The sequence below is a fragment of the Burkholderia arboris genome (genome assembly GCF_902499125.1).
Lineage (GTDB): Bacteria > Pseudomonadota > Gammaproteobacteria > Burkholderiales > Burkholderiaceae > Burkholderia > Burkholderia arboris.
On record NZ_CABVPX010000032.1, the window covers coordinates 1 to 56,237 of the forward strand.

General features: G+C 67.3%; 51 protein-coding genes (1 of these 51 running past the window's edge). 34 read left to right on the plus strand and 17 right to left on the minus strand.

From position 1 onward, the window contains the following. Window positions 1-46 precede the first annotated feature (46 nt). Window positions 47-793 (minus strand): 2,3-diphosphoglycerate-dependent phosphoglycerate mutase, encoded by a 747-nt coding sequence (gene gpmA / locus BLA15945_RS29680; RefSeq protein ID WP_021164239.1) that lies wholly within the window; start codon window positions 791-793, stop codon window positions 47-49. 136 nt (window positions 794-929) lie between these two features. Between gpmA and BLA15945_RS29685 the strand changes: the two genes are divergently transcribed. From BLA15945_RS29685 to BLA15945_RS29705, 5 genes are all read left to right on the plus strand, one after another. Continuing rightward, on the plus strand, window positions 930-1,352 hold the full coding sequence (locus tag BLA15945_RS29685) for a rhodanese-like domain-containing protein (protein WP_059233118.1): 423 nt from the start codon (window positions 930-932) through the stop codon (window positions 1,350-1,352). Further along, window positions 1,349-1,609, plus strand: a complete 261-nt coding sequence (grxC, locus tag BLA15945_RS29690; protein ID WP_059233119.1) for a glutaredoxin 3 — start codon at window positions 1,349-1,351, stop codon at window positions 1,607-1,609. Before BLA15945_RS29685 ends, grxC begins: the two co-directional genes overlap by 4 nt. A 107-nt stretch (window positions 1,610-1,716) precedes the next feature. Further along, window positions 1,717-2,199 carry a protein-export chaperone SecB gene (gene secB, locus BLA15945_RS29695; protein ID WP_011353285.1) on the plus strand — a complete coding sequence of 161 codons (483 nt, stop codon included), beginning with the start codon at window positions 1,717-1,719 and terminating at the stop codon, window positions 2,197-2,199. 23 nt (window positions 2,200-2,222) lie between these two features. Further along, complete coding sequence (locus BLA15945_RS29700) at window positions 2,223-3,221, plus strand: NAD(P)H-dependent glycerol-3-phosphate dehydrogenase (RefSeq protein ID WP_059233120.1); 999 nt, start codon at window positions 2,223-2,225, stop codon at window positions 3,219-3,221. Window positions 3,222-3,311: 90 nt separating this feature from the next. Continuing rightward, entirely contained in the window at window positions 3,312-3,836 is a 525-nt protein-coding gene (locus BLA15945_RS29705) for an O-acetyl-ADP-ribose deacetylase (RefSeq protein WP_059233121.1), read from the plus strand. Window positions 3,837-3,872: 36 nt separating this feature from the next. Here BLA15945_RS29705 and trmL read toward each other — a convergent pair whose 3' ends face one another. Further along, window positions 3,873-4,343, minus strand: coding sequence for a tRNA (uridine(34)/cytosine(34)/5-carboxymethylaminomethyluridine(34)-2'-O)-methyltransferase TrmL (gene trmL / locus BLA15945_RS29710; protein ID WP_174994085.1), 471 nt, complete (start codon window positions 4,341-4,343; stop codon window positions 3,873-3,875). Between the two features lie 105 nt (window positions 4,344-4,448). Continuing rightward, window positions 4,449-5,246, minus strand: coding sequence for a ComF family protein (locus BLA15945_RS29715; protein ID WP_059233123.1), 798 nt, complete (start codon window positions 5,244-5,246; stop codon window positions 4,449-4,451). A gap of 81 nt (window positions 5,247-5,327) precedes the next feature. Here BLA15945_RS29715 and BLA15945_RS29720 point away from each other — a divergent pair, with 81 nt between their 5' ends. The 8 genes from BLA15945_RS29720 to BLA15945_RS29755 all read left to right on the plus strand — a co-directional run bounded on the left by BLA15945_RS29720 (window position 5,328) and on the right by BLA15945_RS29755 (window position 12,393). Then, a complete protein-coding gene (locus BLA15945_RS29720; protein WP_174994086.1) occupies window positions 5,328-6,293 on the plus strand; it encodes a methyltransferase domain-containing protein in 966 nt (321 codons plus the stop codon). A 195-nt stretch (window positions 6,294-6,488) separates the two neighbouring features. Beyond that, window positions 6,489-7,013, plus strand: a complete 525-nt coding sequence (locus BLA15945_RS29725; RefSeq protein WP_059233125.1) for a DUF2244 domain-containing protein — start codon at window positions 6,489-6,491, stop codon at window positions 7,011-7,013. A gap of 57 nt (window positions 7,014-7,070) precedes the next feature. Next, on the plus strand, window positions 7,071-8,663 hold the full coding sequence (coxB, locus tag BLA15945_RS29730; protein WP_174994087.1) for a cytochrome c oxidase subunit II: 1,593 nt from the start codon (window positions 7,071-7,073) through the stop codon (window positions 8,661-8,663). A 43-nt stretch (window positions 8,664-8,706) separates the two neighbouring features. Continuing rightward, entirely contained in the window at window positions 8,707-10,314 is a 1,608-nt protein-coding gene (gene ctaD, locus BLA15945_RS29735; RefSeq protein ID WP_021163746.1) for a cytochrome c oxidase subunit I, read from the plus strand. Window positions 10,315-10,395: 81 nt separating this feature from the next. Then, window positions 10,396-10,536, plus strand: coding sequence for a cytochrome oxidase small assembly protein (locus BLA15945_RS29740; protein ID WP_006760728.1), 141 nt, complete (start codon window positions 10,396-10,398; stop codon window positions 10,534-10,536). Window positions 10,537-10,571: 35 nt separating this feature from the next. Then, window positions 10,572-11,180 carry a cytochrome c oxidase assembly protein gene (locus tag BLA15945_RS29745; protein ID WP_059233127.1) on the plus strand — a complete coding sequence of 203 codons (609 nt, stop codon included), beginning with the start codon at window positions 10,572-10,574 and terminating at the stop codon, window positions 11,178-11,180. 16 nt (window positions 11,181-11,196) lie between these two features. Next, a complete protein-coding gene (locus BLA15945_RS29750; protein ID WP_021163748.1) occupies window positions 11,197-11,397 on the plus strand; it encodes a DUF2970 domain-containing protein in 201 nt (66 codons plus the stop codon). A gap of 138 nt (window positions 11,398-11,535) precedes the next feature. Beyond that, window positions 11,536-12,393, plus strand: a complete 858-nt coding sequence (locus BLA15945_RS29755; protein WP_059233128.1) for a cytochrome c oxidase subunit 3 — start codon at window positions 11,536-11,538, stop codon at window positions 12,391-12,393. A 168-nt stretch (window positions 12,394-12,561) separates the two neighbouring features. Here BLA15945_RS29755 and BLA15945_RS29760 read toward each other — a convergent pair whose 3' ends face one another. Further along, window positions 12,562-12,771, minus strand: a complete 210-nt coding sequence (locus BLA15945_RS29760) for a twin transmembrane helix small protein (protein WP_011353273.1) — start codon at window positions 12,769-12,771, stop codon at window positions 12,562-12,564. Between the two features lie 84 nt (window positions 12,772-12,855). Between BLA15945_RS29760 and BLA15945_RS29765 the strand changes: the two genes are divergently transcribed. From BLA15945_RS29765 to BLA15945_RS29785, 5 genes are read left to right on the plus strand one after another with little or no spacing between them, the layout of a single operon-like run. Next, window positions 12,856-13,566: an SURF1 family protein gene (locus BLA15945_RS29765; RefSeq protein ID WP_059236599.1), complete on the plus strand. Its 711-nt coding sequence runs from the start codon at window positions 12,856-12,858 to the stop codon at window positions 13,564-13,566. 60 nt (window positions 13,567-13,626) lie between these two features. Next, window positions 13,627-14,253 (plus strand): SCO family protein, encoded by a 627-nt coding sequence (locus tag BLA15945_RS29770; protein WP_059233129.1) that lies wholly within the window; start codon window positions 13,627-13,629, stop codon window positions 14,251-14,253. 25 nt (window positions 14,254-14,278) lie between these two features. Continuing rightward, window positions 14,279-15,391, plus strand: coding sequence for a COX15/CtaA family protein (locus tag BLA15945_RS29775; RefSeq protein WP_174994088.1), 1,113 nt, complete (start codon window positions 14,279-14,281; stop codon window positions 15,389-15,391). An 8-nt stretch (window positions 15,392-15,399) separates the two neighbouring features. Beyond that, window positions 15,400-16,302, plus strand: coding sequence for a heme o synthase (gene cyoE / locus BLA15945_RS29780; RefSeq protein WP_059233131.1), 903 nt, complete (start codon window positions 15,400-15,402; stop codon window positions 16,300-16,302). A gap of 18 nt (window positions 16,303-16,320) precedes the next feature. Continuing rightward, a complete protein-coding gene (locus BLA15945_RS29785) occupies window positions 16,321-16,938 on the plus strand; it encodes an SCO family protein (protein WP_059233132.1) in 618 nt (205 codons plus the stop codon). Between the two features lie 137 nt (window positions 16,939-17,075). Here BLA15945_RS29785 and BLA15945_RS29790 read toward each other — a convergent pair whose 3' ends face one another. Then, entirely contained in the window at window positions 17,076-17,366 is a 291-nt protein-coding gene (locus BLA15945_RS29790; RefSeq protein ID WP_012329263.1) for a YciI family protein, read from the minus strand. Window positions 17,367-17,588: 222 nt separating this feature from the next. Here BLA15945_RS29790 and BLA15945_RS29795 point away from each other — a divergent pair, with 222 nt between their 5' ends. Together BLA15945_RS29795 and BLA15945_RS29800 are read left to right on the plus strand one after the other, a co-directional pair. After that, a complete protein-coding gene (locus tag BLA15945_RS29795; protein WP_059233133.1) occupies window positions 17,589-19,226 on the plus strand; it encodes a methyl-accepting chemotaxis protein in 1,638 nt (545 codons plus the stop codon). Between the two features lie 205 nt (window positions 19,227-19,431). Continuing rightward, on the plus strand, window positions 19,432-20,247 hold the full coding sequence (locus tag BLA15945_RS29800) for a MetQ/NlpA family ABC transporter substrate-binding protein (protein ID WP_059233134.1): 816 nt from the start codon (window positions 19,432-19,434) through the stop codon (window positions 20,245-20,247). Window positions 20,248-20,336: 89 nt separating this feature from the next. Here the strand turns inward: BLA15945_RS29800 and BLA15945_RS29805 are convergent, their stop codons facing one another. Further along, window positions 20,337-20,645 (minus strand): VF_A0006 family four-cysteine protein, encoded by a 309-nt coding sequence (locus tag BLA15945_RS29805; protein ID WP_059233135.1) that lies wholly within the window; start codon window positions 20,643-20,645, stop codon window positions 20,337-20,339. A gap of 334 nt (window positions 20,646-20,979) precedes the next feature. Between BLA15945_RS29805 and BLA15945_RS29810 the strand changes: the two genes are divergently transcribed. The 6 genes from BLA15945_RS29810 (at window position 20,980) to BLA15945_RS29835 (ending at window position 29,351) form a co-directional block, all read left to right on the plus strand. Continuing rightward, window positions 20,980-21,945, plus strand: a complete 966-nt coding sequence (locus BLA15945_RS29810) for an ABC transporter substrate-binding protein (protein ID WP_059233136.1) — start codon at window positions 20,980-20,982, stop codon at window positions 21,943-21,945. A gap of 136 nt (window positions 21,946-22,081) precedes the next feature. Continuing rightward, entirely contained in the window at window positions 22,082-22,978 is an 897-nt protein-coding gene (locus tag BLA15945_RS29815) for an ABC transporter permease (RefSeq protein ID WP_059233137.1), read from the plus strand. Window position 22,979: 1 nt separating this feature from the next. Then, complete coding sequence (locus BLA15945_RS29820) at window positions 22,980-23,774, plus strand: ABC transporter ATP-binding protein (protein ID WP_059233138.1); 795 nt, start codon at window positions 22,980-22,982, stop codon at window positions 23,772-23,774. Window positions 23,775-24,013: 239 nt separating this feature from the next. Continuing rightward, the gene (gene imuA, locus BLA15945_RS29825; RefSeq protein WP_059233139.1) at window positions 24,014-24,721 is read left to right on the plus strand and encodes a translesion DNA synthesis-associated protein ImuA; all 708 of its coding nucleotides are present in this window, start codon (window positions 24,014-24,016) and stop codon (window positions 24,719-24,721) included. Beyond that, a complete protein-coding gene (locus BLA15945_RS29830; protein WP_174994089.1) occupies window positions 24,654-26,141 on the plus strand; it encodes a Y-family DNA polymerase in 1,488 nt (495 codons plus the stop codon). The genes imuA and BLA15945_RS29830 overlap by 68 nt, the downstream gene beginning before the upstream one ends. Before the next feature lie 6 nt (window positions 26,142-26,147). Beyond that, window positions 26,148-29,351 (plus strand): error-prone DNA polymerase, encoded by a 3,204-nt coding sequence (locus tag BLA15945_RS29835; RefSeq protein ID WP_174994090.1) that lies wholly within the window; start codon window positions 26,148-26,150, stop codon window positions 29,349-29,351. Window positions 29,352-29,437: 86 nt separating this feature from the next. Here BLA15945_RS29835 and BLA15945_RS29840 read toward each other — a convergent pair whose 3' ends face one another. From BLA15945_RS29840 to BLA15945_RS29850, 3 genes are read right to left on the minus strand one after another with little or no spacing between them, the layout of a single operon-like run. Continuing rightward, the gene (locus BLA15945_RS29840) at window positions 29,438-30,889 is read right to left on the minus strand and encodes a short-chain fatty acid transporter (RefSeq protein ID WP_174994091.1); all 1,452 of its coding nucleotides are present in this window, start codon (window positions 30,887-30,889) and stop codon (window positions 29,438-29,440) included. Window positions 30,890-30,914: 25 nt separating this feature from the next. Then, window positions 30,915-31,850 carry a bifunctional Delta(1)-pyrroline-2-carboxylate/Delta(1)-piperideine-2-carboxylate reductase gene (gene lhpI, locus BLA15945_RS29845; RefSeq protein WP_174994092.1) on the minus strand — a complete coding sequence of 312 codons (936 nt, stop codon included), beginning with the start codon at window positions 31,848-31,850 and terminating at the stop codon, window positions 30,915-30,917. 24 nt (window positions 31,851-31,874) lie between these two features. Beyond that, entirely contained in the window at window positions 31,875-35,321 is a 3,447-nt protein-coding gene (locus BLA15945_RS29850) for a molybdopterin-dependent oxidoreductase (protein ID WP_174994093.1), read from the minus strand. Between the two features lie 183 nt (window positions 35,322-35,504). Between BLA15945_RS29850 and BLA15945_RS29855 the strand changes: the two genes are divergently transcribed. The 6 genes from BLA15945_RS29855 to nagE all read left to right on the plus strand — a co-directional run bounded on the left by BLA15945_RS29855 (window position 35,505) and on the right by nagE (window position 44,268). Further along, a complete protein-coding gene (locus tag BLA15945_RS29855; RefSeq protein WP_059233144.1) occupies window positions 35,505-36,416 on the plus strand; it encodes a LysR family transcriptional regulator in 912 nt (303 codons plus the stop codon). 460 nt (window positions 36,417-36,876) lie between these two features. Further along, a complete protein-coding gene (locus tag BLA15945_RS29860) occupies window positions 36,877-37,611 on the plus strand; it encodes a GntR family transcriptional regulator (protein ID WP_174994094.1) in 735 nt (244 codons plus the stop codon). 98 nt (window positions 37,612-37,709) lie between these two features. Then, complete coding sequence (nagA, locus tag BLA15945_RS29865) at window positions 37,710-38,813, plus strand: N-acetylglucosamine-6-phosphate deacetylase (protein ID WP_059233146.1); 1,104 nt, start codon at window positions 37,710-37,712, stop codon at window positions 38,811-38,813. Further along, window positions 38,806-39,813, plus strand: coding sequence for an SIS domain-containing protein (locus tag BLA15945_RS29870; RefSeq protein WP_059233147.1), 1,008 nt, complete (start codon window positions 38,806-38,808; stop codon window positions 39,811-39,813). Before nagA ends, BLA15945_RS29870 begins: the two co-directional genes overlap by 8 nt. Window positions 39,814-39,828: 15 nt before the next feature. Continuing rightward, window positions 39,829-42,411 (plus strand): phosphoenolpyruvate--protein phosphotransferase, encoded by a 2,583-nt coding sequence (gene ptsP, locus BLA15945_RS29875; RefSeq protein ID WP_059233148.1) that lies wholly within the window; start codon window positions 39,829-39,831, stop codon window positions 42,409-42,411. An 87-nt stretch (window positions 42,412-42,498) separates the two neighbouring features. Further along, window positions 42,499-44,268, plus strand: a complete 1,770-nt coding sequence (nagE, locus tag BLA15945_RS29880; RefSeq protein WP_174994095.1) for an N-acetylglucosamine-specific PTS transporter subunit IIBC — start codon at window positions 42,499-42,501, stop codon at window positions 44,266-44,268. Between the two features lie 149 nt (window positions 44,269-44,417). Here nagE and BLA15945_RS29885 read toward each other — a convergent pair whose 3' ends face one another. The 6 genes from BLA15945_RS29885 to rpoH all read right to left on the minus strand — a co-directional run bounded on the left by BLA15945_RS29885 (window position 44,418) and on the right by rpoH (window position 52,007). Further along, window positions 44,418-46,901: a family 20 glycosylhydrolase gene (locus tag BLA15945_RS29885; RefSeq protein WP_174994096.1), complete on the minus strand. Its 2,484-nt coding sequence runs from the start codon at window positions 46,899-46,901 to the stop codon at window positions 44,418-44,420. A gap of 562 nt (window positions 46,902-47,463) precedes the next feature. After that, window positions 47,464-47,586: a cytochrome bd-I oxidase subunit CydX gene (cydX, locus tag BLA15945_RS29890; protein WP_059233151.1), complete on the minus strand. Its 123-nt coding sequence runs from the start codon at window positions 47,584-47,586 to the stop codon at window positions 47,464-47,466. Window positions 47,587-47,646: 60 nt separating this feature from the next. After that, entirely contained in the window at window positions 47,647-48,783 is a 1,137-nt protein-coding gene (gene cydB / locus BLA15945_RS29895; RefSeq protein WP_059233152.1) for a cytochrome d ubiquinol oxidase subunit II, read from the minus strand. Between the two features lie 31 nt (window positions 48,784-48,814). Further along, window positions 48,815-50,395 carry a cytochrome ubiquinol oxidase subunit I gene (locus tag BLA15945_RS29900; RefSeq protein ID WP_174994097.1) on the minus strand — a complete coding sequence of 527 codons (1,581 nt, stop codon included), beginning with the start codon at window positions 50,393-50,395 and terminating at the stop codon, window positions 48,815-48,817. Continuing rightward, window positions 50,385-50,666, minus strand: a complete 282-nt coding sequence (cydP, locus tag BLA15945_RS29905) for a cytochrome oxidase putative small subunit CydP (protein WP_059233154.1) — start codon at window positions 50,664-50,666, stop codon at window positions 50,385-50,387. Before cydP ends, BLA15945_RS29900 begins: the two co-directional genes overlap by 11 nt. Before the next feature lie 405 nt (window positions 50,667-51,071). Continuing rightward, window positions 51,072-52,007: an RNA polymerase sigma factor RpoH gene (rpoH, locus tag BLA15945_RS29910; RefSeq protein WP_174994098.1), complete on the minus strand. Its 936-nt coding sequence runs from the start codon at window positions 52,005-52,007 to the stop codon at window positions 51,072-51,074. 362 nt (window positions 52,008-52,369) lie between these two features. Here rpoH and BLA15945_RS29915 point away from each other — a divergent pair, with 362 nt between their 5' ends. Together BLA15945_RS29915 and BLA15945_RS29920 are read left to right on the plus strand one after the other, a co-directional pair. Continuing rightward, on the plus strand, window positions 52,370-52,939 hold the full coding sequence (locus BLA15945_RS29915) for an acyloxyacyl hydrolase (RefSeq protein ID WP_059233156.1): 570 nt from the start codon (window positions 52,370-52,372) through the stop codon (window positions 52,937-52,939). 45 nt (window positions 52,940-52,984) lie between these two features. After that, window positions 52,985-53,368, plus strand: a complete 384-nt coding sequence (locus BLA15945_RS29920) for a nuclear transport factor 2 family protein (protein ID WP_059233157.1) — start codon at window positions 52,985-52,987, stop codon at window positions 53,366-53,368. A 143-nt stretch (window positions 53,369-53,511) separates the two neighbouring features. Here BLA15945_RS29920 and leuA read toward each other — a convergent pair whose 3' ends face one another. Next, a complete protein-coding gene (gene leuA / locus BLA15945_RS29925; protein ID WP_174994099.1) occupies window positions 53,512-55,161 on the minus strand; it encodes a 2-isopropylmalate synthase in 1,650 nt (549 codons plus the stop codon). Window positions 55,162-55,541: 380 nt separating this feature from the next. Then, a protein-coding gene (gene ybiB / locus BLA15945_RS29930; protein ID WP_059233159.1) for a DNA-binding protein YbiB crosses the window boundary here: on the minus strand, window positions 55,542-56,237 show its 3' portion. 279 nt of this gene lie beyond the right edge of the window; 696 of the gene's 975 nt are visible here — the last part of the coding sequence; its start codon lies beyond the right edge, outside the window — the gene reads right to left on this strand; its stop codon occupies window positions 55,542-55,544.

Sequence of the window (56,237 nt, forward strand, 5' to 3'; positions counted from 1 at the left end):
GGCCGGGCACGCCGCGCCGGACGCGGCGCGCCCGGCGCGGCGGGCGTCAGCCTGCCTTGCCCTGCTTCGCGACGGCGGCCTGCGCCTGCGCGATCGCGTCCTGGTCGCCGAGGTAATAGTGCTTGATCGGCTTCAGGTTTTCGTCGAGTTCATACACGAGCGGCACGCCGTTCGGGATGTTCAGGCCGACGATGTCGCTGTCCGAGATGCCGTCGAGGTACTTGATCAGCGCGCGCAGCGAGTTGCCGTGCGCGGCGATCAGCACCTGCTTGCCGGCGCGCACGGCTGGCGCGATCGACTCGTTCCACAGCGGCAGCACACGCGCGACCGTGTCCTTCAGGCACTCGGTGAGCGGCAGCTGCTCGCGCGGCACCTTCGCATAGCGCGGGTCGTTGAACGGCGCGCGCTCGTCGGTCGGCTCCAGTGCGGGCGGCGGCGTGTCGTAGCTGCGGCGCCACACGAGCACCTGGTCGTCGCCGAACTTCGCGGCCGTTTCCGCCTTGTTCAGGCCCGACAGCGCGCCGTAGTGGCGCTCGTTCAGGCGCCACGAATGGACGACCGGCAGGTACATCAGGTCCATCCGGTCCTGCACGTGCCACAGCGTGCGGATCGCGCGCTTGAGCACCGACGTGTACGCGATGTCGAACGTGTAGCCGGCCTCCTTGAGCAATTCGCCGGCCTGATAGGCCTCGTTGCGACCCTGTTCGGTCAGGTCGACGTCGACCCAGCCGGTGAAGCGGTTTTCCTTGTTCCACGTCGATTCGCCGTGGCGGATGAGAACGAGTTTGTACATGGATCTTGCGGTCGGTAGTGATAGGGAAGCGGGGCGCGTCGCACGGGACCCGACCGGGGCCCGCCATCGCGCAAGACGGTTATTTTATAATGGCGGGATTGTCCTCATCCGATTTCTCTTTTTCCGGCGGAATTCCGTGACGTTCTTTACCGATTACACGAACCTGGCCCTCATCGCGATCCTGGTGGTTTCTGGCGGTCTGCTGGCCTGGCCCGCACTGCGCCGCGGCCGTGGCGGCCTGTCGGCCGCAGAGGCGACGCAACTCATCAACCGCCGCAACGCGATCGTGATCGACGTGCGCGCCGCATCCGATTTCGCTGCCGGCCACCTGCCGTCGGCACGTCAGGTCGCGGCGGGCGAGATCGGCGCGAAAATTGCGCAGGTCGCGAAGAACAAGAGCACGCCGGTGTTGCTCGTCTGCCAGAACGGCCAGCAGTCGCAGAAGGCGGCGCGCGAGGTCGAGGCGGCGGGTTACGCCGAGGTGCACGTGCTCGAAGGCGGCGTGGCCGCCTGGCAGCAGGCCGGGATGCCGGTCGTCAAACAAGGAGTGGCGAAGTGAACAAGGTTTTGATGTACAGCACGCAGGTGTGTCCGTATTGCATGCAGGCCGAGCGCCTGCTGAAGCTGCGCGGTGTCGAGCAGATCGAAAAGGTGCTGATCGATCGCGATCCGGCCCGCCGCGAGGAAATGATGACGCGCACGGGGCGCCGCACGGTGCCGCAGATCTATATCGGCGACACGCACGTCGGCGGTTACGACGATCTGTCGAAGCTCGACCGTGAAGGCGGGCTCGTTACGCTTCTGCAAGCGGCCTGATTAGGGCAGAATGGCCGCCGGCCGCGCCGCGGCTTGGGCGCGCAGGAATCATCCGTGGCGGCCGGCGAGAAGCCGGGCCGCTCCGTCACCACTTTTAGGGAAACACCATGTCCGACGTCGAAAACCAACCGTTCTTCAACATCCAGCGCGTCTACCTGAAGGATATGTCGCTCGAGCAGCCGAATTCGCCGGCGATCTTCCTCGAGCAGGACATGCCGTCGGTTGAAGTCGAAGTCGACGTCAAGGCCGACCGCCTTGCGGAAAGCGTGTTCGAAGTGGTCGTGTCGGGTACCGTCACCGCGAAGGTGAAGGACAAGGTCGCGTTCCTGATCGAAGCGAAGCAGGCCGGCATTTTCGACATCCGCAACATTCCGGACGAACAGCTCGACCCGCTCGTCGGCATCGCTTGCCCGACGATCCTGTTCCCGTACCTGCGTTCGAACATCGCCGACGCGATCACGCGCGCAGGCTTCCCGCCGATCCACCTGGCGGAAATCAACTTCCAGGCGCTGTACGAGCAGCGTCTCGCGCAGCTTCAGCAGCAGGCCGGCGCCGCAGCAGGCGCGCCGAACGGCACGACGCTGAACTGACGTTTCTCGGACCGGTGCTGGGTATGAAAGTAGCCGTTCTCGGCGCCGGTGCCTGGGGCACCGCGCTCGCGGGCCATCTGGCCGCGCGGCACGATACGCTTCTGTGGGCGCGCGACGCCGCGCTCATCGCCGGGCTGCAGGCCCGGCACGAAAATTCCCGCTATCTGGACGGCATCGCGCTGCCTGACGCATTGCGCTACGACGCCGATCTCGGCGCCGCGCTCGCGCATGGCGCCGCGGACGATGCGCTGTGCGTGATCGCCGCGCCGGTGGCCGGGCTGCGCACGCTGTGTCGCGCGATGCGCGACGCAGGCTGCGTGCCCGCGCATGTCGTCTGGGTCTGCAAGGGCTTCGAAGCCGACACGCATCTGCTGCCGCACCAGGTGATCGCGGCCGAGCTGCCCGAACAGCAGAGCAACGGCGTGCTGTCGGGCCCGAGCTTCGCGCGCGAGGTCGGGCAGTCGCTGCCCGTCGCGCTGACGGTGGCGAGCCCGTCCGCCGCCTGCCGCGAGCGCACGCTCGCCGCGTTCCATCACGGCGCAATGCGCATCTATACGGGCGACGACGTGGTCGGCGTCGAGGTCGGCGGCGCGGTGAAGAACGTGCTGGCGATCGCGACCGGCATTGCCGACGGCCTCGGCCTCGGGCTGAACGCGCGCGCCGCGCTGATCACGCGCGGCCTCGCCGAAATGTCGCGGCTCGGCGTCGCGCTCGGCGGCCGCGCGGAAACCTTCACGGGCCTCACGGGCCTTGGCGACCTGATCCTCACCGCGACGGGCGACCTGTCGCGCAACCGCACGGTCGGCCTGCAACTGGCGGCCGGCCGCACGCTGAACGACATCCTCGGCGCGCTCGGCCACGTGGCCGAAGGCGTGCGCTGCGCGCAGGCCGTGCTGGCGCTCGCACGCGCGCAGTCGATCGAAATGCCGATCACCGAAGCCGTGTGCGGCGTGCTGTTCGACGGCATCGCACCGCGCGACGCGGTCAGCGGCCTGCTGCGGCGCGACGCGCGCGCCGAGTAGCGCGAACCGGCGCTCCCGTGCGGTTGCGCCGGGCGCGCGGCCCCAAAGCGGACTACGCTTGAACAGTCTCCGGCGTTCCGGGAGGGTGTCATGCTGCAGATCGGTTCCACCACGCTCGACGCGCAGGTCGTCGACATCACGACGCTCGATGTCGACGCGATCGTCAATGCCGCGAACGGCTCGCTGCTCGGCGGGGGCGGTGTCGACGGCGCAATCCATCGCGCGGCCGGCCCCGGCCTGCTCGCCGAGTGCCGCACGCTCGGCGGCTGCGACACGGGCGACGCGAAGCTCACGCGCGGCCACGGGCTGCCGGCGCGCTACGTGATTCATGCGGTCGGCCCCGTGTGGTACGGCGGCGGGCGCGGCGAGGCCGACCTGCTCGCGTCGTGCTACCGGCGGGCGATCGAGCTGGCCGAGGAGGTCGCCGCGACGTCGATCGCGTTCCCGGCAATCAGCTGCGGAATCTACCGTTATCCCGTTGAAGAGGCCGTCGGCATCGCGGTCGGCACCGTCGCCGAAATGCTGCCGCAGGCGCCGAACCTCGCACGCGTGGTGTTCGCGTGCTTTTCCCCCGACATCTACGACCTGTATCGCGCGCGGCTCACGCGAACCTGACGCATCGCGCGTTGGGGATGGCGCGCGCGGTGCGCGTCACGCGCCGCCTTCGAAGCCGGCCTGGCGCCACGCCTCGAATACGACCACGGCGACCGTGTTCGACAGGTTCAGGCTGCGGTTGTCCGGCCGCATCGGCAGGCGCACGCGCTGTTCGTTCGGAAAGCGTTCGAGCAGCTCGGCGGGCAGGCCGCGCGTCTCCGAGCCGAACACGAACCAGTCGCCGGGCAGGAACGCGTGATCGTGGAAGCGGCCCGAGCCGCGTGTCGTGAACGCGAACATCCGCGCGGGATCGGGCGATTCGGACGTGACGAACGCATCCCAGTCGCGGTGCACGCGCATCTGCGCGTACTCGTGATAGTCGAGGCCGGCGCGGCGCATCCGCGCGTCGTCGAGCGGGAAGCCGAGCGGTTCGATCAGGTGCAGGTGCGCGCCCGTGTTGGCGCACAGGCGGATCACGTTGCCGGTGTTCGGCGGAATTTCGGGGGCGACGAGGACGACGTTGAACATGTTTCGGTTTGGCTGGGCCGGCCGGGGCGGCGCAACGTGCGCGTTCCCGGCCGGCCGGTTCGTGACGGCCAAGGCCGCGTTGGCGCGGCCGGCCTCTGTATCTAATTAATCCCTGGCGGTGCGCAGCGCAACCAGATTCGTCACGCGCGCGGCGCCCGCCGCCTTCAGCGCGTGCGCAGCGGCCGCGAGCGTCGCGCCGGACGTCATCACGTCGTCGACGAGCGCGACGTGGCGGCCGGCGACGTCACCGGCAACCGCGAACGCCGCCATCACGTTGTCGCGCCGGGCCTGCCGGTCGAGCCGCGACTGCGGCGCGGTGTGGGCGACGCGCGCGAGCAGGGCCGCGTCCGCGCGCACGTCGAGCCGGCGCGCGAGCGGACGTGCAATCGCCCACGCCTGGTTGTAGCCGCGCGCCACGAGCCGCCGGTGCGACAGCGGCACCGGCGCGACCAGGTCGAAACGGCCCGCGCCGCGCGTATCGTCGACCCGCCGCGCGAGCCGGGCGGCGAATTCGGCGCCGAGCGCGAGCCGCGCATGAAACTTCAGGCCGCGTGCCAGCCCGTCGAGCGGCGCGCGGTAATCCGCGAGCGCGAGCGTCGCATCGAATGGCGGCGGGGCGGTGCGGCACGCGTCGCACCGGTACGCGGCCGCTTGGCGGGCGCCGGTCCGGCCGCCACCGCGCGAACGTGCCTGCCCGATGCCCAGCGGCAGCGCGCAGACATCGCAGCGCAATCGCGCTTCATTCCAGTACGCGGCGTCGCAAGCATCGCACATCACGGCGTGTGACAAATTGCCGCACAGTGCGCAGCGATTCGGCAGCGCGACCGCGGCGACCTTCGCCGCGAGCAGGCGAACCTGCGACAAAACGACGCGCATCGTGCGCTCGGCGGAACTGCGGATCATCGCAACACTCCTGCCACCCCGCCTCAATGAAGCTTCCGGGGCGAGCGAGTATACTTCGGGCTCTTCGCCAGTGTGCCCGACATGTCCCCAGCTTCGACTTCCACCGGCCGTCCGGCCAATGACGCCAGGCGCCTGCGGCGGATCTTCGACCGCCGTGCCGCCACGTTCGACGCGGTCGCGTTCCTGCCGCGCGAGATCGCGCAGCGGATGAACGAGCGTCTCGAATACATCAAGGTGAGCCCCACGGCCGTGCTCGACGCGGGCTGCGGCCCGGGCGACGACCTGCCGGCGCTGCGTGCGCGCTTTCCGGAAGCCCCCGTGTTCGGCGTCGACCTGTCCGGCGCGATGCTCGCGCGGGCCGGTCAGCGCGAGGTCGAGCAGACCAACTGGCGCCGCTGGCTGCCGGCGTCGCTCGGTCGCGCGCTGGGCCAGCGCGGCCCGCGCGTCGCGCAGGCCGACTTCGCCGCGCTGCCGTTCCCGGGCAGCGCGTTCGACCTGATCTGGTCGAATCTCGCCCTCCACTGGCATTCGCGCCCCGACGCGGTGCTGCCCGAATGGCAGCGCGTGCTGCGCGTGAACGGCCTGCTGATGTTCAGCACGCTCGGCCCCGACACGCTGCGCGAGCTGCGCGCGGCCTGCGCGGACGCCGAAGCGGCGCTGGGCATGGCATCGCCGGCCGCGCGCGTGATCGATTTCGTCGACATGCACGACCTCGGCGACATGCTCGTCGAGAGCGGCTTCGAGATTCCCGTGATGGATCAGGAAGTGCTGACCGTCACCTACAAATCCCCCGATTCCCTGCTGGCCGACGTGCGCCGCTGGGGCGCCTATCCGTTCGAGCGCACGGCGCCGCAGCACGCGACGCGGCGCTTTCGCACGGCGCTCGGCGACGCGCTGGAGGCGCGCCGGCACGCGGACGGCACGATTCCGCTGACATTCGAGGTGATCTACGGCCACGCATGGAAGGCCGTACCGCGCACGACGGCCGAAGGGCACGGGATCGTGCGCATCGAGGATATCGGCAAGGGGCGTCCGAAGAATCGGTAAGGCGGTAAAGAGGGGTTTTGTTATGTCTGAAATTAGCGGCGCAAAGCGGGGTCGAATTGGCGCCTGAAATGGCCGGAAAGCTTGTCGCGCTTGGCTTGCGGGGCGATAGGCGCTTGCTTGTGGATGCCATTGAACCCGCCTATAATGCGTCAGCTTGTCGTCCCGGGGTCCCCGCAATACGGGGCGACGAGTCCGATGCAGGCATGCATCGCATGCCATTCGCGTGAGGCGGCGATGGAAGCAGCGAGGGTTTTGGCGGAGACGACGAACGGCGAGCCGGTCCTCGAAGACTGGCTGATGAAACGCAACTGTTCGGTGTCGCCACGCCAGTTCGTGCTGTTTTACGCGTCGCTCGCGGGCTTCTCGCTGGTGATCGCGACGTTGCTGATGTGGAGAGGGGCCTGGCTCGTCATGCCCTTTACCGGAATCGAGTTGCTGGCGGTGGGTGTCGCATTTGCGGTCTATGCTCGCCATGCGGTCGATTACGAGCGCATCAGGCTGTTTCCGCATCGGCTCGTGATCGAGCGAATGGATGCGGAGCGGCTCACGCAGATCGAATTCAACCCGCGCTGGGTGCGGGTCGAGCCGGGTGCGACGCCACGCGATCCGATTCGACTGGTATCGCGCGGGCAGACCGTCGTAATCGGGCAGCATCTCGCGCAGTACAAGCGTGCGCAGTTCGCCGACGAACTGCGCGTGTCGCTCAGGCGCTGCGGCTGACGAGGCGCGGGCACCGGCCGGAAACAGGCCGGCGACTTGCGACGGGGGAGGGTTTGAATGGAAATTTTGGGTAAGGATGCTATGAAAACAATCAAGCGAGCCCTCGCGGGCGTGCTGGCATGCAGCGGATTGCTCTTTGCCGGCGCGGCCCTGGCGGTCGGTGATAGCCCGGGCGGCCCCCGTGTCAACGAGATCAACTTTCAGCCGCCTGTCACGAAGATCGCCGAGGAGCTCTACGATCTCCACACGATGATGCTGATCCTGTGTACGGTGATCTTCGTCGGCGTGTTCGGCGTGATGTTCTATTCGATCTTCGCGCACCGCAAATCCAAAGGCCACAAGGCCGCCAATTTCCATGAAAGCACGACCGTCGAGATCATCTGGACGATCGTGCCGTTCGTCATCGTCGTGCTGATGGCGCTGCCGGCGACGAAGGCCGTCGTCGCGATGAAGGACACGACGAACGCCGATCTCACGATCAAGGTCACCGGCTACCAGTGGAAGTGGGGCTACGACTACGTGAAGGGCCCGGGCGAGGGCATCGGTTTCCTGTCGACGCTGACCACGCCGCGTGACGAAGTGATGGGCAAGAAGCCGATCACCGACACCTATCTGCAGGAAGTCGACAACCCGCTCGTCGTGCCGGTCAACAAGAAGATCCGCATCATCACGACCGCGAACGACGTCGTCCACTCGTGGTACGTGCCCGCGTTCGGCGTGAAGCAGGATGCGATCCCCGGCTTCGTGCGCGACACGTGGTTCAAGGCCGACAAGGTCGGCACGTTCCGCGGTTTCTGTACCGAGCTGTGCGGCAAGGAACACGCGTACATGCCGGTCGTCGTCGAAGTGCTGTCGGAAGACGACTACGCGAAGTGGGTCACGGCGCAGAAGGCCAAGCTGGCCAGCGCGGCGGTCGATCCGAACAAGGTCTACACGATGGCTGAACTCGTCGCGCACGGCGAGGAAGTCTACAAGGCGAACTGCGCGGCCTGCCACCAGGTGAGCGGCAAGGGCCTCGGCGCATTCCCGGCCATGGACGGCAGCCCGATCGTGAACGGCCCGATCGCCGGCCACGTCGAGCGCGTGCTGCATGGCAAGGGCGCGATGCCGTCGTGGGCGTCGCTGTCGGACCTCGACATCGCTTCGGTCATCACGTACGAACGCAACTCGTGGGGCAACCACAAGAACGACCTGCTGCAGCCGAAGCAAGTGGCTGACGCACGCAACGGCAAGATGCCGGAAGACACGGCAGGCGCGGCAGCGGCACCGGCGGAAGCGGCTTCGGCACCGGCGCAAGCCGCGTCGGGCGCCGCCGAGCAGCCGGCAGCCGCAGCGGCCGCGCTGTCGACGATCTACTTCGAAACGGGCAAGAGCGTGCTGCCGGCCGACGCGAAAGCGGCGATCGCCGCCGCGGCCGACTATGCGAAGGCACATCCGGACGCGAAGCTCGCGCTGTCGGGCTTCACCGACAAGACGGGCTCGGCCGACGCAAACGCCGAACTGGCGAAGCATCGTGCACAGGCCGTGCGCGATGCGCTGAAGGCAGCAGGCGTGGCGGAAGACCACATCATCATGAAAAAGCCGGAAACGATCACGGGCGGGGCTGACGCTAAGGAAGCCCGGCGTGTCGAGATCGGTCCGGCGGCTTGACGTGTCGCTGAGTTAGTCGACGTATTCGCATTAGGAGATTCTCATGTCTAGCATCGGGCACGACGTAGCCGCGGACCACGCGCACGACGACCACGCGCACGAAATGCCGCACGGCTGGCGTCGCTGGCTGTTCGCCACCAACCACAAGGACATCGGTACGCTGTACCTGTTGTTCTCGTTCATCATGTTCCTGTCGGGCGGCGTGATGGCGCTCGGCATCCGTGCCGAGCTGTTCGAGCCGGGCCTGCAGATCATGCGTCCGGAGTTCTTCAACGAACTCACGACGATGCACGGTCTGATCATGGTGTTCGGCGCGATCATGCCGGCGTTCGTCGGCTTCGCGAACTGGATGATTCCGCTGCAGATCGGCGCATCCGACATGGCGTTCGCGCGGATGAACAACTTCAGCTTCTGGCTGCTGCCGGTCGCGGCCGTGCTGCTGGTCGGCTCGTTCTTCGCGCCGGGCGGCGCGACGGCTGCCGGCTGGACGCTGTACGCACCGCTGTCGACGCAGATGGGCCCGGGCATGGACTTCGCGATCTTCGCGGTCCACATCATGGGTGCCTCGTCGATCATGGGCGGGATCAACATCGTCGTGACGATCCTGAACATGCGCGCACCGGGCATGACGCTGATGAAGATGCCGATGTTCGCATGGACGTGGCTGATCACGGCGTACCTGCTGATCGCGGTGATGCCGGTTCTGGCAGGCGCGATCACGATGGTGCTGTTCGACCGCCACTTCGGCACGTCGTTCTTCAACGCGGCAGGCGGCGGCGACCCGGTGATGTACCAGCACATCTTCTGGTTCTTCGGCCACCCCGAGGTGTACATCATGATTCTGCCGGCGTTCGGGATCGTGTCGCAGGTGATCCCGGCGTTCGCACGCAAGACGCTGTTCGGCTATAGCTCGATGGTGTACGCAACGGCATCGATCGCGATCCTGTCGTTCATGGTCTGGGCGCACCACATGTTCGCAACGGGCATGCCGGTCACCGGCCAGCTGTTCTTCATGTACGCGACGATGCTGATCGCGGTGCCGACGGGCGTGAAGGTGTTCAACTGGCTCGCGACGATGTGGCGCGGCTCGATGACGTTCGAAACCCCGATGCTGTTCGCGATCGGCTTCCTGTTCGTGTTCACGTTCGGCGGCCTGACGGGCCTGATGCTCGCGATGGCACCGCTCGACATCCAGTATCACGGTACCTACTTCGTGGTGGCGCACTTCCACTACGTGCTGGTGGCCGGGTCATTGTTTGCGCTGTTCTCGGGCTGGTACTACTGGGCGCCGAAATGGACGGGCTGGATGTACAACGAGACGCGCGGCAAGATCCACTTCTGGGCGTCGATGATCTTCTTCAACCTGACGTTCTTCCCGATGCACTTCGTCGGTCTCGCGGGCATGCCGCGCCGCTATGCGGACTACCCGGCGCAGTTCACGGACTTCAACCAGGTCGCGACGATCGGTGCATTCGGCTTCGGCCTCGCACAGGTGTACTTCCTGTTCGCAGTTGCGCTGCCGGCCTACCGTGGCGGCGGCGAGCTGGAAAAGGCGTCGGACAAGCCGTGGGATGGCGCGACGGGTCTCGAGTGGACGGTGCCGAGCCCGGCTCCCTTCCACACGTTCGAGCAACCGCCGCACGTCGAGTAAGTTTCACCCAGCGTTCCGCCGCTGCCTGCCGTGCAGGCAGGCAGCGGCGGGCGCGGAATCGAGATTTCAGCGAAGTTTCAGATGAACCGGAATCCACAAGAAAGACGAACGCCCGAGCAGATTCGCGCGGGCAACAAGCGGCTCGGCCTCATCCTGCTCGTCATCGCCGCCGTTTTCTTTGTGGGTGTCGTGATCAAGCAGTGGTGGCTGTCCACTCACTGATGCAGTAACTGACGCAGTAGCGAGGAAGTTGTCGTATGTCGAAGCCGGAAGAGGGCGCGGTCGATCGCGCGTTCAATCGTTCGATGCTGGTGAAGCTCTTCGTCGTGGCCGGGCTGATGTTCGGTTTCGGCTTCGCGCTGATCCCGATGTATCGGGCGATCTGCCAGATCACCGGCATCAACAACCTGGTGCAGCGCGACGTCAGCGAGCGCGAGGTGAAGAACTCGCAGGTCGACACCAGCCGTACGGTGTCGGTCGAGTTCGATGCGAACGCGCGCGGGCCGCTCGGCTTCAAGCCGGAGCACAACAGCCTCGACGTGCATCCGGGCGAACTGACGACGATCGTGTACGACGTGACGAACGGGCAGGGCCGGCCGGTCGTGGCGCAGGCGATTCCGAGCTACGCGCCGAAGCAGGCGACGGAGTTTTTCAAGAAGATCGAGTGTTTTTGCTTCACGCAGCAGACGCTGGCCGCGAACGAGTCGCGCAAGATGCCGGTGGTGTTCGTGATCGATCCGAAACTGCCGAAGGATGTGAAGACGATCACGCTGTCGTACACGTTCTTCGAGCTGAATACGCCGGCCACGCCGGCGCCGGCGCAGCGGAGTACCGCGGCGCAGGGCGCGGCGAAGCCGGACGCATGACGACGGAGGCGGGGCGATGACGGAGGTCAAGCGGGGCGGATCGTTCGGCCAGGCGCTGAAAGCCGTGCTGTGGTCGTTCTTCGGGGTGCGCAAGCGGCGCGACCTGGAGGCCGACGCGACGCAGCTGAATCCGCTGCACGTGCTGATCGTCGCGTTGCTCGCGGCCGGCGTGTTCATCGGCGTGCTGATCCTGATCGTGCGTGCCGTCGTGGGTTAAGGCCCGCGGCCACGAAAGAATGCAGTGCGCAGCGCCACGGCGCTGCGTGCAGGAAAGAGCGGGTGCAGTCGTGCCGCGCAAGAAATAAAGCCGGAGCGGTTTCCGGTACACAAATTGGACAGAAGTGGAGAATCAAGCATGAGCGGTCAAAACCAGACCCCGTACTATTTCGTGCCGCATCCGTCGCACCATCCGATCAGTGCAGCCATCGGCCTGCTGGTCATGCTCGGATCGGCGGCGCTGTGGATCAACGGTCACGACTGGGCGCCGTTTACGGCGCTGCTCGGCCTGCTGTGGTTGCTCTTCACGCTGTATCACTGGTTCGGCGACGCGATCGCCGAATCGGAAGGCGGTCATTACGGCAAGAACGTCGACAAGTCGTACCGCTGGAGCATGAGCTGGTTCATCTTCTCGGAAGTGATGTTCTTCGGCGCGTTCTTCGGCGCGCTGTTCTATGCGCGTGAAATCGCGCTGCACCAGCTCGGCAGCCTCGACTACAAGCTGATCTGGCCGGACTTCTCCGCCGTGTGGCCGAACGAAGGTCCCGCTGCGCTCGCCGGTCACTTCAAGACGATGGGTCCGTGGCCGATCCCGACGCTGAACACCGCGTTCCTGCTGTCGTCGGGCGTGACGCTGACGATCTCGCACCATGCGCTGCGCGACGATCATCGCAAGAAGGCGATCGCCTGGCTGGCCGCGACGCTCGCGTTCGGTATCTGCTTCCTGTTCCTGCAGGGCTTCGAGTACTACCACGCGTACAACGAACTGAACCTGACGCTGAACTCGGGCGTGTACGGTTCGACGTTCTTCCTGCTGACGGGCTTCCACGGTTTCCACGTGTTCCTCGGCGGCACGATGCTCGCGGTGGTGCTGGTGCGGATGATCCGCGGCCACTTCAAGCCCGATCATCACTTCGCATTCGAAGGCGCCGCGTGGTACTGGCACTTCGTCGACGTCGTCTGGCTCGGCCTGTACGTCGTCGTCTACTGGCTGTAAATGGAAAAACGGCCCGCGCAGCAATGCGCGGGCCGTTTTCATTGGTGTCGCGACCGTGAGGCTGCGGGCGATACCACCCTGGCGCCGCCGCGACTCAGTCAGGCGGCGCTTTTGCTTGGTGGCGCGGCCGTGCGGCGAAATGTCACAGCGGCGGATGCGGGAGAGGCATCAACGCCCGATCGGCAGGCCGGTCGAATGGATCCAGCCCATCCAGTTCGCGATCAGGATGAGCAGGAACAGCGACACCGACAGCCCGACGCGGGTGGCGAGCGACCAGACCATGCGCTTCGTGTGGCCGCGGTCGTGCATCATGAAGTAGAGCGCCGAGCCCATGCTGGCAATGATGAGGACGAAGGCGATGGGAACGAGTATGTGCATGACACGAACCGGACGACGGCAATTCGGAAGGAAGAGGATAATTATCGCACTTCGCTTTCGCGCATGTGCCGGGCGGGCCGCATGATGAAGATCCGCTGGCTGCCCGCGCTCCTGATCCTCGTCGTCGTCGCCGTCACGATCAGGCTCGGGTTCTGGCAGCGCGACCGCGCGCACCAGAAGGAAGCGCTGCAGGCGAGCATCGCGCGCTACGAGCAGGCGGTGCCTGTCGACGTCGGCGCGCAGCCGATGCCGCTCGCGTCGATCGAGTTTCATCGCGTGCGGGCCAAGGGCCGATTCCTGCCCGAGCAGGCGGTGTTCCTCGACAATCGGCCGTATAACGACCAGCCGGGTTTTTACGTCGTGATGCCGTTTAAACTCACGGGCGGCGGTGTCGTGCTCGTGAATCGAGGCTGGCTGCCGCGCAATATTTCCGATCGCACGGCGATCGAGCCGTTCGCGACGCCGGCGGGTGACGTCGAGATCGTCGGCATCGCGCGCGCCGATGCATCGCGTGCGTTCGAGCTGGGCGAGGGCGGGTCGGCCGCGCATCAGAAGATCCGGCAGAACCTGGACGTCGCCGAGTATGCGAAGGAAACGGGGCTGCCGCTGCAGCCGTTCGTGATCCAGCAGACCAGCGACGACGGCGACAAGCTCGTGCGCGACTGGCCGGCGGCAACGACCGGCGTCGAGCGCAATTACGGTTACATGTTTCAGTGGTGGGCGATGGCCGCGGCCGCGCTCGGCTTCGGCCTGTACGCCGCGCGGCGTGCGGCGAAGAAGTCGGCCGGCGCGTGAGTGCCATGCCAGGACGCGGCGCCGGCGCCGCGGGTTCGTTTCGAGAGGTCTGATTTGTCCATGCAATCTTCCCGTCAGGGTCCGGCCGCTGCGCCGATCTCGCCGGCGGCCCGCAAGCGCGGCCGCTGGATGCTCGTGCTGCTGGGTCTCGTGTGCGCCGCGCCGATGATCGCGTCGTACTTCACCTATTACGTGATCAAGCCGAAGGGCGGGTCGACCAACTACGGCACGCTGATCGAGCCGCAGCGCCCGATCCCGGCCGGTCTGCAGGTGACCGACGAGACCGGCAAGACCGTGCCGCTGTCGTCGCTGCGCGGCGTATGGCTGTTCGTGATGACCGATCGCAGTGCGTGCGACGACGCATGCGCGCAGAAGCTCTATTTCATGCGCCAGATCCGCGTCACGCAGGCCGGCGAGCGGCACCGGATCACGATGGTGTGGCTGCGCAGCGATGCGGGCGCGACGCCTCAGAAGGTGCTCGACGCGTATCCGGACACGCGTCGGCTCGTCGCCGATCCGGCCGCCGTGGCCGCATGGCTGCCGGCCGACGCCGGCACGAAGGACAGCGACCACATCTACATGGTCGACCCGAACGGCAACCTGATGATGCGTTTTCCGAAAGACCCGAATCCCAGCAAGATCAAGTCGGACGTGACGAAGCTGCTGAAGTGGTCGAGCATCGGTTAAGGCGAGAGAGCGAGGCACCATTCCGATGTCGTATCTACTGCAACTCGGCCTGATCGGCTTCTGCATCGCGCTGCTGCCGCTGTCGTACGTGTGGGTGAAGGCCGACGACGACAAGTTCCGCAAGCTCGTGTGGATCACCACGTTCCTGACGCTCGACCTCGTGATGTTCGGCGGTTTCACGCGGCTGACCGATTCGGGGCTCGGCTGCCCGGACTGGCCCGGCTGCTACGGCACGTCGTCGCCGTTCATCGCGCATGCCGCGATCTCGGCCGCGCACCAGGCGATGCCGACAGGGCCCGTCAGCATGACGAAGGCGTGGATCGAAATGATCCACCGCTATTTCGCGATGGCGATCGGCGTGCTGATCATCGCGCAGGTCGTGATCGCATGGGCCGCGCGGCTGCGCCGCCGCCCGCTGCACGTGTCGCCGTGGTGGCCGACGAGTTTGCTGCTGCTGATCCTCGTGCAGGGCGCATTCGGCGCATGGACGGTCACGATGAAGCTGCAGCCGGTGATCGTCACGATCCACCTGCTGCTCGGCCTCACGCTGCTCGGTACGCTCGGCTGGCTCGCGGCGCGGCAGACGCCGCTGCCGTCGTATGACCCGGAGGCGGGGCGCTTCCGGGCGGCCGCGCTCGCGGCGCTCGTGCTGCTGGTCGTGCAGATCGCGCTCGGCGGCTGGGTGAGCACCAACTACGCAGTGCTCGCGTGTACCGACTTCCCGACCTGCAACGGCCAGTGGATCCCGCCGATGGACTTCCAGCACGGCTTCCATCTGTGGCGCGCGCTCGGGATGACGAAGGACGGCGACGCGATCACGCAGGATGCGCTGGTCGCGATCCACTGGACGCACCGCACGTTCGCGTTCGTCGTGGTCGCGTACCTGGTCGCGTTCGCGCTGAAGATGCGCCGCTTCGAGTCGCTGCGGCGGCCCGCGAACGGCGTGCTGCTGGTCGTGCTGCTGCAGTTCGTGACGGGCCTGACCAACATCGTGCTGCAGTGGCCGCTGCCGGTCGCCGTCGCGCACAACGGCGGGGCCGCGATCCTGCTGCTGCTCGTCGTCATGTTAAACTTTCGCATCCTTTCAAGCCGCCCCGGCCGTGTCGCGCAGCCTGCGCGCGACGCCGCCCCGGCGTGACCGTCCCCATGCAAAGCACCCTCTCCCAATCGCCCGGTAGCCGCTTCTCCCAGTACATGGCGCTGACGAAGCCGCGTGTCACGCAGCTCGCAGTGTTCTGCGCGGTGATCGGCATGTTCCTCGCGACGCCGGGCATGGTGCCGTGGCATGTGCTGATCGGCGGCACGGTCGGCATCTGGCTGCTGGCCGGCGCCGCGTTCGCGATCAACTGCCTCGTCGAACAGAAGATCGACGCGATGATGCGCCGCACCGCGTGGCGCCCGTCCGCGCGCGGCGAGATCACGACGCCGCAGATCCTGCTGTTCTCGGCCGTGCTCGGCAGTGTCGGCGCATGGACGCTCTATACGTTCACGAACCCGCTGACGATGTGGCTGACGATCGCGACGTTCGTCGGCTACGCGGTGATCTATACGCTGCTGCTCAAGCCGATGACGCCGCAGAACATCGTGATCGGCGGCGCGTCGGGCGCGATGCCGCCGGCGCTCGGCTGGGCCGCGGTCACCGGCGCGGTGCCGGGCGATGCGTGGATCCTCGTGCTGATCATCTTCGTGTGGACGCCGCCGCATTTCTGGGTGCTCGCGCTGTATCGCCGCAAGGATTACGAGAACGCGGGGCTGCCGATGCTGCCCGTCACGCACGGCGAGAAATTCACGCGGCTGCACATCCTGCTGTATACGGTGATCCTGTTCGCGGTCACGATGATGCCGTTCATCTCCGGGATGAGCGGGGCCGTCTACCTGACGAGCGCGGTGCTGCTCGGCGCGGTGTTCTTCGCGTATGCGTGGAAGATCTACCGCGACTATTCGGATGAACTCGCCCGCAAGGCCTTCCGCTACTCGATCGTCTACCTGTCGCTGCTGTTCGCCGCGCTGCTCGTCGATCACTATGCACGCCCGCTGCTCGGCGTATAACCGCACGGTTTGAACGCAATGCTCCAATCAAGGTTCGGGCGCCGCGCGCGCCAAGGCTGGATGCTCGCGTGCGCATTCACGGCAGCGCTGCTGCTCGCCGGATGCGACAACGCGCCGAAATTCCAGAATCTCGACATCACCGGCAACACGCAGTTCGGCAGCGACTTCTCGCTGCCCGACACGACCGGCAAGGTCCGCACGCTCGGCGATTTCAAGGGCAAGGCCGTCGTGATGTTCTTCGGCTATACGCACTGCCCGGACGTGTGCCCGACCACGATGGCCGAGCTGTCCGAAGCGCTGAAGCAGCTTGGGCCCGACGCGGCGAAGCGCGTGCAGGTGCTGTTCGTCACCGTCGATCCGGAGCGTGACACGCCGGCGCTGCTCGGCCAGTACGTGCCCGCGTTCGACCCGTCGTTCATCGGCCTGCGGCCGGCCGACGAAGCGGCGCTGAAGAAGGTCACGAAGGATTTCCGCGTGTACTACGCGAAGGTGCCCGGCAAGACGCCCGGCAGCTACACGATGGATCACACGGCCGCGAGCTACGTGTTCGACCGCGACGGCAAGCTGCGCCTGTTCGTGCGCGACGGCCAGGGCCCCGCCCCGTGGGTCCACGACCTGAAGCTGCTGGTCGACTGACCGGCCGCCGCCGGGCGCCCGGCCCGGCGTTTCACGTGACGGCCAATCTGCGCCGTCACGCTTCCCCCTTACCGTTGTCTGCATGCGCGGCCCGCCGGCGGCGCGTCTGCCTGCGCGCGTGATGCGCAGCTGTCGCGTTACGGCAGCGCCGGCACGTTGAAGCCGGACGCGGCGCGCGTGATCCGGAATTCGGTCACGCGGTACGTGGCGAGCCCTTCGGTGACGAACGGGTCGGTCTCGAGGATCGCGTCGAGTGCGTCGCGATCGATGCGGGCCGCGAGGATCACGCCGCCTTCGCGCGGCACTTTCGGCCCCGCGGCGATGAAGATGCCCTTGTCGAACTGCGGCTGCAGATACGCGCGGTGGCGTTCGAGCGCGTCGTCGATGCGCTCGAGCGACGCGGTGTAGTGGATGTCGATGACGTACATGGATGGCCCTGGAATGACGCCGGCGCGTGGCGCGCCGGTCAGCCGGTCTTTGTAGCACAGCGGATCGGGGCTGTCGCGCCGGCGCGGCCCGCCGGCCGCCCGTTCGTCGCACCGTCGCGTATTCAAGTTGTAAGCCTCGATGCCGTAAATAAAAGGGCAACCGTTTGCGCGGGACAGGCCGTTCGCGCGCATCGGCGCAACGACATCGACAGAGGCACGCAGATGAGCAGAATGAGTTTGAACCGCAAGCTGTGGCTCGCGCTTGCGCTGGTATGGATCGGTCTCCTGGGCGTCGGCGCATGGAGCGCGTACGAGACGCGCGCGACGATGCTGGACGAGCGCAAGGCCGGCATCGCCAATCTCGTCGACTCGGCGGCCGGCATCGTGAAGGCGTATCACGCGCTCGCGCAGAGCGGCACGTTGCCCGAGGCCGACGCGAAGCGCGACGCGCTCGCGAGTCTCGCCGCGATGCGCTACGGCGATTCGGGCTACGTGTTCGTGATGGACTCGAAGCCGGTCGTGCTGATGCACCCGACGCTGCCGAAGCTCGTCAACACGCAGGTCGGCGACTATCTCGATCCGGACGGCAAGCCGCTGTTCGTGACGATCCTGAACGCGGCGAAGGCGACCGGCAGCGGCTTCGCCGAATATCGCGGGCGGCTGCCGCACAGCGAGACGGCCGTGCCGAAGATCGGCTACGTCACGCGGTTCGCGCCGTGGGACTGGAACATCTCGAGCGGCGTGTTCCTGAAGGACATCGACACCATCTACTACCGGACGCTGCTCGGCCACCTCGCGGTGGTGTTCGTGATCGGCTTCGTGATTAGCGCGGCGATGCTGGTGATCATCCGCAACGTGCGCGGCAGCCTCGGCGGCGAGCCCGACGAAGCGGCCGCGCTCGCGGCGCGCATCGCGCAGGGTGACCTGACGCAGCCGGTGCCGGTGCGCGCGGGCGATCGCACGAGCATGATGGCCGCGATGCACGACATGCAGGCGCGGTTGCAGGCGACGATCGGCGGGATCCGCCAGTCGGCCGAATCGATCGCGTCGGCGAGCCGCCAGATCTCGGCCGGCAACGACGACCTGTCGCAGCGCACCGAGGAGCAGGCCGCGTCGCTCGAGGAAACGGCCGCGAGCATGGAGCAGCTGACCGCAACGGTGAAGCAGAACGCGGACAACGCGCGGCAGGCGAGCGGGCTCGCGAACAACGCGTCGGACATCGCGCGCACCGGGAGCGACGTCGTGAACCGCGTGATCGGCACGATGGGCGAGATCGACGACAGTTCGCGCAAGATCGCCGACATCATCGGCGTGATCGAGGGCATCGCATTCCAGACCAACATCCTCGCGCTGAACGCGGCGGTCGAGGCCGCGCGCGCGGGCGAGCAGGGCCGCGGCTTCGCGGTGGTCGCGGGCGAGGTGCGCTCGCTCGCGCAGCGCAGCGCGACGGCCGCGAAGGAGATCCGCGAGCTGATCGTCGCCTCGGTCGAGCGCGTGCGCAACGGCTCGACGCTGGTCGGCCAGGCCGGCACGACGATGGGCGAGATCCTGCAGGCCGTCGCGCGCGTGACCGACATCATGGGCGAGATCGCGGCCGCGTCCGAGGAGCAGGCGAGCGGCATCACGCAGGTCGGGCGCGCGGTCACGCAGATGGACCAGGTGACGCAGCAGAACGCGGCGCTCGTCGAGGAAGCCGCGGCGGCGGCCGCGTCGTTGCAGGAACAGGCCGCGCGGCTGCGCGATGCGATCGGCGCGTTCCGGGTCAACGACACCGGCGGACTGGCGTCGCGCCGGGCCGGCGCGCGGGTGGCCGAACCCGCGTTCGGCGCGAAGGCGGCTGATGAGGCGGTGGCGATGTGACGCGCGCCGGCCGGGGCGCGACTCGTTTGAAATGCAACTAACGGCCAAGTCGCGTCACGGCCGCCAGCACCGCTGCGGTGCATACCCATATGAGCGGGATGTATTTCACTTCCCGCCGATCCTGTGACACCATTTGCCCCTTCCTGCGAGTCGGGGCTTACCCGTATCGCGCCCCATTTCCAGTAAGCAAGAAAGCGAGAAACAGATGAAGCGTCGCAGTCTCCTGAAGGTATTTTCCGTGCTGGCCACCGGCGCAGCGCTGACGCTGTCGGCAGGCGCGCACGCCGAAGACAAGGTGATCAAGGTCGGCACGGTCGCCGGCCCGGATTCGGAAGTGTGGCAGCTCGTGCAGAAGGTCGCGAAGGAGAAGGAAGGCCTGAACGTGAAGGTCATCGAGTTCAACGACTACGTGCAGCCGAACGCGGCGCTCGACTCGGGCGACCTCGACGCGAACAGCTTCCAGCACCAGCCCTACCTCGACAGCCAGGTGAAGCAGCGCGGCTACAAGATCGTCAGCGCGGGGCTGACCTACATCTCGCCGATCGGCGTGTACTCGAAGAAGATCAAGGCGCTGAAGGACCTGCCGCAAGGCGCGAAGCTCGCGGTGCCGAACGATCCGTCGAACGAGAACCGCGCGCTGCTGCTGCTGCAGACGCAAGGCGTGATCAAGCTGAAGGCGGGCGCGGGCACGGGCGGCAACAACGCGACGGTGCTCGACATCGCCGAGAACCCGAAGAAGCTGAAGATCTCCGAACTCGACGCCGCGCAACTGCCGCGCGTGCTGTCGGACGTCGACGCCGCCGTGATCAACACGAACTACGCGCTGGCCGCGAATCTGCAGCCGACCAAGGACGCGATCGCGCTCGAAGCGCTGACGAGCCCGTATGCGAACCTGATCGCCGTGCGCGCGAAGGACAAGGATCAGCCGTGGGTGAAGAAGCTGGTCAAGGCGTACCAGTCGCCGGAAGTGAAGGAGTTCATCAAGAAGCAGTTCAAGGGCTCGATGGTCGCGTCGTTCTGAACGCCGCCTACCGGCCGGACCGCTGAACGAAAAGGGCCTGCATCGCGCAGGCCCTTTTTCTTTGGCGCGCGGTATCGATCAGCGCCCGTTCACATCTCGCCGCGCCGCGAGCAGATCGACATGATCTGCTGGATCGCGTAGTTGTCGCGCACGCCCGGCAGCGATTGCACGACGCACTCGTGAAAGCGCCGTTCGCGCGGCAGGAGCATCGCGTTGTTGCGGTACAGCGCGTCGCACGAGCGCTGGATCAGCTGCGCCGCCGCGCCGTTGCGGCTTTCGCGCAGCGCATTGAGCATGCAGTTGTCGTATTGCTCGCTGCCGTCGGTCAGCGCGAATGCCGCACCCGGCAGCGCCAGCGCGACAGTGGCGAATGCGACGGCTCGGATCCCCCGTTTCATCTGCCCTCCGATGGAGTGGATTGGGTCGGCCGACAGCATAACGTAAAGCCACGAGCTCGGCTGACGCGTTGGCACGATGCGTGCCGAAGCCGCCGCCGGACGGGCCTTGCACGCGGTCGCCGGGGGGCGGCGCGTGCCGCGATCCGGCGTGCCGGGCGAAAGCGCGGAGTCAGGCGGTGGTCTGCGGAAATGGTATCCTCGTGCGTTCGCCGCTGCACGCTTTCCCGGAGCGTGCGCGGGCCGATCGCCGGCGTGTCGCACGCGCGGCGGCGCCCGCCCGACGGCGGCGGGAATCCATTATCCAGAACCGACACAATACGGGGGAGACTCACCCATGAAGCGATTCAAGACTTTCGCGATCCGTTCGATCACGGCCGGCGTGGCCGCACTCGCGCTGGCAGGCGCCGCGCAGGCACAGACCGTCAAGGTGCTGTCGATCGTCGATCATCCGGCGCTCGATGCGATCCGCGACGGCGTGCGCGCCGAACTGAAGGCGGAAGGTTACGGCGACGACAAGCTCAAGTGGGAATACCAGAGCGCGCAGGGCAACACGGGCACGGCCGCGCAGATCGCACGCAAGTTCGTCGGCGACAAGCCCGATGTGATCGTCGCAATCGCGACGCCGGCCGCGCAGTCGGTCGTCGCCGCGACGAAGAGCGTGCCGGTCGTCTATTCGGGCGTCACCGATCCGGTTGCCGCGCAGCTCGTGAAGGGCTGGGCCCCGTCGGGTTCCAACGTGACGGGCGTGTCCGACAAGCTGCCGCTCGATCGCCAGGTCGCGCTGATCAAGCGCGTCGTGCCGAATGCGAAGACGGTCGGCATGGTCTACAACCCGGGCGAAGCGAATTCGGTCGTCGTCGTGAAGGAGCTCAAGGAGATCCTCGCGAAGCAGGGCATGACGCTGAAGGAAGCGGCCGCACCGCGTACCGTCGACATCGGCCCGGCCGCGAAGAGCCTGATCGGCAAGGTCGACGTGATCTACACGAACACCGACAACAACGTCGTGTCCGCGTACGAAGCGCTCGTGAAGGTCGCGAACGAAGCGAAGATCCCGCTCGTCGCCGGCGACACCGACAGCGTGAAGCGCGGCGGCATCGCGGCGCTCGGCATCAACTACGGCGACCTCGGCCGCCAGACGGGCAAGGTCGTCGCGCGCATCCTGAAGGGCGAGAAGCCGGGCGCGATCGCGTCGGAGACGAGCAGCAACCTCGAACTGTTCGTGAACACGGGCGCGGCCGCGAAGCAGGGCGTCACGCTGGCACCGGATCTCGTGAAGGAAGCGAAGACGGTCATCAAGTAAGCGGCGCGACCGCCGCGCTTGCAGGCCCGATCCGGGCCTGGACGACATCGCCGGACGGGCGGTTCCCACCCGGAGCCGCCCGTTCGCTTCGCCCGGCCGTACACGTCCGGCCGGGAAGCAACAGGATTTCCCCATCATGTCTCTGTTCTCGTTTCTGGGCGCACTGGAGATCGGCCTGATCTTCAGTCTCGTCGCCCTCGGGGTGCTGATCTCGTTTCGCATCCTCAACTTCCCCGACCTCACCGTCGACGGCAGCTTTCCGCTCGGCGGCGCCGTTGCGGCGACGCTGATCTCGGCCGGCTACGACCCGTTCACGTCGACGCTGATCGCGATCGTCGCGGGCGCGGTGGCCGGCTTCATCACCGGCTGGCTGAACGTGCGCCTGAAGATCATGGATCTGCTCGCCAGTATCCTGATGATGATCGCGCTCTACTCGGTGAACCTGCGGATCATGGGCCGGCCGAACGTGCCGCTGATCACCGAGCCGACGCTGTTCACCGTGCTGCAGCCCGACTGGATGCCCGACTACGTGCTGCGTCCGGCGCTGCTCGCGATCGTCGTCGTGATCGCGAAGCTCGGCCTCGACTGGTTCTTCTCGTCGCAGCTCGGCCTCGCGATGCGCGCGACCGGCGCGAACCCGCGGATGGCGCGTGCGCAAGGCATCGCGACCGGCCGCGCGACGCTCGCCGGGATGGCGCTGTCGAACGCGCTCGTCGCGCTCGCGGGCGCGCTGTTCGCGCAGACGCAGGGCGGCTCGGACATCTCGATGGGGATCGGCACGATCGTGATCGGGCTGGCCGCCGTGATCATCGGCGAGACGCTGCTGCCCGCGCGCCGGCTGGTGCTGACGACGCTCGCGGTCGTGCTCGGCGCGATCGTCTACCGCTTCTTCATCGCGCTCGCGCTGAACAGCGAATTCATCGGCCTGAAGGCGCAGGACCTGAACCTCGTGACGGCCGCGCTCGTCACGATCGCGCTGGTGCTGCCGGCGACGCGCAAGAAGCTGTTCGCGCGCAAGAACGGAGGGGCATGACATGCTGTCCGCACAAGATCTCAAACTCACGTTCAATCCCGGCACGCCGATCGAGACGCGCGCGCTGCGCGGGCTGTCGCTCGAGATTCCCGACGGCCAGTTCGTCGCGGTGATCGGCTCGAACGGCGCCGGCAAGTCGACCTTCCTCAATGCGGTCAGCGGCGATCAGCGCGTCGATTCGGGACGTATCGCGATCGACGGCACGGATGTGACGCGCAAGGCCGCGTGGGACCGCGCGCACCTCGTCGCGCGCGTGTTCCAGGATCCGATGGCAGGCACCTGCGAGGCGCTGACGATCGAGGAGAACATGGCGCTCGCGATGGCGCGCGGCGTGCGGCGCGGTTTCCGTGCCGCGCTCGACCGGCCGTCGCGCGAGCTGTTCCGCGACAAGTTGCGGCTGCTGAACCTTGGCCTCGAGAACCGGCTGACCGACCGGATCGGGCTGCTGTCCGGCGGCCAGCGGCAGGCCGTGAGCCTGTTGATGGCGTCGCTGCGGCCGTCGCGGATCCTGCTGCTCGACGAGCACACGGCCGCGCTCGACCCGAAGACGGCCGCGTTCGTGCTGGAGCTGACCGCGCGCATCGTCGCCGAGAGCAAGCTGACGACGATGATGGTCACGCACAGCATGCGGCAGGCGCTCGACTACGGCGACCGTACGGTAATGCTGCACCAGGGGCAGGTCGTGCTCGACGTGTCGGGCGACGCGCGCAAGGGCCTCGACGTGCCGGACCTGCTGCAGATGTTCGAGAAGGTGCGTCACGAGCAGCTCGACGACGACGCGCTGCTGCTCGGCTGACGGGCGGCAGGCGGGCCGGCGCGGTGCGGGGTGCCGCATCGTGCCGGTTTGCCGGCGGGGTGGTGTGCCGGCCCGCCGGGCGACACGATCCGGCCACGCCCGCTCCGGCGCGGCGTAACATGACGGCCGCGCCGGCTATCCCGTCGTTTTTCCTCTGACGAAAACCGGTTACGCACCGGTGCTGTGCGACGCGGGCGCATTGCCATATACTGTATATCCATACAGTTGTGGGTGGCGTCATGCTCGCATCCTCCATTTCTCCCGAATCCCTTCATCCGTCGCTCTGGCGCGGCTCGCAGCTCGCGCGCGGCGGCCCGCGCACGATCGAGACCGGCTTCGCGCCGCTGTCGGCCGAGCTGCCGGGCGGCGGCTGGCCGGTCGGCGGGCTCGTCGAACTGCTGGCCGCGCAGCCGGGCTGCGGCGAGATGCGGCTGCTCGCGCCCGCGCTTGCCCGCACCGTCAGCGCCCGGCGTCCGCTCGCGCTCGTCGCGCCGCCGCAATCGCCGCATGCAACCGCGCTCGCCAGCCTCGGGGTGCCGGCCGACGCGCTGCTGTGGTTGCGCGCCGGCAGCCGTACGGATGCGCTGTGGGCCGCCGAGCAGGCGCTCAGAACCGGCTGTTGCGGCGCGCTGCTGCTCTGGCAGGACGCGCGGCCCGATGCGCTGCGGCGCCTGCATCTCGCGGCCGCGCGCACGGGCGACACGCTGTTCGTGATGCTGCGCCCGCTGTCGGCCGCGCGGCAGCCGTCGCCCGCGGTGTTGCGCGTCGCGCTGTATCCCGTGCCGGGCGGCGTGTCGCTCGACATCGTCAAGCGTCGCGGGCCCGCGCGCAGCGAGCCGCTCGTGCTCGACCTGCCGTCGCCCATCGTGGAGAGCCGCTATGCGCGTCTTGCTCGGCATCCATCTGCCGCGCCTGCCGCTCGACGTGTGCGCCCCGCCGCCGTCTGACGCAGCGGCCGGCGGCGCGGGCTGCGCGGTGCTCGAGCAGGGTGTCGTGCTGATCGCCGATGCGGCCGCGCAGCGGCAGGGCGTGCGCGCGGGCATGAAGCGCGGCGGCGTGCTCACACTTGCGCCCGAGACGCAGCTCGTCGAACGCGATCCCGCGCGCGAGGCCGATGCGCTGCGCGCGGTCGCGCTCGCGTTGCTGCGATTCTCGCCGTGCGTCGCCCTCGACGACGAAGCCACGCTGCTCGTCGACGTCGGTCCGAGCCTGCGCCTGTTCGGCGGCCTGCCGTCGCTGTGCCGCCAGGTGCGCGCGACGCTCGCGGCGCTCGGCTATGCGGCGCGTCTGTCCGCCGCGCCGACCGGAGGCGGCGCGTGGCTGCTCGCGCGCACGTCGGCGCGGGCGCGCATCCGGCGCCGCGTCGCGCGCACGGCTTCGCTCGTCCGCTCGCTCGACCGGCTGCCCTGCGTGCTGCTGCCCGATGCGCGTCCGTATGCGGGCTGGTTCGACGGCCTCGGCTGCCGCACGCTCGCCGATCTGCGCGGCCTGCCGCGCGCGGGGCTGCAGCGCCGTTGCGGCCCCGCGCTGCTGGCCGCGCTCGATCGCGCGTACGGCGACGCGGTCGAGCCGCTGGCGTGGATGGCGGTGCCGCCCGTGTTCGACGTGCGGCTCGAATTGCCGGAGCGCGTCGAATACGCGGAAGCCGTGCTGTTCGCCGCGCGCCGGCTCGTCGTTCAGCTCTGCGGCTGGCTGGCTGCGCGGCAGCTGTCGCTGGCCGCGATGACGTTCGATCTCGAGCACGAGCGCGGCCGCCAGGCCGTGCCGCCGACGCCGCTCGAGCTCGCATTCGCCGCGCCGGTGCGCGACGAGGTGCACTTCATGCGGCTGCTCGGCGAGCGGCTCGCACGCGTCGAGTTGCCGGCGGCGGTGATCGCGGTGCGCCTGAAGGCGACGCGCGTCGAATCGGTCGCGCCACCAGCCGACGATCTTTTCCCCGAGCCGGGCGGCACGCGCGAGACGCGTGCGCGGCTGTTCGAATTGCTGGTCGCGCGACTCGGCGCGGAGAACGTATTGCGTGCGGTGCCGGTTGCCGATCACCGGCCCGAGGCCGCGAACCGCTGGCTGCCGCTCGATGCGCAGGCCGGCAAGCCGGCCGGCGGGCCGCCCGCGGTGCCGCCGAGGCCCGTATGGTTGCTGGCCGAGCCGCTGCCGCTGCTGATGCGCGGGGAGCGGCCGGTATTTCATACGCCGCTCAGGATGATGTCGTCGGCGGAGCGGATCGAGGCCGGTTGGTTCGATGGCCAGCTCGCCGCACGCGATTATCACGTCGCGCAGGACGAAGCCGGTGCGTGCTATTGGGTGTTCAGGGAGCGGGCGGGGAGCGAGTCCGAGCCGCACTGGTTCCTGCACGGCTTGTTCGGGTGAACGGAGATGGTTGCGGAATTCAGCTGGTTGCCCGATTACGCGGAGTTGTTCTGCCGTTCGAATTTTTCGTTTCTGCATGGTGCGTCGCATGCGGAAGAACTGGTCGAGCGCGCATTCGATCTCGGCTATCGCGGAATCGCGATCACCGACGAATGCTCGCTCGCCGGCGCGCCGCGCATGCACGTCGCAGCGCAGGCGAAAGGGCTGCCGCTCATCATCGGTTCGTATTTCGACGTCACGCCGGATGACGTCGCGCCCGGCCACGACCCGGGCCCCGGTGCGTTCGGGCTCGTGTTGCTTGCGCAGAATCGCGAGGGGTACGGCAATCTTTCCGAGCTGATTTCGTGGCGGCGGATGGAAGCGCCGAAGGGTACCTACACGCTGACGTCGCGGATGTTGTCGGCGCCGCCCGCGGAGTTTGCTCATTTGCGCGGCATGCCCGATTGCTTCGCGATTCTCGTGCCCGCGTACCCGGTGCGTGCGGACGTGCTCGAGGCCCAGGTCGCGTGGTTTCGCACGACGTTCGGCGAACGTGCGCGGCTCGGGCTCGTGCAGTTGCAGCGCGCGCTGGACGGTGCGCAGCGCGAGGAGATTCGTGCGGCCGGCGAACGGCGTGGGGTGCGTGTCGTTGCGCTGGGCGACGTGACGATGCACCGGCGCTCGTGCAAGGAGCTGCAGGACGTGATGACGGCGATCCGCGTCGGCATGCCGGTTTCAGAGTGCGGGTATGCGCTTGCGCCGAATGCGGAACAGCATCTGCGTTTGCGACAGCGCATCGGGCAGTTGTACTCGGCGGAAGAGATCGCGGAGACGTGCGCGATTCTCGATGCGTGCGATTTCGAACTCAGCTCGCTTCGCTACGAGTATCCCGACGAGATCGTGCCGAAGGGGCATACGCCGACGAGCTATCTCAAACAGGAGACTCGGGACGGCGCACTTCAACGTTACGCCGGAAAGATACCCGGGCACGTGCAGGAGCGGATCGACTACGAGTTGGCGTTGATCGAGAAGCTGCGCTACGAGCCGTTCTTCCTGACCGTCTACGACATCGTCAAATACGCGCGCAGCCAGAACATCCTGTGCCAGGGCCGAGGCTCGGCCGCGAACTCGGTCGTCTGCTACTGCCTCGGCATCACCGAGGTGAATCCCGAGCAGAGCACCATGCTGTTCGAACGCTTCATCAGCGCGGAGCGCGGCGAGCCGCCCGATATCGACGTCGATTTCGAGCATCAGCGCCGGGAAGAGGTGATCCAGCATATCTACAAAAAATACGGGCACACCCGCGCGGCGCTTGCGGCAGCCGTGTCGACCTATCGCCCGCGCGGCGTGCTGCGCGAAACCGGCAAGGCGCTCGGTGTCGATCCGATGCTGATCGACCGTGTTGCGAAAGGGCATCGCTGGTTCGACGGCAGCCGCGACCTGCTGCAGCAATTCTCGACGATCGGGCTCGATCCGCAGACGCCGCTCATCCAGGCGTGGGCCCAACTCGCCGCGCGGCTGCTCAACTTTCCGCGCCACCTGTCGCAGCACTCGGGCGGTTTCGTGATCAGCCGCGGCAAGCTCACGCGGCTCGTGCCGGTCGAGAACGCCGCGATGGACGGGCGGCGGGTGATCCAGTGGGACAAGGACGATCTCGAGGCGCTCGGGCTGATGAAGGTCGACGTGCTCGCACTTGGCATGCTGTCGGCGCTGCATCGCGCGTTCGACATGCGCACCGCGTGGCGCGGGCCGCCGGAGCCGGACGGCGAGCCGTTCACGCTGAAACACATTCCGCAGGACGATGAGGCGACCTACGACATGATCTGCCGCGCCGATACGGTCGGCGTGTTCCAGATCGAATCGCGCGCGCAGATGTCGATGCTGCCGCGCCTGCAGCCGCGCACGTATTACGACCTGGTGATCGAGGTCGCGATCGTGCGGCCGGGGCCGATCCAGGGCGGGGCCGTGCATCCCTATCTGAAACGGCGCCAGGGTATCGAAAAGGTCAGTTATCCAAAGGAAGATCTGAAGCCGGCGCTCGAACGTACGCAAGGGGTGCCGATCTTCCAGGAGCAGGTGATGCAGGTGGCGATGATCGCAGCCGGCTTCACGCCCGGCGAAGCCGACCAGCTGCGTCGCGCGATGGCCGCATGGAAGCGCAAGGGCAATCTCGAGCAGTACCACCGCAGGATCGTCGACGGGATGCGGGAGCGCGACTATCCGCCCGAATTCGCCGAACAGATCTTCGAGCAGATCAAGGGCTTCGGCGATTACGGTTTCCCCGAAAGCCACGCGGCCAGCTTCGCGAAACTCGCGTACGCGAGCAGCTGGCTCAAATGCCACGAACCCGCGATCTTTCTTGCCGCGCTGCTGAACAGTCAGCCGATGGGTTTCTACCCGCCGTCGCAACTCGTGCAGGACGCGAAGCGCCACGGCGTACAGGTCATGCCGATCGACGTGACGCAAAGCAACTGGGAGGCATCACTCGAAGCGCTGCCCGGCCAGCTGCCGCCGCACGGCCAGCCGGCCGTGCGGCTCGGCCTGTCGCTCGTGCGCGGCCTCGGCGAAGCCGCCGCGCGCCGCATCGAAGCCGCACGCGCAACCGGCCCGTTCGGCAACGTCGACACGCTCGCGCGCCGCGCGCAGCTCGAACGCCGCGACCTCGAAGCACTCGCCGCCGCGAACGCGCTCGCGACGCTCGCCGGTCATCGCCGCGACGCGTTGTGGCAGGCCGTCGCGGCGGCACCGGAGCGCGACCTGCTCGCCGCCGCGCCGATCGACGAAGCGGAGAAGCCCGCGCTTGGCGCGCCGTCGGAAGCCGACGACATCCTCGCCGACTATCACACCACCGGCCTCACGCTGAACCGTCACCCGGTCGCGCTGCTGCGGCCCGCGCTGCGCGCGCGGCGGCTGTCGTCCGCGGCCGAACTGCACGACCGGCCCGACGGCCGGCTCGCGCGTGCGTGCGGGCTCGTGACCGCGCGGCAGATGCCGGGCACCGCGAAAGGCGTGATGTTCATGACGCTCGAGGACGAAACGGGCTGCGTGAACCTGATCGTCCGGCCCGAACTGCTCGCGCGGCAGCGCCGCGAGACCCTCGATTCGCGGCTGCTCGCGGCGTCCGGCGTGTGGCAGGTCGCGAGCGACGTGAGGCACCTCGTCGTACAGCATTTCGAGGATCTGACGCCGCTGCTCGGTGGCCTGCGCACGTCGAGCCGCGAGTTCCACTGATGTTCCACTGATACCGGGGCGCACCGCGCGCGGCACGACGGGCGTGAAGCCGGTCGATCGTCGCGATGCGATGAACCCGTTGCGCGTTACGGCATGACGGGCGGATGGTAGGCGAGTGTGCTCGCGAGCGCCCAGAGCATGAAGATCACGAGCGGCAGGTGAACCACCAGCTGCGTGAACGTGAAACCGACAATGTCGCGGGCACGCAGCCCGAGCACACCGAGTAGCGGCAGCATCCAGAACGGGTTGATCAGGTTCGGCAACGCCTCGGCTGCGTTGTAGACGGTCACGGCCCAGCCCAGATGAACCTGCAGCAGTTTCGCCGCCTCGATGACGTACGGCGCCTCGATGATCCACTTGCCGCCGCCGGACGGCACGAAGAACCCGAGCACGGCCGAATACACGCCCATCAACGCGGGAAACGACGAATGCGACGACATCGTAACGAAGAAATGGGCGAGGTGATCGGAGAGCGGCAGTCCGGCGGGCGCCGCCGCTTTCGTCAGGATGTAGGCGATTCCGCCGTACAGCGGAAACTGGATCAGCACACCCGCAACAGACGGCACCGAACGCGCGACGGCGTTGAGGAATCGCCTCGGCCGCCAGTTCAGCAGCATGCCGAGCAGCAGGAACAGAAAGTTGTACGTGTTCAGATTCGAGATCGCGATCAGCGGGTTCTTCGTCGTGAACTCGTGCCAGGCCCAGATCGCGCCGATCGCGACGATGGCGATGGTGATGAGCGGACTGTACTCGAGCCAGTCCCCCGGGCGGGTCGGACGTGCGAGCGCGGCGTGGCTTTCGTCGAGATCAATGCCCAGCTCCGCCGCGGTTTTCGCCCGCGTGTCGTTGGGCGCGGACAGATAGGCGATCAGCAGCGACACGCCGGTCAACACGACAGCCATCAGCATCGACTGCGGGAGAAAGATCGTCTCGGTGAAGGGGATGACGCCGGAGATGGCCAGCAGCGCCTTGGGCAGGCTGTCCGGATTCGCCTGCAATTGCGATGCGGATGAACTCAATCCCAGCGCCCACGTCGCACCCATCCCGAGATAGGCGGCCGCGCCCGCTGCCCGGTAATCCATGCGCAGATCGGTGCGGCGCGCCAGCGCACGGACCAGCAGGCCGCTGAAGATCAGGCTGATCGCCCAGTTGAACAGCGATGCGACGATACTGACGAGCGCAACGAACGTCACCGCTGCGCGCCCGGACGACGGCAGGCGCGCGAGCGCATCGATCAGCCTCGATGCGGGCGGCGATACCGCGACGACATAACCCGAGATGGCGACGATCGCCATCTGCATCGTGAACGGGATCAAACTCCAGAAGCCGTCGCCGAACGCAACGCCGACCCGCGTGACCGGCGCACCGACCGCCAGTGCGCCCGCCGCCACGATCACCACCGCGAGCGCGGCGAAGATATAGGCGTCCGGGAACCACTTCTCCGACCAGCGTGCCATGCCCGCGGCCATCCGCTCCAGCATGCGTTCGCGGTCAACCGCCGGCGCGTCGCCGCGCTGCACGTCCATCAGCTCTTTCATGTCGATCTCCTTGCCCGTCACGGCGTCAGTTTGTTTTTTCATATATTTGAACAGCCGCGGCCAGATCCTCCAGCGCGGTGCCGACCGCCTTGAACACGGTGCGCTGGCTGTCGTTCGTCCGCCCCCGTGCTTCGCCCCGGCACAGCGCCGTCAGCGTCCGGTTCAGGCTGTCGCGCGCAATGACGTTGCGCGCCAGCGGGCCCAGAAGGTCGCCGGATTTCTGCGGCGCCTCGTCCGTATCGACATAAATCTCCGCCTGCCGGAAGCAGTCGTCGTCCGCTTCGCGCATGCGCGGCGTAAAGCTGCCGATCAGGTCCAGGTGCGACCCCGCTGCGAGCCACTCGCCGCGGACAATCGGTTCCGTCGCCAGCGTCGCGCAGGTGACGACGTCCGCGCGACGGATGCTCTCCTCGAGGTTCGTGACGGGTGTCGCATCGAAGCCGAGCCCGGTCAGCCGCTCGACCAGTCGTGCCACCGCGTCGTGATCCCTGTCCCACACCTCGACGGCCGAGATCGGCAACTGGCTGCGATAGGCGAGCGGAACCAGGCTGCCGACCCGGCCGGCCCCCATCAGCACGAGGCGCGACGCATCCGCGCGGGCCAGATAGGTCGCGGCCAGCGCAGATGCAGCCGCGGTGCGGCGCGACGTGATTTCGTTGCCGTCCAGCTGTGCGAGCGGATTGCCGGTCCGCCCGTCATAGAGCACGTAGGTCGAGTGCAGTCCGGGCATGCCGTGTCCCGCATTGCCCGGGAAGATGTTGACCGTCTTGATGCCCAGGTAGCCGTCGTCTTCCCACGCGGGCATGATGAGCACCGTGCCTTCGTTTTCGCTGTCCGCATGGAGTGTGTGCGAATGACGCAGCGGTACATGGCAGCCGTCGATGAACGCCTGTCGCAGGCGTGCGACCAGCGATTCGAAATCCAGTGCGTCGCGTGTCGCGGCGGCGTCGAAAAATTTCATGGTGAATCTTTCCTCAAACGGGGGTTAGGCGTCGATGCTGACGTCGGTTGCCGGAATGGCCTGGCAGGCGAGGCACATGTCGGATTCATCCGGTCCATGCCCGCTCAAATGCGTGACTTCGCCCGATACGACCTTGACCGCGCAGCTCTCGCATTGCCCGACCCGGCAACCGCTCGGCAATGCGATGCCGAGACGCTCCGCGAACGACAGCAAGCTTCCGTCGCGGGGTGTCCAGGTGGCCGTGCGACGCGATCGCGTGAACTGCACCGCGTATTGCTTTGACGGATCGAGCGCCGGCCTGGACGGCGATCTGAATGCTTCCTTGAAGATGTCGAACGGCGGTACGCCGCGTTCGATCAGTCCCGACGTGATCGCCTGCATCATCGGTTCAGGGCCGCACAGATAAAATCGCGCGCGCCGCCGGATCAGGTCGTCGTCGACCACGTCGGCCGACAGATAGCCCCGCATCTGATAGTCGTGCCCCAGCGTCTCGTCGTGCGGCTGGTTGTAGCAGTTGACTACCTCGAGCTTCGGCAGGCGCCGCCTCAATGTCTCGATGCGTTCGCGGAACGCGTGAGTCGTGCTGTTCAGGTTGGCATAGAAGAGTCTCGACTCCGGCGCGCGATCCGCCTGATCCCGGATCGACTCCAGGTACGAGATGAAGGGCGTGATGCCGATGCCGCCCGCGAACATCACGACCGGCTGCCGCGATGCCGGCGGCACGACGAACGTGCCGCCGGGCGCACCGAGCAACACGGGATCCCCGACCTTGAGCGCGCCGTGGATGTGGGATGACATCGCGCCTTCGAACGCCGTGCCGTCGCGAGTCTGGCCTTTCTGGTGGCGTACCGAGATGGAGTAAGTGCGGCGATCGTCTTCGCGGGCGGCGCCCGTCAGCGAATAGGCGCGCGTCGTCCCGCCGTCGCCGAGCGACGGGATATGCACGGTCACGTGCTGGCCGGGCAAATAGTCCGGCAGCGCGCCGCCGTCCGCGGCGCGAAACGTGACGGTTCGCACGCCGCTCGCTTCGTCCCGCATCGCGGATACGACAAAATCCCGCAGCCCTTTCCACGCTCGTCGCGACGGATCGACCGACCGGTCGAGCCTGATGCGGCAACGCATGGAACGCAGCGGCGACGATCCGCTGACCGGATCGAGTTGCGTTGCCGAGGCGAGCCGGTTGAAATTGCTGTTGCCGGGCCCGCCCGCGGGGAGCGCATCCAGGCCGATTTCGTCGCAGGCTTGCCACCAGCCGTATTCGGCCACGATCACGTCGCGTGCCAGTTCCGGTACGACGCGTGCCTTGAAGCGTGCCGAGCCGTTCGTCGTTTCGATCAGGCACCAGTCGCCGTCGACGATGCCGTGTTCCGCCGCCAGTTCGTCATTGAGTTCCGCTACCGGGTACGGCGCACGGCGACGCAGGCTCGGCAGGCCGCGATGCTGGCTGTGGCAGTAGTACCCGTTCTTCATCGAGGTCAACGTACAGGGGAAGCGACGGCGGTTGTTCGACCGTGCATCCTCGCCGTGCTGCGGCGGTACGTACTGCGGAACGGGCGGGTAGCCGTGACGATGCAGTTTCTCGGAATACAGTTCGACCCGCAGCGTCTCCGTGTTGAAACCACGAATGCCGTCGGGCGTCGCCGCCGCGTACTGCCGCTCGCTTTGGGGCAGCGGCCTGACGATGCCTTCGGGATGGGCGCGCAGCGACGCGACGTCCAGCCCGAGCGGTTCGAGCACGTGATTCCATCCCGCCTCGATGCTGCCGCCGAAGAACGCGTCCTGCATGCCGAGCCGCGTGGCGAGGTCGAAGACGATGTCGTAGTCCGCACGGCTCTCTCCTCTCGGCGGCACCATGCGCTGCCTGAGCTGCACGAGTTCGACCGCGCGCTCGTCGATCTCGAAGCCGAGACGCAGGCCTTCCCGTTCCCACGGCGTGTTCACGGGAAGCAGGATGTCCGCATAGCGTGACGACGGCGTCTCGAAGAGATCGCAGTGAACATGAAAGTCGAGCGCGCAGAGCGCGTCGTGCGCAACGCCGCCATCCGCCTGGGACAGCACCATGTTCGTACCGAACGCGATCAGCGCGCGTACGCGGTAGGGTTCGCCGTCGAGAATGGCACGATAGACGTCGCGCGCCGTGACCCAGCCTTGCGATGGCGGGCCGAGCGGTCGCTCCGCGAGGCCGAGCGCTTTTGCACGTTGCTGCGGGTTCAGCATCGCGTAGCTGCTGACCGCGTTGGCCGGTTGCTTCGTCCATTCCCGATTCGAGCCGTGCGTATCGAACGCGCCCGTCAACGCATACAACGTCGCAATCGAACGCTCGGTCTGAGTGGCATTGGTGTGCATGCCGACGCCCGACCATGCGTGATAGGCAATGGCCTGATGCGGCCGCAGCAGGCGGGCGGCTTCGACGATGTCGGCCGCATCGACCCCCGTGATCGTCGCCGCATGTTCCGGCGTATAGGCGTCGAGCGCTGTCGAATAGAGGTCGAAAGCCGGCGTGCATGCCACGTGCATGCCGTGCCCGGCCGAATCGCGGACCGCCACGTGGCGGACGCCGGCCATCAACAGATCGGAAGGTCGGGTCGCGGGTTCCTCTCCGGCCGGCTCCAGCCGATCGAGCGTCGCGTTCCAGTGCACGTACCGGTTGCTCGACGCGTCCCTGTCGATGTCGCGCTCGCGCAGAAACCGCCCGGTGTCGGCGCGCACGAGCAATGGGCCGTTCGTCCATTCCCGGACGAACGCATCGTCGACGTTGCCGGTCGCGATCATCTGCCGCGCGATCGCCATCGCGAGCGCGCCATCCGTCCCGGGATTGACGCGCAGCCACAGATCGGCCTCGCGTGCGAGCGCGGTCGGCCGCGGATCGACGACGATCAGCCTGGCGCCGTTGCGGCGGCCTTTTGCGATGGCGTCGGCCTGGGCGAGCCAGGTGTTGGCGGGATTGTTTCCCCACAGCACGATGAGCTCCGCATGCCGGTAATCCGCAACGGGAATGCCGCAGCCGAACGTAAAGACATGCGCGCTGTCCTTGTGCCAGTTGCAGATCTCGGTTGCATAGCAAATGTTCGGGCTCCCGAATGACCAGACGAATCGCTCGACCCAGTCGATGCTGTCGCTCATCGGCGTTCCGCTTGGCGTGGTGACGCCAAACGCGACCGACTCGGCACCGTTTTCCCGTTTGAAATGGGCGAGGCGTTCCGCGATCTCGGACAGCGCTTCATCCCAGCCGATGCGTTGCCAGCCGGGGTCGGCGGCATCCTTCGGGCGTGTGCGCCGCATCGGATACAACACGCGATTCGGGTTGTGCACGAGTTCGGGCGCGGCCTTCCCCTTCATGCACATCGCATGGCCGGTCGGATGCGTGTCGTCGGGTCGGACCTTGATCATCGTGTCGCCGCGCACGACGTTGATCGTGCCGCAGCGCGACCGGCACAGCGTGCAATAGCCCTTCTTTTCCTGCGTCTCCATCGGTTCGCATCGTCCACGTCATGTTTCCGACTATGCTAGGAAGCGAAGGCAGCCATGACAAATTCATCCTTTCGATGGTCCGATATATATTGAATCAATATCGCGACCGTCGATCTGGTGTACTGTCCGCGCCTTCGGGGCAACGCTGATCCTGCGTTGCCCGGACTTCCCGGATCCTTTCCCGTGAACACGCACATCACCCTGCGCCAGATCGAATACTTCGTCTCCGTTGCCGATACGGGGCAAATTTCGAAGTCGGCCAATCTTTGTTCGGTGTCTCAATCGTCGATGACGATCGCATTGCGGAAACTCGAGGATGCGGTCGGCGTCACGCTGCTTCTGCGTCATGCGAAAGGCGTCCGTCTGACACCGGCCGGCGAGCGGTTTCTGCGTCATGTGCAGCACGCGACGATGTCCATCGACCGCGCCGTTTCAGCCGCGCAGGAGGATCCCGAGCAAATCTCGGGGCATGTCCGTATCGGGATGACCGAAACCATCTCGGCGTATCTGATGCCGTCGCTGATGTCCGCCATTTCGCGGCGGTTCGGCAACCTGAGCGTGAGCATCGTCGAAAGCGAACGCGAAGCAATCGAGGAGATGCTGGTCGACGATCGCCTCGATATTGCGCTGCTGCTGGTGTCGAACACCGCGGAAGTCGGCGACCTGAAATACGAGACGATGCTTCGTTCGCCGCGCCGGCTGTGGACCCATCCGGATCATCCGCTGCAGGACGCCCATCGCGTCACGCTCGAAGACGTCGCGCGCGAGAACTATCTGCTGCTGGACATGGACGAGCACCTGCGAACCGTCGGCAAGTACTGGGGGAGCTACGGGATCACGCCGAACGTCTGGATGCAGAGCAAATCGATCGAGGCCGTGAGAAGCCTCGTCGCGCTCGGGCAAGGGGTGACGATACTCTCGGACCTCGTGTACCGGCCCTGGTCCCTGGAAGGAAACCGGATCAGCCGCCGCAATCTCAGCGTGACCGTGCCGACGATGGACGTCGGTGCGGTGTGGCGGCGGGGCGGAGCGACGTCGGCGCCATGCCGTGCGCTGCTGGATCTGTTCCGGTCGTGGAGAAGGACGGCCGAGTAGGAGGCGATGCGCGCGGGCGTCCGCGTCGTGCCGGATGCGGATCGGGCCGGCCGACGGCCGCGCGAGATTCGGCCGAGGTGAACGTTCGTCCTACGCCACGATTGCACGGAGTTTGCCCGCGGCCCTTCCGGCGCCGGCCGGTCCGCCTGTCCCCGTCGCACCGGCACCCCCGCCGCCGATGCATACCAGTCCGCCCAACTGGTTCTATTTCGGTCTCATATTTGCACCCGAAACCCGGCCCGGCCACGCACCGGAACTGTCCCCTTGCATACCAATCCGGGTAAATCCCTATCCTGCATCACGTTGTAAACAAAGGCTTTGCTGGTGCTAAAACGCTTGCCGGGCAAGGCTTGCGGGGATTTTCACGACGCTAATACCAGTTCGTTGACTGGTATTATGGTGGTTATATAATGCGTTCACTTTCGACGGCCCGAGGTCGTCGTCCGACACCCGGAGGCACATGGAAACCGGCTGGTCCGAACTGGCGCCCGATCCGCTCAACGATACGCCGCTCTATCTGCAGCTCGCCCGCAACCTGGCGAGCGCGATCCACGGCGACGCGTGGCGGGCCGGCGAGGCGCTGCCGTCGGAGCGGCTGCTGTCGGTGTCGGTCGGCGTATCGCGGATCACGGCCCGCCGTGCACTGGCGCTGCTGGTCGAGCAGGGATTGATCAAGCGGGCGCGCGGGGCGGGCAGTTTCATCACGCCGCGCGTGGCCGATCCGCTGTCGCGTCTCGTCGGCTTCACCGCGAAGATGCAGCAGCGCGGCTTCGTGCCCGATTCGGTGTGGCTGTCGCGCACGCTGCGCGCCGCGAGCCGCGACGAGATCACGCGTCTCGGCCTCGCGCCGGGTGCGACGGTTGCCCGGCTCGAACGGCTGCGCCGCGCGGACGGCATCGTGATGGCGGTCGAGCACTCGACGCTGCCGGCTGCGGTGGTGCCCGATCCGCAGGTGCTCGGCGCGTCGCTGTACGAATACCTCGACGCGCGCGGCATGACCGTCGTGCGTGCGCTGCAGCACTTTCGCGCGGCGAACGCGACGCACGCGATCGCGAAATGGATGGCGGTGAAGCCGGGCTCGGCACTGCTGGTGATCACGCGAATCGGCTACGGCGCCGACCAGCGCGCGATCGAAGTGAGCGAAACGTATTGCCGCGACGACTACTACGACTTCGTCGCCGAACTGAAACGCTGACGCGCGAGACTGCCCGCGCGCGGCACGCGCGAAGCAACGACACGAATTTGCAAATCACGACGCGGATGCACGCGTCACCAGATCATCAAGAGAACGTCATGCTGACTGGAAACATCCTCACCCCCGACGGCTGGATCTACGGATCGCTCGATAGCGAGAACGGCCGCATCACCACGCTCGACGGCAAGCCCGTCGATCCCGCGAAGAACGACGCGCCGTACATCCTGCCCGGCTTCATCGACCTGCACGTGCACGGCGGCGGCGGCGCCGACGTGATGGAAGGCGGCGACGCGATCGAGACGATCGTCCGCACGCACGCGCAGTTCGGCACGACGAGCCTGCTCGCGACGACGATGACCGCGCCGCGCGACGAACTGATGCAGGTTGTCGCGAACCTCGGCAGCGTTGCGCGTACGCGCACGCCGGGCGGCTCGCGCGTGCTCGGCGTGCACCTCGAAGGGCCGTACATCAACCCCGGCAAGCTCGGCGCGCAGCCCGACGCGGCCGTGTCGGCCGTGCTCGACGAAGTGCTGAAGTACCTGTCGATCGCGCCGATCCGCGTCGTCACGCTCGCACCGGAAATCGCGGGCCACATCGAGATCATCGGCGAGATGGCCGCGCGCGGCGTACGCGTGCAGCTCGGCCACTCGCTCGCGACCTACGACGACGCGGTCGCCGCGCTCAAGCACGGCGCATGCGGTTTCACGCACCTGTTCAACGCGATGTCGCCGCTGCACCACCGCAACCCGGGCCTCGTGGGCGCGGCGCTTGCTCACGCCGAATACGCGGAAATCATCCCCGACCTGCTGCACGTGCATCCGGGTGCGATTCGTGCCGCGCTGCGCGCGATCCCGCGCCTGTACGTCGTGACCGACAGCACGTCCGCAACGGGCATGCCCGACGGCGAATACCGGCTCGGCAGCCAGCACGTGACGAAGTGCCTCGGCGGCGTGCGGCTGGCCGACGGCACGCTTGCCGGCAGCACGCTGACGATGGACCAGGCGTTGCGCAACCTCGTATCGCTCGGCCTGCCGATTGCCGACGTGTCGAACCGGATGTCGCGCTACGCGGCCGACTACCTCGGCGTCACCGATCGCGGCCGCCTCGAGCGCGGCGCATGGGCCGACCTCGCGGTGTTCGACCGCGACCTGAACCTCACCGCGACCTACGTCGAAGGAGAATCGATTGTCGAATATGCTTAAGGAAGCGCGCGAGTCCGCCCAGGTCGTCGCCGCGCAGATCGCCGACACCTCGCGCGTCGAAGCGCTTGCCGGTCAATTGCTCGATCACCCGCCGGCCGTCGCGCTGACGGTCGCACGCGGCAGCTCGGATCACGCCGCGAGCTATTTCGCGAGCCTGACGATGAGCCGCCTCGGCGTGCCGGTCGCATCGCTGCCGATGTCGGTCGCGACGCTGCAGCAGGCGCCGCTGAAGGTGCAGGACCAGCTTGCAATCGCCTTTTCCCAGTCGGGCAAGAGCCCCGATCTCGTCAACACGATGGCCGCGCTGCGCGAAGCCGGCGCACGCACCGTTGCCGCCGTGAACGTGCTGCCGTCGCCGCTCGCCGACGCGTGCGAGCACCAGCTGCCGCTGCTCGCCGGCCCCGAACTGTCGGTTGCCGCGACGAAGAGCTATATCGCGATGCTGTCGCTGTCCGCGCAGATCGTCGCCTACTGGCAGCGCGACGCCGCGCTGATGACCGCGTTGCGCGGGCTGCCCGACGTGCTCGCGCAGGCCGGCCGGCTCGACTGGTCGCAGGCGGTTGCCGCGCTCGCGGGCGTCGAGCGGATGATCGTCATCGGCCGCGGTCTCGGCCTCGCGATCGCGCAGGAAGCCGCGCTGAAGCTGAAGGAAACGTCCGGCATCCAGGCCGAGGCGTTCTCGAGCGCCGAAGTCCGTCACGGCCCGATGGAGCTGATCGACCGCGACTATCCGCTGCTCGTGTTTGCACCGCCCGGGCCCGAGCAGGCCGGCCTGCTGCAGCTCGCCGCCGACATGCGCGCCCGCGGCGCGGCCGTGCTGCTCGCGGCGCCCGCCGGCACCCCCGGCGCGACGCTGCCGCTTGCGCAGTCCGCCCATTCGGCGCTCGACCCGATCGCCGCCATTCTTTCGTTCTACGTGATGGCGGCGGATCTCGCCGTCGCGCGCGGCCGCAATCCCGACACGCCGCGCCACCTGAACAAAGTCACCGAAACGCACTGATAGCCGAGAAAGCCGATGAGACGCGCCGAGGAGTCCCAGTTGAAGAGTCCCACCCACGATCAGATCGTCCTGCTTAGCCCCTTGACGGGGCCGATCGTCGCGCTGGCCGACGTGCCCGATCCGGTGTTCTCCGGCGGAATGTTCGGCGACGGCATCGGCATCGACCCGCTCGCGGGCAAACTCGTCGCGCCGTGCGCGGGCGTCGTGTCGCATCTCGCGCGCACGGGCCACGCGGTGACGATCACGACGCCGCAAGGCGCGGAAGTGCTGCTGCACATCGGCATCGATACCGTCGAGCTGAACGGGCAGGGCTTCATCGCACACGTCGAAGCCGGCGCACGTGTCGACGCGGGCACGCTGCTGATCGAATTCGATCAGGACGCGGTGGCGCGCAGCGCGCATTCGCTCGTGTCGGTGATCGCGATCGCGAACTCCGACGCGTTCGAGGTCGTCGACCGTGCGAGCGGTTTCGCGACCGCTGGCGAGACGCCGCTGCTCGCGTTGCGCGGCAAGGGCGCAGCCGCTGCGCAGGCGGCACAGACCGGCGCGGCGGCCATGAACGAAGTGCGCCGCGAGATCGTGCTCGCGCAGCCGGGCGGCCTGCATGCGCGGCCGGCCGCGCGTGCGCGCGAAGCCGTGCGCGGGTTCGACGCGACCGTCGACGTGCTGTTCGACGGCCGCAAGGCATCGATCGCGAGCGTCGTCGGCTTGCTCGGCCTGGGCGCCGGCGAAGGTGCGACGGTCGAACTGGTTGGCCGCGGCGCGCATGCGCAACAGGCGGTCGATGCAGTCGAGCACGAGCTGCTGCGCGAAGCGCACGGCGAAGTCGAGGAAAAGCCGGCGCGGATGACGTCGCCCGTGCCGCAGACGATCGCGCGCAACACCGGCGCGCAGATCGACCCGAACACGCTCGCCGGCGTGTGCGCGGCGCCCGGCATCGCAGTCGGCACGCTGGTGCGTCTCGACGACGCGGAAATCGTGCCGCCCGAGCAGGCTGCCGGCACGCCGGCGACGGAAAGCCGCCAGCTCGACCAGGCACTGAAGGCGGTCGACGCCGAACTCGACGAAACGGTGCGCAACGCATCGGCGCGCGGGGCGGTCGGCGAAGCGGGTATCTTCGCGGTGCATCGCGTGCTGCTCGAGGACCCGACGCTGATCGACGCAGCGCGCGACCTGATCAGCCTCGGCAAGAGCGCGGGTTTCGCGTGGCGCGCGACGATCCGCACGCAGATCGACACGCTGTCGAAGCTCGACGACGCGCTGCTCGCCGAACGCGCAGCCGATCTGCGCGACATCGAGAAGCGCGTGCTGCGTGCGCTCGGCCACACGAACGGTGCCGCGCGTGCGCTGCCCGACGAGGCCGTGCTCGCGGCCGAGGAATTCACGCCGTCCGACCTGTCGTCGCTCGATCGCCAGCGCGTGACCGCGCTCGTGATGGCGCGCGGCGGCGCGACGTCGCACGCGGCGATCATCGCGCGACAGCTCGGCATTCCGGCGCTGGTCGCGGTCGGCGATGCGCTGTACGCGATTCCCGACGGCACGCAGGTCGTCGTCGATGCGAGTGCCGGCCGGCTCGAACATGCACCGACCGCGCTCGACGTCGAACGCGCGCGGCACGAGCGCCAGCGCCTGGACGGCGTGCGCGAGGCAAACCGGCAACTCGCCGGTGAAGCCGCAGCAACGGTCGACGGCCGCGCGATCGAGGTCGCCGCGAACATCGCGACGCTCGACGATGCGAACACCGCGGTCGACAACGGCGCGGACGCGGTCGGCCTGCTGCGCACCGAACTGATGTTCATCCATCGCCAGGCTGCGCCGACGGTCGTCGAACACCAGCAGAGCTACCAGTCGATCGTCGACGCGCTGCAGGGCCGCACCGCGATCATCCGCACGCTCGACGTCGGCGCGGACAAGGAAGTCGACTACCTGACGCTGCCGCCCGAACCGAACCCGGCGCTCGGCCTGCGCGGCATCCGCCTCGCGCAGGTGCGCCCCGATCTGCTCGACGATCAATTGCAGGGCCTGCTCGCGGTGAAGCCGCTCGGCGCGGTGCGCATCCTGCTGCCGATGGTGACCGACGCGGGCGAGCTCGTGCGGCTGCGCAAGCGCATCGACGAATTCGCGCGTGCGCAGGGCCGCACCGAGCCGATCGAAGTCGGCGTGATGATCGAGGTGCCGTCGGCCGCGCTGCTGGCCGACCAGCTCGCGCAGCACGCGGATTTCCTGTCGATCGGCACCAACGACCTGACCCAATACACGCTCGCGATGGACCGCTGCCAGGCCGATCTGGCCGCGCAATCCGACGGCCTGCATCCGGCCGTGCTGCGCCTGATCGACATCGCGGTGCGCGGCGCCGCGAAGCACGGCAAGTGGGTCGGCGTGTGCGGCGCGCTCGGCGGCGATCCGCTCGCGGTGCCGGTCCTGGTGGGCCTCGGCGTGACCGAACTGTCGGTCGACCCCGTGTCGGTGCCGGGCATCAAGGCGCGTGTGCGCCGTCTCGATTACCAGTTGTGCCGTCAGCGCGCGCAGGATCTGCTCGCGCTCGATTCGGCACAGGCGGTAAGGGCAGCAAGTCGCGAGGTCTGGCCGCTCGACTGACCGTCGGCGGCAGGTTCGCGACCCGTATTACGACGAAAGCCATCAGCTCAACGACGATTAATGACGAGACAAGGATTGGAGGACTGAATGAACGGGAATCCGTTTCTGAAAATACAGGGCCTGGGCCGGGCACTGATGCTGCCGATCGCGGTACTGCCGGTCGCCGGCATCCTGCTGCGACTCGGCCAGCCGGACGTGTTCAACATCAAGATGATCGCCGATGCCGGCGGTGCGATCTTCGACAACCTGCCGCTGCTGTTCGCGATCGGCGTGGCGGTCGGCTTCGCGAAGGACAACAACGGCGTGGCAGCCCTCGCGGGCGCGATCGGCTACCTGATCGAAACCGCGATCATGAAGGACATCGATCCCAAGCTGAACATGGGCGTGCTGTCCGGGATCATCGCGGGTGTCGTCGCGGGCCTGCTGTACAACCGCTACAAGGACATCAAGCTGCCGGACTACCTCGCGTTCTTCGGCGGCAAACGGTTCGTGCCGATCATAACGGGGCTGGTCTGCGTGATACTCGGCATCGTGTTCGGGTACGTGTGGCAGCCGGTCCAGCATCTGATCGACGCGGCCGGCCAATGGCTGACGACGGCGGGCGCGATCGGGGCGTTCGTGTTCGGCTTCCTGAACCGCCTGCTGCTCGTCACGGGCCTGCACCACATCATCAACTCGCTCGCGTGGTTCGTGTTCGGCAACTTCACGCCGCCCGCCGGCGGCGAGATCGTGCACGGCGACTTGCACCGCTTCTTCGCGGGCGACCCGACCGCAGGCACCTTCATGGCCGGTTTCTTCCCGATCATGATGTTCGGCCTGCCGGCCGCGTGTCTCGCGATGTTGCACGAGGCACCGAAGGAGCGCCGCGCGATGGTCGGCGGCCTGCTGTTCTCGATGGCGCTCACGTCGTTCCTGACCGGCGTGACCGAGCCGATCGAATTCAGCTTCATGTTCCTCGCGCCGGTGCTGTACGTGATCCACGCGGTGCTGACGGGGCTGTCGCTCGCAGTCTGCCAGATCCTCGGCGTGAAGCTGGGCTTCACGTTCTCGGCCGGCGCGATCGACTACGTGCTGAACTACGGGCTGTCGACGAAGGGCTGGATCGCGATCCCGCTCGGCATCGCGTATGGCGTCGCGTACTACGGGCTGTTCCGCTTCTTCATCCGCAAGTTCAACATGGCGACGCCGGGCCGTGAGCCGGCATCGGCCGATGCGGCTGCCGAATCGTACGCATCGGGCGGCTTCGTCGCACCGGCTGCGGGCGCCGCTGCGACGGCCGCCGCACCGCGCGCGCAGCGCTACATCGCCGCACTCGGCGGCGCGGGCAACCTGTCGTTCGTCGACGCCTGCACGACGCGCCTGCGCCTGACCGTCGTCGATCCGGAGAAGGTCTCGGAGCCGGAACTGAAGTCGATCGGTGCGCGCGGCGTGCTCAAGCGCGGCGGCAACAGCGTGCAGGTGATCATCGGGCCGGAGGCCGACATCATCGCCGACGAAATGCGTGCCGCGATCGGCAGCGGCGCGACGGGTGCCGCGTCGACCGCGACGGCTGCTGCTGCGCAGCCCGTCACGGGCGCGGCCGCCGGCCCGCTCGATCCGGAGCCGGCGCGCTGGCTCGCGGTGTTCGGCGGCGCGACCAACGTCGCATCGCTCGATGCAGTGGCGACCACGCGCCTGCGCGTTGTCGTGCGCGATCCGTCGGCGGTCGATCGCGATCGCCTCGGTGCGCTCGACGTCGCCTGGGTGTCGCTCGACACGTTCCACATCGTCTGCGGCAACGCGGCCGCACGCTATGCCGAACAGCTTGGCGCGCGCCTGCCGTCGTCGGGCGGCGGCGCCGCCGTGCAACCGGCATGATGCGATGAAGCCGGCCGGATCCGCGTGGCGGATTCGGCCAGGCGGTAAAACGAAAACGGCTTGCGATGCGTCGCAAGCCGTTTTTCTTTGGGGCGGGCGAGGGGGCGATGCGTTCGCCCGCATCGCGCATCGCGCGAGCGTTCAGCCGGTCACGGATTCGTCAGCGTGAAGGTCGGCTTCCGGTAACCGACACCGGCCCGGTCGAGCTTCGGCAGCTCGCGTTGCGTGAGCAGTGTCGCGAAGCCGGCCCAGTCGCGCTGCAGCGCAGCCGTGTCGACGTGATGCGTGTCGCCGCGCTTGAAGCGCACGCCGGCCGCATACGGCAGCTCCCAGTCGGCGCGGTGCCACGCGCGCTCGGCGAGTGCGAGCAGCCGCGGATAGGCCATGTATTCGAGGAAGGTGTCGTTGCGCATCACCTCGCCCCACGCTTGCCCCTGCATGCCTTCGATGCGCGGCGCGGGCCCCGTGCCGGTCACTTCGAACGGGTTGCCGTCGCGGTCGCCCATCACTTCGGCGTTCTGCGGCAGGTTCTCCGGCGCGAGCGAGAACACCTTGTACTCGTCCGTCGCGTGCGAGCCCCAGTAGTAGCCGCGCTCGCGCGGGTTCAGCGTGTACGGGAAGTCGAAGTACAGGTAGTCGGGCAGCGCGAGCACCGTCAGGTAGCCCTTGCCGCTCAGGTCGCGTGCGCTGTCCGACGCCCCCCAGAAGATCGTGTCCCACAGCGACACCATCACGTGGCGCGTGCTGAAGTCCTGCGGCCCGTTCGCATGCTTGATGCCGTCCTGCCACGCGGCCATCGTGTCGATCCCGTTCGCGTTGACGGCCGCGCTCACCTGTTTCGCGAAACGCGTCGGCAGCTCGTCGATCGACTTGATCTCGCCGCGCTGGAGCAGCGTCGTACACGCGGGCGAACGCGCCCACGGCTTGTCCTGCGCGGCGAGATCGATGCGCCCCTTGTTCGGGTCGGTGCCGTTCAGCGGCTGGAAGCCCGCGCCGAGGAAGATGTTCTTCGCTTCGTCGCCGCCGTAGTGCCACGTCTGCAGCGGCGCCTGCGCGTCCGCGTGCATCGCCGCGATCTCGCGGATCACCTTCGACGCGAAATTGAGCGCGCCCGGCACGCACGGGTTCAGGTCGCTGCGCCGGTCGTAGAACTGCACCGTCGTCAGGTTCGTCGTGTCCTGCGGATCGAGCAGCCGGTATGCGTTCGCTTCCTGCTCGCGGCCGGCCGCATGCAGCCGCCGGTAGCGCGCTTCCATCGTCACGACGGCCGCGCGCGCATGCGCGGGCATGTCGATCTCGGGGATGATCTGCACGAAGTGCGCGGCCGCGTAGCGCACGAGCGACACGTAGTCGTCGCGCGTCAGGTAGCCGCCGCCCGAACGGTTGTCGGGGCCCGAGCCGAGCTGTGGCAGCAGGCAGCGCGTCTCGCTCGGGTCGTGGCAGCGGCGCCCGCCGATCTCGGTCAGCTCGGGCAGGCCGGGAATCTCGATGCGCCAGCCTTCGTCGTCGGACAGGTGCAGGTGCAGGCGGTTGAGCTTGTACGCGCTCATCTGGTCGATCAGGCGGCGCAGCGTCGCCGGGTGCTTGAAGTTGCGCGCGAGATCGACGTGCATCCCGCGATGGGTAAAGCGCGGCGCATCCTCGACGAGCATCGCCGGGATCGGGCCGCCGCCGGCCGGCGCGAGCGAGTAGAGCGTCTGCACGCCGTAGTAGAGGCCCGCGCGATCGTAGCCTTCGATCAGCACGCCGCGCGGCCCGATCGCGAGGCGGTAGCCGCCCGGCGTCGCGATGTCGGCCGGCAGCCGGCGCGGCGCGACGGCGCCGCGAACCGGTATGCGTGCGCCGTCGAGCCCGAGGGTCGTCGCGCGTTCGCGCAGCGCCGCGACCTGCGCGTCCGGCAGGTCCGGCAGCGCGAGCTCGACGCCGCGCAGGTCGAGCGTGCCGGGCAGCGGCTGTTCGCGCTTCACGCTCGGCAGCGCGCGGCTCGCATCCGGCCGCGCGGCCACGGGCGGCGCATTGCCGGTCGAGTTGTTCTGCGCGTCGGCCGGCAGCGATTCGACGTAGCGCAGCTCGTTGTCGGTGTCGTTGTAGCGGAGCACGGCCGGCGGTGCGCCGTCGACGACGACATACGGGCGCGGAATCACGTCGCTGTAGCGCAGCAGCCAGTATTCGGCGACGAACGGCAGCTCGAGGCGCTCGCCGGGTGCGAGCCGCACCGAGCCCGGCTGCGGCGTCAGTTCGTACAGGTCGCCGGTGAGCCGCCGCAGCGCGAAGCCCGGACGGTCGATCCGCAGCAGCCGGCGGATGCTGTGCAGGTAGAGCTTCCAGCCACCGTCGGCGATCGCCTGGTGGCCGCGGTTCTGCAGGATCAGGCGGCCCGTCGCGCAGGCCGCGCCGTCGGCGCCGAGATCGGCGCACGGCACGCCGGCCGTGCCCGCGTGGTTGTTGTCGACGGCGACGCGCAACGCGAGGCCGTTCGACAGCGCCGCCGCGAGGCTGGCGGCTTGCGCGGTGGCCAGCGCGGTGCCGGCGGTCGCGCCGGAGGCGGCCGGCGCCGGTTGGGCCGCATTCGCGGCTGGCGACAGCACCGCGATCAGCAGACTTGCAAGAAGGGATGGCAAGGTACGCTTCACTCGAACTCCTGAAAAAAAGGGGGCCTGGCGGCGTCGTGGGGCGACGTCGCGGCGTTCGGGTCTTTCAATGGAGCTGCGGGAGATACCGGCACGCGGGGCGATGCGACTGCACCGCGCGCCATCTGCACGCGGAGGCGTGCGTTACGGAACGGGAGGCGGGCACGCGTGCCGATCGGATCGGCGCGGTGATGTGCGCATGATCATCGGTGCCGCGCCGCAATTGCCGCGGCGGCAAGCCGACCGCAGTCGGCCCGGTTCGGCCGGCCGCGCACGAGCGCGAGCGCGACGGCGGACACCGCCGTACGCGGACGTCGACATGGCGCGCCGGCGCGCGCCACACACGGGATTCGCATGTCTCCCCCACCCAGAAGGAATCGGCCTGTCAGCGGCCGTGTCCAAAGATCTTATGAAACCTTTTATTGGTATTCAAGTGGTATCAATCTGGCGCTAAATTGGCATCGGCTCCCGGCACCTGTCCGGCGGGGCCGGACGAAAAAAAACCTCGCGCGAGGCGAGGTTCGTTCCGGACGGCGGCCGCGCGATCGGCCGCGCGCGCCGGGCGTCAGTCGCGGCGTGCGCGCACGGGCGCCTCCTGCGCCTTCTGCCGCGCTTCGAGCCACATCGCGTTGACGATGCCGAACGACAGCGCGACGCCGATACCGAGAATCCAGCTGAAATACCACATGGTCCGACTCCTTGCGAAACGGTGGGCGAGGGCGCGTGCGCCCCGGCCCGGTTCAATGCATCAATACATCGAGTGCTTGTTCTCTTCGAGCGTCTGGTGCGTGACCTTGCCGCGCATCACGCGATACACCCAGCTCGTGTAGATCAGGATGAGCGGCAGGAACACGATCACCGCGAACAGCATCACCTGCAGCGTCATGTGGCTCGACGTCGAATCCCACACGGTCAGGCTGCTGCGCGGGTCGAGCGACGACGGCATGATGAACGGGAACATCGAGAAGCCCGCGGTCAGGATCACGCCGACGATCATCAGGCCCGTACAGAAGAACGCCGTCTTCTCCTGCTTCGAGCCGGCGAGCAGCAGCGCGAGCACGCCGCCTGCGATCCCGACGACAGGCGCCGCGATCATCCACGGGAATTCGCTGTAGTTCGCGAGCCACAGGCCCGAGCCGGCGGCGACGTCCTTGAGCAGCGGGTTCGCGACGGTGTCGGTCGGTGCGGCGTGGGTGATGTGGAAGCCGCCGATATACGACGCCACCAGCACGCCGGCCAGCACGAACAGCACGACCGCGAGGAACGACGCCGCGCGCAGTGCGATCGAGGCGCGGCGCGCGATCACGCCGTCGGTCTTCATCTTGATGAACGCGGCGCCGTGCGCGACGAGCATCGTGAGGCTGACGAGCCCGCACAGCAGCGCGAACGGGTTCAGCAGCGCCCAGAAGCTGCCGTAGTAGGTCACGCGCAGGTCGCTGTCGAACTTGAACGGCACGCCCTGCAGCAGGTTGCCGAACGCGACGCCGAACACGAGCGCCGGCACGAAGCCGCCGATGAACAGGCCCCAGTCCCAGCCCGCGCGCCAGCGCGGGTCCGGCCGCTTGCTGCGGTAGTCGAAGCCCACGGGCCGGAAGAACAGCGCGAACAGCACGAGCAGCATCGCGAAGTAGAAGCCGGAGAACGACGCCGCGTAGACGAGCGGCCAGGCGGCGAACATCGCGCCGCCGGCCGTGATCAGCCACACCTGGTTGCCTTCCCACGTTGCGCCGACGGTGTTGACGATGATGCGGCGCTCTTCGTCGGTCTTGCCGAGGAACGGCAGCAGCGCGGTCGCGCCCATGTCGAAGCCGTCGGTGACGGCGAAGCCGATCAGCAGCACGCCGACGAGCAGCCACCAGATCAGCTTGAGAGTTGCATAGTCCATAGCGATTCCTTGTTCCGTTTCAGGTGCGTGCTCACGCCGGGGCGTGCTCGCTGGCGGCTGCGATTTCGTGGTGATAGCGGCCGGTATGCAGCGACGACGGGCCGAGGCGCGCGTACTTGAACATCAGCTTGATCTCGATGACGAACAGCGCCGTATAGAACAGGATGAAGCCCGCGAGGCTCAGGTACAGGTCGCTCGGCTGCAGGCTCGACGCGGACAGGTGCGTCGGCAGCACGCCGGCGATCGTCCACGGCTGGCGGCCGAGCTCGGCGACGATCCAGCCGAATTCGATCGCGATCCACGGCAGCGGGATCGCCCACACCGCATAGCGCAGGAACCAGCGGCGGTTGTCCTGCAGCAGTTCGCGGCGCGCGCAGAACCAGAACGCGGCGATGAACGTCGCGACGAACAGGAAGCCGAGGGCCACCATGATCCGGAACGAGAAGAACACGGGCGCGACCGGCGGGATCGTCTTCTTCGCGGCGGCCTTGATCTGCTCGGGCGTCGCATCGACCACGTTCGGCGTGAACTGCTTGAGCATCAGCCCGTAGCCGAGATACTGCTTGTGCTGGTCGAACAGCGCGCGGGTCGCGTCGCTCGTGTCGCCCTGCTTGATCTTCTGCAGCGCGCCGTACGCGACCATCCCGCTCTGGATGTGCTCCTCGCTGTGCTTCGCGAGCTCGCGCAGGCCGATCACCGGTTCGTCGATCGAGCGCGTCGCGATCAGGCCGAGCGCGTACGGGATCTTGATCGCGTAGTCGGTGCGCTGTGCTTCCTGGTTCGGAATGCCGATCAGCGTGAACGATGCTGGCGCCGGCTGCGTTTCCCATTCGGATTCGATCGCGGCGAGCTTCATCTTCTGCACTTCGCCGGTCGTATAGCCCGATTCGTCGCCGAGCACGATCACGCACAGCGTCGCTGCGAGGCCGAAGCCGGCCGCGACTGCGAACGAGCGCAGCGCGAAGTCGACGTCGCGCTTCTTCAGCAGGTACCACGACGACACGCCGAGCACGAACATCGCCGCCGACACGTAGCCGGCCGACACCGTGTGCACGAACTTCACCTGCGCGACCGGGTTGAACAGCACGTCGAACAGGCTCGTCATCTCCATGCGCATCGTCTGGTAGTTGAACTCGGCGCCGACCGGGTTGTTCATCCAGCCGTTCGCGACGAGGATCCACAGCGCGGACAGGTTCGAGCCCAGCGCGACGAGGAACGTGACCATCAGGTGCTTGACCTTCGACAGGCGGTTCCAGCCGAAGAAGAACAGGCCGACGAATGTCGATTCGAGGAAGAACGCCATCAGGCCTTCGACCGCGAGCGGCACGCCGAAGATGTCGCCGACATAGTGCGAGTAGTACGACCAGTTCGTACCGAACTGGAATTCGAGCGTGATGCCGGTGGTCACGCCCATCGCGAAGTTGATGCCGAACAGCTTGCCCCAGAACTGGGTCATGTCCTTGTAGACCTGTTTGCCGGTCATCACGTAGACGGCTTCCATGATGACGAGCAGCCAGGACAGGCCGAGCGTCAACGGCACAAACAGGAAATGGTAGAGCGCCGTGATGCCGAACTGCAGACGTGACAGATCGACGACTTCGCTACTTATCATGGTGGTCTCCCTCGGTGGATGCAGGCGCCGGTACCGAGAGCAGCTTCTCGGCGACGGCGGCAGGCGGAAGCGACATGTGCTCGGCCTGCGGATGATTGAAGAATGCGTATTTGAGCGACATCAGGAGGATCAGCTTGACGATCAGCACCAGGGTGATGTCGCGGGCGAGGGTCGGTCCGCGTGCCCACGCGGCGATGCGCGCGCGCCAGCCGATCGTGCGGGCCGGCCGCGGGGGAGACGGCGGCGCAGGCTCTTTATTGATCGAGATCAAGGCGATTATCCTGAATCGATTTAGGTCGGATTTGGGGCGACTTTACGTCGGATTTATGACGGCCGTGAAGCTGTTTTAATCCTTTTGCGCCGGACATGCCAATTTTAAAAGGACGGCTTTCCGATGCCGAGTGCTGCGCTGCGGCAGACCGTCGCGAAACGCGGGGCAAAAGTTGAGGCAGATCAAGGTTATGCGGAAGGGGCCCGGAAACGGCCTGATACCCGACGAATCAGGTCAAATTAATCGGCAGTGAAGCGGACGAAGAAACGGACGAAGAAACGGGCGGAGAAATGCGCGCTGAAGCGCACGCAGAAGCGTGTGCAAGCACGCGAAAAAGACGGGCGAAAAAAAACCGCTGCCGGTCGGGCAGCGGTTTTCGATGAGGCGCTCTAAATCGCCGTGGATTTACGCGTATTCGGCGAGGGCAGTGCGCATCTTTTTCATTGCGCTTGCTTCGATCTGGCGGATGCGTTCCGCGGACACGCCGAATTCGGCCGCGAGATCGTGCAGCGTCGAGCCGCCCGAGCCGTCGTCGTCGACGTGCAGCCAGCGTGCCTCGATGATGCGGCGGCTGCGGGCGTCGAGCGCCTCGAGTGCCTGCGCGATGCCGTCCGTCTGCAGCGAGTCGCGCTGACGCGCGGCGAGCACGGCGGTCGGCTCGTTGTGCGAGTCGGCCAGGTAGGCGATCGGCGCGTACGACTCCTCGCCGTCTTCCACCTGCCCTTCGAGCGCGATGTCGCCGCCCGACAGGCGCGTTTCCATCTCGGTCACGTCTTCGCGCTTGACGTTGAGTTCCTGCGCGAGGCCGTCGATTTCCTCGGGCGTCATCGCCTGCATGGACTTCTTGTGGCTGCGCAGGTTGAAGAACAGCTTGCGCTGCGCCTTCGTCGTCGCGACCTTCACCATGCGCCAGTTGCGCAGGATGTACTCGTGGATCTCGGCCTTGATCCAGTGGATCGCATACGACACGAGACGCACGTTCTGCGCCGGATCGAAGCGCTTCACGGCCTTCATCAGGCCGATGTTGCCTTCCTGGATCAGGTCGCCGTGCGGCAGGCCGTAGCCGAGATAGTTGCGCGCGATCGACACGACCAGACGCAGGTGCGACAGCACGAGGCGGCGCGCCGAGTCGAGGTTGTTGCCTTCGCGGAATTCGGTTGCGTACTGGCGTTCCTCTTCGGCGGTCAGCAGCGGGATGCGGTTGACGGCCTGGATATACGCGTCGATGTTGCCGAGCTGGCCGGGCAACATCGATTGGGCTGCGAGCGCCAGCGAGCCTGCCGATTCGGCCTTGGCCAGCGTCGGGCTCAGGGTATTCGGGAGGGTCAGGGCGTTGCTCACTAAAAAAACTCCTTTGGAATCAGGGACAAACCCCCGGTCTCGAATGAGATTCCGTGGGCCATCTTAGCACTCCCGCAAGACGAGTGCTAATTCCTTAGAGCGGGCGGGGGCATCCGAGTTCCCGGTTTTTCTATCGATCAAGTGGAGTCGATAGTCTAATCTGCGACAGGAGGCGCGACGCGAAGTTCCGTAAGCCGTTGTTTCTGATGACAATCAGTAGACGATTTCGATTTTTGTCGTTTTGGAAGGAAGCCATTTCGCTTCGTGATGCCGATCCGAAAAGTCCTTTACCATAACATTCAGTTCGCTCGGGCCAAGCCGTTGCGGCAGGCTCCATTCAACCCAAAAAGTTGGAGTGTCAGATGAACAATAAGAAGAATCGCCGGCCCCGCAGCCGGCTTGCGCTGCATGCATTGTTGGCAGCGTCACTTCTGGGCGGATCGGGTGCGGCGTTTGCGGATCGATGGGGGATCCAGGCGGGCGGCGGGTTTTCGGATCGTCGCGGGATCGACAAGGGCGATCTCGGCGTCGTGTGGGATCCGGGCTGGAACTGGTGGCAGGTCGGCGGCTGGCACTTCGCGTTTGTCGTCGAAGGGCACGTCGGGTACTGGCACACGGGCGGCAACGTCCACAGCAGCATCGGCGAATTCGGCGTGACGCCGATGTTCCGCTTCATCAGGAGCGCGGGGGAGATTCGCCCGTTCATCGAGGCCGGCGGTGGTGTGCGGCTTCTGACACACCCGACGATCTCGAACAATTTTTCGCTGTCGACCGCGTTCCAGTTCGCACCGACTGCGGGCGTCGGCGTGCAGTTCGGCCAACGGCAACAGTATCAGGTCGGCTACCGTTTTGAACATGTGTCTAACGCGGGTATCAAAGAGCCGAATCCTGGTATAAATTTCCACCAGTTCTACGTGCAGTACAACTTCTGATCCGTACGCCCGCGCACGGCGGGCGCGTTGCCGAGGAGTCAGGCGATGGCGAAGGTGATCGATGCGATCCGCGCGCTCGAGCGCGATCGGTTCCGGGCGATGGTGGACGGGGACGGCGAGGCGCTCGACGCGCTATTGTCGGACAAGGTGTTCTTCGTCCACACCAATGGCAAACGCGAAACCAAGCAGCAGTTCATCGACGCCATCGTCGCCGGCCGCCGCCGCTATCGCCAGATCGAAATCCAGTCTCAGGACGTGTTGCCCGTCGGCGACGAAACCTGCGTCGTCACGGGGCGCGCGTTGATCGAGATGGAAACGAACAACGGCGGTCTGGTCTTCCCGATTGCCTATACCTCCGTCCACACGCACGAGCAGGGCCGCTGGAGCCTGTTCGCGTGGCAGGCGACGCGGTGCGCGACCGAGACATGAGCGCGCATCGCGCGCCTTTTCATGTCCCCGAATCGAGCGGCCTTGTGGGCCGCTTTTTGCTGGCCCGTGCGGCGCGGATTGCGCGGCGCACGGGCGGTCACGCGCCGCTCGCTGGCATGTCACCCTGAGTCGAAGCCCGGCGGTCACGCCGCCACGCGGCGGTCCGTGCAGTGCCAGACCGAACGGTTGATCGCGCTGACGACCGCGTCGAGCGCGGCGCTCGCCGCATCGGCATGCAGGCCGACCCCGTGCCGCAGCGGCGCATCGCCGACCCGGCAGCCGACCGATACCGCGATCCGGCCGTCCGTCGTGCGGGCGTGTTCGCACGACGCGACGTCGATCGCGGCGCCGGCGGCCGCTGCAAATGCCGCGGCGAAACGTCGCACCGCGTCCTCGGGCGTCGCATCGGCGGCGGGCGCCGCTGCCGCGATCTCGCGGTTCTGCCAGCGTGCGCTGCTGCCGTGGCGTGCGGCCGGGCCGTCGGTCTCGAAGAATTCGCGTGCGAACAGCGCGCAGATCGCGTCGCCCGTCACTTCCTCGCCCGATGCGTCGGCGAGCGTCTGCACTGCATGGCTGAATTCGATCTGCACGCGGCGCGTCGGCGTGAAGCCCATTCCGCGTTCGAGCAGGAACGTCGCGCCGCCCTTGCCGGACTGGCTGTTCACGCGGATCACCGCGTCGTAGCTGCGGCCGAGGTCGGCCGGGTCGATCGGCAGGTACGGCACTTCCCAGGCCGCGTCGGGGCGCTGCTGCGCGAAGCCCTTGCGGATCGCATCCTGGTGCGAGCCCGAGAACGCGGTGAACACGAGGTCGCCCGCGTACGGGTGGCGCGGATGCACGGGAATCTGGTTGCAGCGCTCGACGACGCGGCGCACCGCGTCGATGTCGGAGAAGTCGAGGCCCGGGTCGATGCCCTGCGTGTAGAGGTTCAGCGCGAGCGTGACGAGATCGACGTTGCCGGTGCGCTCGCCGTTGCCGAACAGGCAGCCCTCGATGCGGTCGGCGCCCGCGAGCAGCGCGAGTTCGGCGGCCGCGACCGCGGTGCCGCGGTCGTTGTGCGGATGCACGGACAGCACGATGCTGTCGCGATACGCGAGGTTGCGGTCCATCCATTCGATCTGGTCGGCGAACACGTTCGGGCTCGCGGCTTCGACGGTGGCCGGCAGGTTGACGATCATCTTGTGGTCGCGGGTCGGGCGCCACGTCTGCGCGACCGCGTCGCAGATCTCGCGTGCGAACGTCAGCTCGGTCATGCTGAAGGTTTCCGGCGAGTACTGGAAGGTCCACTGCGTATCGGGGCGCGCGGCCGCGTGTTCCTTGACGATGCGCGTGCCGTCGATCGCGAGCGCCTTCACGTCGTTCTTCGACATCCCGAACACGATGCGGCGGAACGACGGGCAGACCGCGTTGTACAGGTGCACGATCGCGCGCGGCACGCCTTCGAGCGCGTCGAACGTGCGGGCGATCAGGTCTTCGCGCGACTGCACGAGCACCTCGATCGTCACGTCGTCCGGAATCCGCTTGTCGTCGATCAGCTTGCGGACGAAATCGAAGTCGGTTTGCGACGCCGACGGAAAACCGACTTCGATCTCCTTGAACCCGATCGCAACCAGCATCTCGAAGAACTCCAGCTTCTGCTCGATGCTCATCGGCTCGATCAGCGACTGGTTGCCGTCGCGCAGGTCGGTGCTCATCCACACGGGCGCACGCTCGATGGTGCGGGACGGCCAGCGGCGGCCATTGAGGCGGACGGGCTCGAACGGACGGTATTTGTCTTGCGGATTGCGCTGCATCTTCTGGACCTCGGGTCTCAAGTCGCGAGCGAAGACGGGCGGCATGGGCGACGGTTGGCGCTGCCTCGCACCGCCGCGCGCAATGGCGCCGCAGATGCGGATGATCTTCGCGAATCGGCCGACGGATAGACGGACGAATGCTGACGACTTCGGTTGTAAAAACTGCGAGAGGGGTACTGCGAGGAACTGCTGGGAGGGACCGTGCGGACAGCACACGGCGCTACGACAGCCTTAGGCTAGTCGTAGCGATAGCGGCCGCGCTAGGCGGCCGGAGGTAATTCGGAGGGTGTTCGGAAAGGAACGCATGGCGACCACTCTATGCCAGGATGCGGCAGTGTGTCAAATGGTCGGGATAAAGGGGCGGGTCGCCGGCCGTGCCGTCAGCGCGCGATACGGGCGATCTGCACGATCGTCGCGACCTGCCGCGAAACCGTGTCCGGCACCGGCACCTCGCCGCGCAGCACGGCGTCCGTCCACGCGGCCGTGGTCGCCGCATCGCGCGATTCGGGCAGCGCGACGGGCGGCGCATCGGTCGACGAACGTTCGGCCTCGATCAGCGTGTCGCACGCGCCGTCGTGCAGCCAGTCGACCTGCACCTGGCGCCGCGTGTCGGCGACGGCTTCGCCCTCGGTGCCGCGCGCGAGCAGCGCGCCGCCGAGCGCGGCGTCCGGATGATCGCGGAACAGCTGCGCGAGGCTGTCACGGTACGGCGGATGCGTGTAGTTGACGAGCCGCAGCCCGGCCGGCGCGAACGGCTGCAGGATCTTCACGAGCGTGTGCGTCGAATTGCGTACGCCGAGTACGCTGCGCATCGACAGCAGGTGTGCAAGGCGCGGCGCCAGGACTTCGATCGGTGCGAACGCGACGCGGCGCTCGGCGAGCATGTCTTCGATCGCATCGTGCGACGTCGACGGCGCGAGCGACAGTGCCGAGAAAATTTCCGCGCTCGTCACGCGGCCCGGATCGCGCTCCACACCGTGCACGAGCACCGGCACGCCTTCGCGCGCGAGCAGCAGCGCGAGCAGCGGCACGAGGTTCGGCTGCTTGCGCGCACCGTTGTAGCTCGGGATCGCCAC

Coding starts and splice junctions, on each gene's coding strand:
- BLA15945_RS29835 (WP_174994090.1), top strand. CDS start 26,148: ATGGTTGCGGAATTCAGCTGGTTGCCCGATTACGCGGAGTTGTTCTGC.
- imuA (WP_059233139.1), top strand. CDS start 24,014: ATGCTCGCATCCTCCATTTCTCCCGAATCCCTTCATCCGTCGCTCTGG.
- BLA15945_RS29900 (WP_174994097.1), bottom strand. CDS start 50,395: ATGATAAGTAGCGAAGTCGTCGATCTGTCACGTCTGCAGTTCGGCATC.
- BLA15945_RS29800 (WP_059233134.1), top strand. CDS start 19,432: ATGAAGCGTCGCAGTCTCCTGAAGGTATTTTCCGTGCTGGCCACCGGC.
- BLA15945_RS29770 (WP_059233129.1), top strand. CDS start 13,627: ATGCAATCTTCCCGTCAGGGTCCGGCCGCTGCGCCGATCTCGCCGGCG.
- BLA15945_RS29805 (WP_059233135.1), bottom strand. CDS start 20,645: ATGAAACGGGGGATCCGAGCCGTCGCATTCGCCACTGTCGCGCTGGCG.
- BLA15945_RS29785 (WP_059233132.1), top strand. CDS start 16,321: ATGCTCCAATCAAGGTTCGGGCGCCGCGCGCGCCAAGGCTGGATGCTC.
- BLA15945_RS29720 (WP_174994086.1), top strand. CDS start 5,328: ATGTCCCCAGCTTCGACTTCCACCGGCCGTCCGGCCAATGACGCCAGG.
- BLA15945_RS29745 (WP_059233127.1), top strand. CDS start 10,572: ATGTCGAAGCCGGAAGAGGGCGCGGTCGATCGCGCGTTCAATCGTTCG.
- ptsP (WP_059233148.1), top strand. CDS start 39,829: ATGAGACGCGCCGAGGAGTCCCAGTTGAAGAGTCCCACCCACGATCAG.
- gpmA (WP_021164239.1), bottom strand. CDS start 793: ATGTACAAACTCGTTCTCATCCGCCACGGCGAATCGACGTGGAACAAG.
- BLA15945_RS29840 (WP_174994091.1), bottom strand. CDS start 30,889: ATGAAAGAGCTGATGGACGTGCAGCGCGGCGACGCGCCGGCGGTTGAC.
- BLA15945_RS29765 (WP_059236599.1), top strand. CDS start 12,856: ATGAAGATCCGCTGGCTGCCCGCGCTCCTGATCCTCGTCGTCGTCGCC.
- coxB (WP_174994087.1), top strand. CDS start 7,071: ATGGAAATTTTGGGTAAGGATGCTATGAAAACAATCAAGCGAGCCCTC.
- leuA (WP_174994099.1), bottom strand. CDS start 55,161: ATGCAGCGCAATCCGCAAGACAAATACCGTCCGTTCGAGCCCGTCCGC.
- BLA15945_RS29920 (WP_059233157.1), top strand. CDS start 52,985: ATGGCGAAGGTGATCGATGCGATCCGCGCGCTCGAGCGCGATCGGTTC.
- BLA15945_RS29810 (WP_059233136.1), top strand. CDS start 20,980: ATGAAGCGATTCAAGACTTTCGCGATCCGTTCGATCACGGCCGGCGTG.
- BLA15945_RS29725 (WP_059233125.1), top strand. CDS start 6,489: ATGCAGGCATGCATCGCATGCCATTCGCGTGAGGCGGCGATGGAAGCA.
- BLA15945_RS29740 (WP_006760728.1), top strand. CDS start 10,396: ATGAACCGGAATCCACAAGAAAGACGAACGCCCGAGCAGATTCGCGCG.
- BLA15945_RS29760 (WP_011353273.1), bottom strand. CDS start 12,771: ATGCACATACTCGTTCCCATCGCCTTCGTCCTCATCATTGCCAGCATG.
- BLA15945_RS29790 (WP_012329263.1), bottom strand. CDS start 17,366: ATGTACGTCATCGACATCCACTACACCGCGTCGCTCGAGCGCATCGAC.
- nagA (WP_059233146.1), top strand. CDS start 37,710: ATGCTGACTGGAAACATCCTCACCCCCGACGGCTGGATCTACGGATCG.
- BLA15945_RS29795 (WP_059233133.1), top strand. CDS start 17,589: ATGAGCAGAATGAGTTTGAACCGCAAGCTGTGGCTCGCGCTTGCGCTG.
- BLA15945_RS29850 (WP_174994093.1), bottom strand. CDS start 35,321: ATGGAGACGCAGGAAAAGAAGGGCTATTGCACGCTGTGCCGGTCGCGC.
- BLA15945_RS29705 (WP_059233121.1), top strand. CDS start 3,312: ATGCTGCAGATCGGTTCCACCACGCTCGACGCGCAGGTCGTCGACATC.
- BLA15945_RS29830 (WP_174994089.1), top strand. CDS start 24,654: ATGCGCGTCTTGCTCGGCATCCATCTGCCGCGCCTGCCGCTCGACGTG.
- BLA15945_RS29870 (WP_059233147.1), top strand. CDS start 38,806: ATGCTTAAGGAAGCGCGCGAGTCCGCCCAGGTCGTCGCCGCGCAGATC.
- BLA15945_RS29815 (WP_059233137.1), top strand. CDS start 22,082: ATGTCTCTGTTCTCGTTTCTGGGCGCACTGGAGATCGGCCTGATCTTC.
- lhpI (WP_174994092.1), bottom strand. CDS start 31,850: ATGAAATTTTTCGACGCCGCCGCGACACGCGACGCACTGGATTTCGAA.
- cydB (WP_059233152.1), bottom strand. CDS start 48,783: ATGGACTATGCAACTCTCAAGCTGATCTGGTGGCTGCTCGTCGGCGTG.
- ctaD (WP_021163746.1), top strand. CDS start 8,707: ATGTCTAGCATCGGGCACGACGTAGCCGCGGACCACGCGCACGACGAC.
- BLA15945_RS29860 (WP_174994094.1), top strand. CDS start 36,877: ATGGAAACCGGCTGGTCCGAACTGGCGCCCGATCCGCTCAACGATACG.
- BLA15945_RS29700 (WP_059233120.1), top strand. CDS start 2,223: ATGAAAGTAGCCGTTCTCGGCGCCGGTGCCTGGGGCACCGCGCTCGCG.
- BLA15945_RS29750 (WP_021163748.1), top strand. CDS start 11,197: ATGACGGAGGTCAAGCGGGGCGGATCGTTCGGCCAGGCGCTGAAAGCC.
- cyoE (WP_059233131.1), top strand. CDS start 15,400: ATGCAAAGCACCCTCTCCCAATCGCCCGGTAGCCGCTTCTCCCAGTAC.
- cydX (WP_059233151.1), bottom strand. CDS start 47,586: ATGTGGTATTTCAGCTGGATTCTCGGTATCGGCGTCGCGCTGTCGTTC.
- BLA15945_RS29775 (WP_174994088.1), top strand. CDS start 14,279: ATGTCGTATCTACTGCAACTCGGCCTGATCGGCTTCTGCATCGCGCTG.
- BLA15945_RS29715 (WP_059233123.1), bottom strand. CDS start 5,246: ATGATCCGCAGTTCCGCCGAGCGCACGATGCGCGTCGTTTTGTCGCAG.
- nagE (WP_174994095.1), top strand. CDS start 42,499: ATGAACGGGAATCCGTTTCTGAAAATACAGGGCCTGGGCCGGGCACTG.
- secB (WP_011353285.1), top strand. CDS start 1,717: ATGTCCGACGTCGAAAACCAACCGTTCTTCAACATCCAGCGCGTCTAC.
- BLA15945_RS29755 (WP_059233128.1), top strand. CDS start 11,536: ATGAGCGGTCAAAACCAGACCCCGTACTATTTCGTGCCGCATCCGTCG.
- BLA15945_RS29915 (WP_059233156.1), top strand. CDS start 52,370: ATGAACAATAAGAAGAATCGCCGGCCCCGCAGCCGGCTTGCGCTGCAT.
- trmL (WP_174994085.1), bottom strand. CDS start 4,343: ATGTTCAACGTCGTCCTCGTCGCCCCCGAAATTCCGCCGAACACCGGC.
- BLA15945_RS29820 (WP_059233138.1), top strand. CDS start 22,980: ATGCTGTCCGCACAAGATCTCAAACTCACGTTCAATCCCGGCACGCCG.